The organism is Shewanella morhuae (assembly GCF_900156405.1).
Lineage (GTDB): Bacteria > Pseudomonadota > Gammaproteobacteria > Enterobacterales > Shewanellaceae > Shewanella > Shewanella morhuae.
The window spans coordinates 294,224-351,894 of the sequence record NZ_FTNN01000001.1 but is presented as its reverse complement, the minus strand read 5'-3'; the positions used below and the strand labels follow the sequence as shown (position 1 = coordinate 351,894).

Genomic DNA, 57,671 nt, shown 5'->3' with positions numbered 1-57,671 from the left:
CAGAGATAAAGGCCGTATGAAAGCCAAACTATGATTCAAGCTCAACGAAAAGTGCAACCACAGACAGCCAAGCCACCAAGGAAAAAACGCAAACTCAAACACGCCTAAAACTGACAGCACTGTGTCTATGCCTATTCCCAAAGCAGCAATCTTCAACATCAAACTCAAATCTATTTTGCGATATTGCGCCTTTCCCGATGAAGACAATAAAATAAAATGCACGAATAGCAGCGGTATTGTCAGTACAAGCGACAAATTAAGCCAAAGCACACTAGACCACCATACAACTTGAAAACTCAGGGCATTGTAAAGAACAAAACCCTGATGTTTCGGAAGGTGGCGAGAGTTAGCTAACATCGATTTCATTTTTTCCTCACTGATGCCTAAGTAACCTGATGTGGTGGTCTCCTCCCACTACAGTGATTGTGCTGCGGGCAGACGATAATCAGGACGCACTGCAACCAAATGTACAGTGCTAGTCGTACGCTCTAAAAATCCACCTTCACAATAACTTAAGTAGAATTTCCACATGCGGATAAAGTCTTCGCCATAGCCTAATGTGCGGATTTCATCTATGGCATGATCAAAATTCTCATGCCAATGCTTTAAGGTTTTAGCGTAATCAAGCCCCATATCATTGAGCGACCACACCACCATATCCGTTTGCTTGGCAATATGACCGGCCATTTGGCTAACCGAAGGTAAGCAGCCACCCGGGAAAATATACCGTTGAATAAAATCAACGCCTTTGCGATAGCTATCGTAACGTTGGTCAGCAATCGTAATGGCTTGCAGCAACATGCGCCCATGGGGTTTTAACAGTGATTCCAGCTTTTTAAAGAAACCGGGTAAATATTCATGCCCTACCGCTTCAATCATTTCGATGGAAACAACTCTGTCATATTCGCCCGTAAGATTGCGATAATCCTCCGTTAACAGGGTAACTTTATCGCTTAACCCTTCCTGTTCGACACGCGCTTTGGCGTAGGCATATTGAGCATCAGAAATCGTTGTCGTCGTCACATGTACGCCATAATGTTTGGCCGCATAAATTGCCAAAGCTCCCCAACCGGTACCGATTTCCAATAGAGTTTGCCCCGGTTGTAAATCGAGTCGCTCACAGATAGTCATTAACTTAAACTGCTGCGCCTCTTGTAAACTGGCTTCTTCATGGGGATAAAGCGCACTGGAATACAGCATTTCTCGGTCGAGAAATTGCTCATACATAGCATTACCTAAATCATAATGGGCAAGAATATTACGCTTTGAACCCTCTTGTGAATTACGATTAAGTACATGCTTAACTCGGTTTATCGTGCCTGTTAACCAAGAGAATTTGGCCTCAATCCTATCAAGCAAAGCTAAATTACGGGCAAACAATTGCACCACTTTAGTTAAATCTGGGCTGGTCCAATGGCCTTGGATATAGCCCTCACCCGCGCCAATAGAACCGGCAAGCATCACTTGGCGATAAAAACTCGGATGCTTAACCACCAAGGTGGCATGCAAATCAGTTTGAGCCTCACCAAAACGATAACTCTTATCGCCTTCAACTAAAGTCAAACAGCCATGAGGTAAGCTTTCAAGCGCCTTAAGTAACACCTTACGCGCAATACTGTCGGGCAGTTTCTCTGTGGTGATTGAGGTTTGCGAAGCAGTATTTTCCATGTTATTTCTCCACCTGAGCTGGATGCGGCACAAAAGGCACACGTTTGAAAAAGAGTTTTAACGCTTGCCAATAAATCCCGAAAAAGATCTTAAGCGTCATAAAAGGGAAGCGAAACAAAAGTGTGCGTAAATTCTTAGCGTTGATAGCTTGGCGCTTCATCACTAAATTGGCGTTAAACAGTTTTTTACTGCCCTCTTGCGCCGACTGGTTTTCGATACCAATATTCAAGCGCTCACTTGGGGCAGACACGTGCCAGAGATAACGCATGTCCAATGACATAAAAGGTGATACGTGAAAAACCTTGTCAGAGGCTTTTGGCGTTGTTAAATCCACCAAATAACAATGACGTTGATCCCAAGGGGTATTGCTCACTTCTGCGAGCATGTATAACGGTGTTTGATTTTGATAACAAAAATAGAAGTTAACTGGGCTGAAATAAATACCAAAATGACGCATCTGACCAACAAACAGTACGCGGTCACATGGCCTAGCCCCACCTAACTCGCTCACTTGCGCCAATACTCGACTCTTGAGCGCTGCCACGCTCGGATCTGCCACAGCCACGGCATTGCTTTCATTGGTTTTCTTCGTAAAAGACCTTAAATAGTCTTGAGGATTAAATCGCAGTAAAGCGCGATGCTGGCTCGCAAAAACTCGTCCCATAGCGCTAATTTTATCGACTTCATCTAAATCAATGGCCATCAGCGCCATTTCGTAGTCAAAACTATGTTTAACCGGCGTAAAACGGCTGTGAGACACAGTGCCATAATAAATACCGCTATTAAGCTCTGCCACATTGTGCTCTGGCATATTAAGAAGTGTCATAGGCTGACCCCAAAATGTGCGCACACATCAAGTGCACTGCGTACGCCATCTTCATGGAAACCGTTGTGCCAATAAGCGCCGGCAAAATGAGTATGGTTTTGCCCCGAAATCTCTTCACGACGGCTTTGGGCTTTAAGGCTGGCCTCGTTAAATACTGGATGAGCATAGTTAAAACGGCGCAGCACTTTGGACGTATCAATCAATTCTGACTGATTTAAAGTGACACAAAAAGTCGGCGCATTGGCTGGTAACTGCTGCAGAATATTCATGTTGTAAGTCACTGAAGCCGGACGCTTTGTATCGCCGTCTAAACGATAATTCCAACTCGCCCACGCGGCTTTGCGCTTTGGCAAAATGGTAGTATCCATGTGCAATACAACATCATTATCTTGGTAACTTAAATCACCCAGAATGGCCTGTTCCGCGGCCGTCGGATCCTTTAACATCCGCAGCGCTTGGTCGCTATGACAGGCGAGGATCACCTCATCAAATTCTAGCCACTGCCCGTTAACCTGTAATTTAACGCCATTGCCATGGCGTTCTATAGCCGAGACCGGAGAATTGAGGCGGATATTGTCTTTAAAGGGGGCAATTAAATCAGGAATATAACTACGAGATCCGCCCTGTAGTACATACCATTGCGGCCTATCACTGACATTTAATAATCCGTGGTGCTCGAAAAAGCGGATAAAAAACTTTAATGAAAAGGAGCGCATATCTTCGATGCTGGAAGACCAAATAGCCGCGCCCATAGGTAAAATATAATGCTCAGCAAAAAAGGACGAAAAGTTCTCACTATCTAAGTAATCACCTAAGTTGCCATCAGGATAAATATCTTGTTGATATAGAGCTTTACAGCCTTTGTTAAAACGTAGAATTTCCCTTAAAAAAGCCCAAAAACGCGGATTGAGTAGATTACGCTTTTGGGCAAACAAACTGCCTAAATTGTTGCCATTATACTCAAGCCCAGTGAGCGCATTATGTACGCTAAAGCTCATCTCAGTCGGTAATGTCGTGACTTTAAGACGCTTTAATAAACGCTCAAACCGCGGATAAGTTCTGTCGTTAAATACGATAAAACCTGTATCTATGGCATAGGTTTGGCCTTGATGCTCTATATCGACGGTTGCAGTATGCCCACCAATATAATCATTGGCCTCAAATACGGTCACTTGATGCGATTCGCTGAGTAAATGCCCGCAGGTTAATCCAGAAATACCGGTGCCGACGATAGCGATGTTTTTCATCAGTTCTTGTCCTTAAGCGACTTGGATTGGGTGTCGTTAGCTATCATTTTTTGCCACACAAAAGCCGGCAAAAACGACATCAATTTTAATAAATAGGTAAAGCGGCGCGGGAAGTGGATCTCGCGTTTATTGTGTTCTAGTCCGTTACGGATGGCTTTAGAGGCCGCTTGTACACTCACTTGCATCGGCATAGAAAAATCGTTTTTAGCCGTCAGTGGCGTCGCCACAAAACCAGGACAAATTAGACTGACACCAATATCACTGTTAACAAGATCAAGCGCCAAACTTGATGCTAAATACTGCACGCCAGCTTTTGAGGCGCCATAGGCTTCTGCACGTGGAAAGGGCAAATAAATAGCGCTAGAACTCATCAATCCAATGCGCGAGCCCCTTGGCATTAATGGTAAAAATGCCCCAAGGCAATATCCCATTGCAATTAAATTGGTATGAACAACACGCTCAAATAACGCATCATCAAAGGCTTTAGCATCATCGATGTATTCACAACTGCCGGCATTTAGAATAACTAAATCAAGCTGACGGTCGGTTTGTGTTAATGACTCGGCTAAATCTTGGCCAGCCTGCTGCACTTGGCTGCGCTGGGTAATATCAAAGTTTAGCAGTGTGACAATTCCAAGCTCTTTAAGTGCTAACGCTTCGAGTTTTTGTAGGGAGCGGCCACAGGCAATCACATGCCACCCCAGTGCTAAATAATCCTTTGCCAGTTGCAGCCCAATACCTGAGCTAGCACCTGTAATAAGCACAGTTTTGAGTGCCATCGGGTTAATGGCGTTGATCACTTTGCCGCCCTCATTTTAAGCAACCGAATAAGCCCACCAACACAAGGCACCTGCTCATATAGCATTTGTCCAAGGTCAAAATAATCCCTATGGAAATAAATCTTGTCGTTAAATTTGAGCTGACTCATACCGTCAACACGAATCAACTGACCCTTATTTAATTTAGGATGGCGGTACTGCATTTGCCAAAAGAGTGAAGCTTGGCTGTCACTCTGCTGCACTTCTTTGATTTCAAATTGAATGTGTTGGACGTTCTCATATAACTTAGCGAAGTACTGGGTTAATGACTCAAGACCGCTGATTTGATGCATTGGATCAGTGAAGATAATGTCGTCGCCATACACTTGCCCCAGCAGATGCAGATTATTTTTATTTAACGCCTGATACAGTTCAATAAAATTATCCACGAGTGGATTAGGCTTAATCACGGCACTATTTATCATCTGGTTATTGCTCCAATCCTAATCTAGGTAATCGCGGCTTTTTTTAATACGCCCAACACGGTTAACGCCCTGACTCTTGCGGTGCTGTGGTCAACAATCGCACTTGGATAAGCCGTTTGAGTATTAAATAACGGCGCTTCAAACAAAGACGGTGTTTTGGCTGCACTAGGTTGATGTAATTGCTTAATTCCCCAAGATGCGAGCTCTGGTAGGTACTTACGGATGAAGCTGCCATCTGGATCAAACTTTTCGCTCTGGCTTATGGGATTAAAAATACGGAAATAAGGCTGGGCATCACAGCCACAACCTGCAGACCATTGCCAACCGCCATTGTTAGCGGCTAAATCACCGTCAATCAGCTTTTGACGAAAATAACGCTCACCCCAACGCCAATCAATCAACAAATGCTTTGTTAAAAAGCTGGCAACGACCATACGCAGGCGATTGTGCATCCAACCGGTTTGATTAAGCTGTCGCATCGCGGCGTCCACAATTGGATAGCCCGTTTGCCCCTCACACCATGCCGTGAACTCATCGGGATTATTGCGCCACTGCACTTTATCTGCTTGACGATTAAAATTATGATTCTTAGATAAATCAGGAAATGCCACCAGCAAGTGACGATAAAACTCACGCCAAGTAAGCTCATTTAACCAAGTTCGAGCTGGGCTAGTATCATCAACAATCACCTCGGGGAAATGGTGCAGTAGCGCAGCCACGCATTGCCTTGAACTGAGCACGCCAATCGCCAAATAAGGTGATATTGAACTGGTACCATCGATGGCCGGGAAATCTCTATCTTGCTTATAATCCTGAACTTTCTGTTGAATAAATTCTGATAGTAAGCGCTTAGCCTGCCCTTCGCCCGCGGCCCATAGTGCGCTCGATAGTTTAAGCGTATTGATAAAGGTCAGCTGTTGTGGCTCATTGATGACTGGCCCCAGCGGCGCGGGAACAGCAAGAGGTAAAATGGCTTTACGGGCGGCGATTTCTCGCCACTTACGGCTAAAAGGCGTGAAAACCTTATACATGCCGCCGGATAAATTAAGTACGCTACCCGGTGCCAGTAAACAATGCTCGTCAGTTAATACCAAGGGTATGCCTGATTCAATACAGGCTTGGTCGCGTAGTTGCTCGTTAATTTCTGGCTCTTTGCCTGCAAACACTCGAGTAACACTGTGTTGCTGGCAATAATCGAGCATAAATTTTGGCACATCGGCAAAGGTGTCTAGCTGAATAAGCTCAAATGCGATGCCTAAGCTAGCTAACCCTTGGGCAAGCAAATTAATATGCCGCTCAATAAAGTCGAGCTGAACGGGCGCAACATCATGCTGTTGCCACTGGGTTGGCGTAGCGATGTAAATCGCTTTCAATGCCGTACCATTCTCCCTCGCCCAATCACAAGCAGCGGTTAACGCCTGATTATCAGCAAGACGTAAATCCTGGCGAAACCACATCAACACATTTTGATCCGGCAAAGTGATTGAATGATGTTTAGCTGATGTCATGATTTTTCCTAGCGTTGTGATGTTCACTGTGACTTACTGCGGCGATTTTTTCAGTGTGTTTGATACTTTTACGAGCCTTGCTCGTCGAGCGAGCCGGCACTTGCCCAATTAAGTCTGCAATTGAAGATGTGTAAAAAGCAGATAAGGACGTTAACGTCGGGGCAAAGGGGCCAACAAACCGACATGGAAACGTCATTTGCGCTAACACGGCCTGCATTTCTGCTTGTTCAGTGCCCGAGTGATTCGGTTCAGGCAGCAGTAAAAGCGCATCAAGGTTAAGCCGATTACTCAACAGTGACACGCTAGCAATGGTTTGGTTGCCAAGGTCGATAACTGAGGCTCGCAGCGCCGCAAGCTCTAATAACAACAACAGTGAATAAAGTGTTTTGCTGCGTGTAGAATTAGGCGGGGTCAGTGCGCCATGGGTTAAATTAATCACAGCGACTCTTGCTGACACCGTTTGCCCAGCAAAAGCTGGGCGACCACCGATACGGCTGAGCAGCTCACTCTTTAACCAAGCAATAATTAAGTCAGCGTCGAGTCGCTCGGCAACTAAATCTTCTAACTGATTCAGCCATGGTTGCAGTAACTTCTCTTTCACAAGTACAAATGGATACAGGCCAATGGCATCATCTAGAATCTGCTGTAACTTATGCTGATTGAAGTCGAATAATGCTGTTGTCAAAGCAATGATTTGCTCCCCCCAGCTATCAGCAGCTTGGCTTTGAAGCATTTCATTTGATGATTTAGCTGAACGATTCAGCAAAGGTTTAACCTTACTGATCGCGACGCCTTTAGCTAGCCATGCATTGATCTCATGAATTTCTTCAATATTATCGCTGGTATACAATCTATGGCCCTTGGGCGTGCGAGCAGGGATCACTAAGCCAAAACGGCGCTGCCATGCCCTTAAGGTTACCGCGTTAACCCCAGTTAGCGCCGACACTTCACCTATGGGCAATAATGCATCGCCGTTAGATTCAATGTCGCTAGCGGACGTTATAATCTGTTTCATATTTCAATATCACCCACTCGAACAAAGCAAAAAAGACTGCCTAACAAAGCTTGGCTAGTAGGCATAACGCAGCTTTAATGCCTCAGGATGGGGGTGCAAATACACTTGTTCTTCAATGTAAGGCGTTGGAAATTCGCGTAAATAATGATTAATCAGCGTGATTGGCACTAATAACGGCAATAAACCTTCGCGATATTTCATTATTGCTTCAGACAGTTCATTTTTTTGCTCTTTACTCAGATGTTTTTTAAAGTAACCCTGAATATGTTGCAATGTACTGGTGTGATTTTTACGAGTTGCGTTGATTTTTAAGGCGGTCATAAAACCTTCGAAATAACGGGTCGCACTGTGTTCCAGATCGTCAATATGCGCCACTATCGGCCCAAGATCGCGATACCATGTAGGGCTGTGTGCCATCAGCAAATATTTATAACGGGAGTGAAACTTAACCAATTTATGCTTAGTTAACCCTTCATGCTTCATCAGGTGCCAATCGTGGTAGGCGTAAACCCGAGTAAAAAAGTTTTCCCGTAGTACCATGTCATGTAAACGCCCTTCTTCTTCCACCGGCAATAGCGGATAACGTTCCATTAGCTTACGGGCAAATACACCAATACCAGATTTAGAACCATTATTGGTGCCAATTTTGTACTCTGTTACACGTTCCATCCCGCAAGTCGGCGATTTAGCGCAAAGCAAGTATCCGCCGAGAAAATCTAGCTCTTGCACCTTACTCTCGCTGTACTGGTTAAGCTTATCGGTTACATCTAAGCTGCCGTCACCGCTTTGCACTAATACGGTTTCACCATCACGGACTAAGCGGATGCTTTTACGCGGCGCACCTAGACCAATCGCCATTTCAGGACAGACGGGAACATAATCGAAAAATTGCTTAATTTCTTTATTACAATAGGTCGAATTTTTATGTCCACCATCAAAACGAACCTTCTCGCCTAAAAGGCAAGCACTGATCCCTATCTGAATTCGCTGCGGGTTAAACTTGTACATAAGTAAGCTCCTTGTATAACTATAGCTTTCATTACGGCTCATACTTGTACAAGGATCAAGTTTTTGTATAGATATTTTTTAATATTGCTGGATTATCTCCTGAAACGCGTAAAACACTGCGTATTGGCACACTTAATAGTAAAGAATGGAGTTACAAGATAAGTAACCTAAACTCAGGATAAGCATATGCTAACAATCGTATTATCTATTTGTTCATTCAGCGGGAGTTTTAGACAAGGCGAAGGATTGAAGGCATAGTGGTGCTCTGTCAAAAGCCTTAAACAGCAGTATAAAGCGCGTTGCCATACAGTTAAATCAGCCGCTTACTACCCCATGTATCATCCATGATATGCAAACAGCTTTACTAATATTAACGCGATAGATGAGCATCTAATGCTCATTACAATTTCAGCTATCTGCTGCCCTTTGTGCCTAATGCACGCTTCTTAGCACGCTGTTTTTGAGCCGCTTTACCGTTGCGTCTTGGTTCAGCTTCCATCTTATTAAAGTCGGGCTCAAAGCAGGGGAACCATTGTTGCGGTAAGCGTTTGTCGAGAACCACCTCGACCTCCTCCAGTAGTAGAGCATCATCTTGACTAAAGAGCGTGATAGCCAGCCCTGCACTGCCGGCACGGCCTGTGCGGCCAATTCGGTGGATATAATCCTGCGCAATAAACGGCAGCTCAAAGTTAATCACGTATTTGAGTTCAACAATATCTAAGCCACGGGCGGCAACATCTGTTGCCACCAACACTTGAATTTTACCTTGTTTAAACTCCTGCAATACTTTTTCGCGCGCACCTTGGGATAAGTCGCCATGAAAAGCCTGGGTGATGATATTGGCTTTATTAAGCTGCAAAGCGAGCTTATCGACGCCTTGTTTAGTGCGGCTAAAAATTAGCACTTGTTGCCAATGTTTACTGCGCACTAAGTGGCTAACCAGTTCAGTTTTACGGTCGGCATCAACGGCGTAAACAACTTGCTCAATCTCTGCGGCGGTAGTATTGCGCTTGGCGACTTCAATCAACTTAGGATCGCGCAGTAAGGTTTTGCTTAAGCTAAAAATAGCGGCATCTAAAGTGGCAGAAAATAATAGCGTTTGCCTGTCACTGGGTACTTGCTTGAGCACGGCTTGGATTTCATTCATAAAACCCATATCGAGCATACGGTCTGCCTCATCAAACACTAGCATAGTCAGTTGCTTAAGGCTTAGCGCACCTTGTCTGAGGTGGTCGAGTAAGCGGCCTGGCGTTGCCACTAATACATCAATCCCAGTATTAAAAACGGCCACCTGTGCATCAATACTCACGCCGCCGTAGGCGATACCGACACGAATATCGCTTCCTTTAGCATACTTAACAAAGCTCTGTTGTACCTGCACCGCCAACTCCCGCGTTGGCACTAACACTAACGCGCGTATCGGCCTAACTGCGGCTAAATCTGGTGAAGGGCAAAGTGCTAATAAATGATGCAAAATGGGTAATGCAAATGCTGCGGTTTTACCGGTACCCGTTTGGGCGCCCGCCATGACATCGCGTTTCGCTAAAATAACGGGAATGGCTTCTAATTGAATAGGTGTAGGCGCCTCATAACCCAGATTGGCTAAAGTGCTCACTAACGTGGAATTTAAGGACAAAACACTAAAGGACATTGTAAATCGCCGCAGAAAATAATGGCAGAATGTTAACAGACACAAACCTAAGCGACTAGCAGCATGACACTAGCCTGCTATGCCATTAGGAACTTCACGATAAAAACCCGTCAAGATCCTGCGGGAGTTGTGGACGACTAAAGAGATAACCTTGAGCTTGATCGCAGTGATTTTGCAGCAGAAAATCAGCTTGCTCTTGGGTTTCAACGCCTTCGGCCACAATATCGAGCTTCAACGCATGTCCAAGCGCAATCACAGCTTTTGCGATGGCGGTGTTATTAGTGTCAAAGGGAATATCACGCACGAAAGATTGATCGATCTTGAGTTTATGGATAGGCAGTTTTTTTAAATAATTTAATGATGAGTAACCCGTGCCAAAATCATCTACCGATAATTCGATTCCCAGATCGCCAAGTCGTTTTAAATCACGAATGGCGACCTCTGGATTTTGCATCATCACACTTTCGGTCACTTCAAGTTCTAAGTGTTTGGCTGGTAAACCCGTTTCAGCTAAAACACGTTTTACATCATCAACAAACGAGCTACGTTGCAACTGCTGCCCAGCAACATTGACCGCAATACGGCCAAAATATTTACCATCGCGAAGCCAGCGCATTCCCTGACGACAGGCGGTTTCTAACACCCATAAACCAATGTCATGGATAAGACCAATTTTTTCAGCTATGGGGATAAATACCGCCGGAGAAATTAAACCAAGCTGGGGATCATGCCAACGCAATAGCGCTTCAAACCCAACGGTTTTACGGGTCACTAAATCAAGTTTCGGCTGGTACATCAAATACAAAGCATTTTGTTCAATTGCACCATAGAGGGCACTTTGCAGTTTAAGGTGTTCAAGCGACAGTTGAGTTAAAGATTCAGTATAAAAAGCATAATTATTACGGCCATCATTTTTGGCGCAATACATAGCTGCATCGGCGTTACGCAATAAAGTGTCTGCATCTTGCCCATCATTCGGGTACAAAGACACCCCCATACTCGCGGTTAAACGTAAATGATCGCCAGTGCTCACTATAAAAGGTTGATCAAATACTTGGCGCAGCTGATTAATGGCAAGCGTGGCCTCTTCACCATTATTAATATCCGTAATTAACACTACAAATTCATCACCGCCAATGCGCGATAATACATCCTGCTCCTCGACTTGACTGCGTAATCGTTTAGCAAGTTCGACTAACATTTCATCGCCTATGCTATGGCCAAAGCTGTCGTTGATATGCTTAAACAAATCGACATCTATCATTACCGTCGCTAATTGTAAATTGAGCTGCTTAGCGCGTCGCACCTCTTGTTTGAGCTGCATCATAAACTTCATACGATTAGGTAATTGCGTTAACGGATCGTAATACGCCAAGTGTGTAAGTTGTGCTTCATTCTGTTTCTGTGCAGAAATATCGGCAAACACCGCCACAAAATAACGAATATCACCGACTTCATCATAGATGGTACTGATACTGATATTTTGCGGGAAAATAGCACCATTTTTACGCCGATTCCAGATTTCCCCATTCCATTTACCGTTAATCAGTAAGGTATTCCAAAGGGTATCGAAAAACGTTTTATCATGGCGACCTGAACTCAAAATACGTGGATTTTGACCGAGTAACTCCTCCCTCGTATAGCCTGTTATTTCAAAATACGCACCGTTAACATCGGTAATATTGCCGTGTCTGTCAGTGACTACAACGCCTTCAAAGGAGTGTTTAAATACATTGGTCGCTAACGTAAGCTGATCTTCAACGGCTTTATGCTTTGAAATATTACGCGTCATCCCAATAACACCTGCAAAATCACCAGTTGCATTGAATGTGGGCAGTTTTAGCGTTTCTAGCCAAAGATGTTGTTTAGGCTCTGCACCTTCTAAACACTCAGCGACGATAATAGGTGTACCCGATTCAATCGCAAACCGGTCACCTTCAAGATAGATATCAGCCGCATCGGCACCAAAAAGCTCGACATCGGTTCGGCCAATGATCTCGCTGCGCGACTTTGCCCAGGCTTGTTCAACGCTTCGATTACACAAAGTGTATATACCATCGGTATTTTTCATCCAAATATGTTCGTCAAAACTATCGATGAATGATTGTAAATCAATCACATCAATATGATTGGGCGTGCCACGATTGAGCGATTCAGCCGCATTGTACTGGCGTAATATGTCAGCTAGCTGCCGTTGAATACTCTCACCAACAAGCTTAGCCAGCTGAAATGTTTTGCCATCAATACCCTGTGGATCATTATGGTAAAAACATAAGAAGCCAAAATTAGTTTCGGATGGCCAAGCCAGTGAGATAAAAATGACACTACCGACGGGAGTACATGTGCACCAAGCAGGATGAAGCTGAGTATCGGTAATCAATTCAGCCTTACCTACCAGTGTTGATAATTGCGAGGGTGATAAAAATGTGCAGTGCTGACTAACCCCTAGCGGCAGCGATTGCGAAATGGGCTCACTCAAGCTAACCCGCTTATCCAGAATGGTGGTGTTTTGAGCGGCGTGATCTTTACTATAACGGTCAGCGGTAAATGCAGGTGAGGCAGTCGTAGAGTTAGCGTTGATGACTTTCCCGCCACTCAACTGAGTAAGAATTGCCTGTATTTCGTTTTCAACAACGGCGTCTGAACATAACAAACAACTCAGCTCATCCACAGCACTCCACGTTAATAGCGTGGCTTTACAGCTTGATATATCAGCAATTAAATTTAAATCTGCTAACCAGAGGTCAAGTTGTTGCTGCGAAATGGGCATATTTATCATCTTGTCTAACACCTAGTTACAACTTAATACACTTGAGGTTAGAACGCTATAGAGCCAAACATATACTCAATAGAATTCTACAGATAAGCGTTAATCAACCAAAAAATACATTCTGTATCTCAATTCAATACATCAATCAATGCTAATTTCAGCTCCTACACAACGGCATCATATCGGCCTTTACCCGCTTTAGAGGTCAAACCATTCACTGCCGTGTTCCTTGTGTAATGAGCGACACCAATCAAGTTCAATTCGGTCAATATTACCTTTATAACTTTAGCACAAAAAATGAACATGCCATTTCAACAAGTTGAATAACTAACAATGGCTTATCGCTAATGAGTTAAGTATAGATACAGTGCCATGCAGTTCTTTTCGCGCTAGAGCACCTCGCCCTAACAACATAAATGGTCAATTACGAATTTATGTTTGACAAAAATGCTATCTTATTGTCTACAATGGAAATAATAAGGCTAAAAACAAGGATACTTATGCCAACTGACGTCGTATCACGCCAAGCCACCCTACTGGACAGCAAACAACTATATCGCATTTGCGAACTCGAACAATTAAGCAAAGATTGTCAGTCTACGGCTGAACTCACGCCACTTGACGATATTGTGGGCCAAGAACGCGCCCAGCAAGCGGTAGAGTTTGCGATGGGGATTAAAGAGAAGGGCTATAATATTTATGCCATCGGTCAAAACGGCTTAGGAAAACGCACTATGATGCTGCGCTATTTAAGCCGCCACGAGCCTAGCGATCATACTCTGTACGATTGGTGTTATGTGGTTAATTTTGATGATACTCGTAGCCCAAAAGTGCTCAAACTCAATGCAGGTACTGGGCTTGAGTTTAAAAAGTTCATTGAAAAGTTAATGTTAAAACTGGTCAAAGCTATGCCCTTAGCCTTTGATAACGAAATGTATTATGCCCGCACCGAAAAGCTCAAAAGCCAACTCGCACGAAAACAAGAAGCGGCATTATCAGAATTAACCGAAGAAGCGAAGCAAAAAGGCATAGAGCTTAGCTTAACCCTACAGGGCGACTATCAAATGGTGGCGCTCAATGGTGAAGAACCCCATGATGAAAGCTCATTTGAAGCGCTGACAGAGGCTGAGCGTAACCAATTTGAAAGTAATATAAATGGACTTGAAGTTAAGCTGCGCGGCATTATTCGCCAGATAACCGAATGGGAAGAAGAGTTCAGCGATAAACAGCAAGAGCATGACGAGCAAGTTGCCAAAGAAGTGTTAATTCATTTTATTAAGCCACTCAAAGATAAGTTTAAACATCAGCCTGAGGCGCGCACCTTTTTAACCGGTATGCAGGCTGATATCTTAGATAATCTGGATATTTTTTTAGAGGAAAGCGAAGAACAACTCGGTTTAGCCTACGCCTCACTTGAAAAGAAAATGCCCCGCCGCTATCAAGTTAATGTTTTAGTCAGCCAAGGGACGCAAAAATTCCCCATCGTTGTCGAAGAAAGCCCTAGTTATCACAGTCTATTTGGCTATGTAGAAAATGCTACATTTAGGGGCACTGTGTTCACCGACTTTTCGCTTATTCGCTCAGGTAGCCTGCACAAAGCTAACGGCGGCGTACTGTTGATGGACGCGGTTAAAGTATTAGAGCGCCCTTATGTGTGGGACGGGCTCAAGCGTGCCCTGCGTTCACGTAAACTAGATTTAAGCTCACTCGAACGGGAAGTTTCACTATCAGGTACGATTTCTCTGGCACCTGAACCTATCCCGTTAGATGTGAAAATTATTCTTTTTGGCGATCATGAAACCTATCAGCTGTTACAGCATTATGATCCTGATTTTAGTGAGTTATTTCGTGTTACCGCTGACTTTGAAGATCTGATGGACAGAACTCCAACCTCTGAGGCGCACTATGCTCGTTTTATTTCTAGCATAGTGCACGATAACAACATGCTGCACTGCGACCGCGCCGCTATAGCCCGTATCATCGAATACAGCTCACGTGAAGCTGAGGATCAGCAAAAGCTGTCACTGCACTCTGCTAATGTGGCTAACCTGCTGCGAGAGTCTAACTACTGCGCAAAATTAGCAAGCAGTGAACAAATTTCAGTGCTACACGTTGAGCAAGCGCTACGTAATCAAGAGCAACGAGTCTCACGCCTACACGACAACATAATGCAAAGCTTCAGTAACGGCACAACCTTGATCAGTACTCAAGGTAAGGTGATCGGACAAATTAATGCGTTATCTGTGATATCGACCTCAGATCACCAGTTTGGTATGCCTAATCGAATCACTGCAACCACGGCCTTTGGTAAAGGCGAAGTGATGGATATCGAACATAGAGTCAAACTTGGAGGGCAAATTCACTCTAAGGGCGTACTGATTTTAACTGCTTATTTAGCCTCGGTTTTAGGTAAAACGGCGCACATCCCGCTCACCACTTATCTCACCTTTGAGCAATCTTACAGCGGTGTAGACGGCGACAGCGCCTCAATGGCCGAATGCTGCGCTATTATCTCAGCCATTAGTGAGCAAGCACTCAGGCAAGATATTGCCATAACCGGTTCGATGAACCAGTTTGGTGAGGCACAGCCTATTGGTGGCGTGAATGAAAAGATTGAAGGCTTTTTTGATGTTTGCAAAATCAAGGGCCGCTCAGCAGAGCAAGGGGTGATTATTCCCGCCTCGAACGTCGCCAACCTAATGCTGCGTAAAGATATTGTCGATGCGGTTGCACTTGGGGAGTTTCACATTTGGGCTATCACCCATGTAACTCAGGCAATGGAGCTACTACTGGGTAAAAGTGCGGGAGGTTTGTCGCCAACGGCATTACCGAACTCTGAGCAATATGCTCCAGAGAGTATTTTTGGCATCGCCCAACAAAAACTCACGACACTAAGAGCATTGGCTAAAACAGATTAAACCATCGCACTAATCAAAACAGCGTAAACCACGCAAATAAAAAGGGTTAGCAAATGCTAACCCTTTCTTTATTAAGTTATTCAGCTATTAAGCACAATCACACTAAGCTTGTTAACATTTCGTCGCTGTACGGTACGAGTTCAACGCCATCACGCACGCGGGCAACATAATCAGGATTGGCAATAAATGGACGACCGATAGCAATCAAGTCGAACTTATCCGTTGCAATCGCTTCGCTCGCAGATTGGGCGCTGTAGCTTCCGACTCCGACTAAGGTTTTACCATAGTGGGCGCGCACATAACTTGAAGCATTGCCGTCAAGATAGTCGAACTGCATGCTGTCATCAAAAATACCAATATGCAAAAAGGCGATATCGCGCGACTCAAGCTCAGGTAAAAAATAATCAAACACTGCACGGTCACGGCTATCGGCTGCCATGTTGAAATAGGCGCCCGGAGAAATCCGTAAACCGGTTCTGTCTTTACCAATACGCGCCGCGACAGCATCAACCACTTCCAGTGCAAAGCGGGACATATTGGCCGGAGTGCCACCGTATTCATCGGTGCGGCGATTGCTGTCATGGTGTAAAAAGGTATCAATTAAATAACCATTAGCACCGTGGATTTCAACGCCATCAAAGCCCGCTTCAATGGCATTTTCTGCCGCTTTGGCGTAATCACGCACTAAACCTTGAATATCTTCGAGCGTGGCAGCTTTTGGCGTGACATAAGTCAGTTCGCGCATTCTGGGTACGCTGCCTTCAATCTTTTGTGCTGATGCAGCAAGTACATCGCCACCACCGAAAAAGTGTGGATGAGATACACGGCCCGTATGCCATAACTGTACAAAGATCTTACCGTCTTTAGCATGTACTGCATCGGTCACTTTGCGCCAGCCGGCTATTTGCGCTTGAGTAAAAATACCCGGAGTATTGGGGTAACCTTGGCCATCAGGACGAATAATCGTCGCCTCAGTGATAATCAAACCTGCTTCGGCGCGGCGTTCATAATAAGCAACCATATCGTCGGTTGGCACCAAATTAGCATCCGCCATACAGCGGGTTAATGGAGCCATAAGAATACGATTTTTTAAGCTAATAGTGTCGTTAAGCGAGTAGGTTTCGAACAGATTAGCCAATAGATTTGGCGCAGTTTGTGTGGTCATTTTTCTGGTCCCATTCTTGAATATGCGTTCAAGATATTATTATTTGAATGATCATTCAAGTTTATTTTTGAATGTCCGTTCAAATTTAGGTAGAATTTCGCCTAAGTATGTCAACTAGGTGAATTAAATTCGATGCGTAATGCAGAGTTCGATCGAGAACAGGTACTTCGCGGCGCTATGGCCGCCTTCATGCACAAGGGTTACACCAAAACGAGCATGCAAGATCTCACTCAAGCCACGGGGTTACATCCAGGGTCGATTTACTGTGCTTTCACCAATAAACGCGGATTATTAATCGCAGCCATTGAACAGTATCAACTAGATAGGAGCGAGCAATTTAACCGTTTGTTTGCCAATAGCGATAATGTAATCGCCAATTTGAAAACCTACTTAGATTATCTGGTTATTGAGTGCTTAAGTTGCGATAGTGGCCAAGCCTGTCTATTGACTAAGGCGCTCAATGAAATTGCAGAACAAGATGTTGAAATCCAAAACATCATCAACCAGTATCTGCAAGCCATGCAGTTGGCGTTGATGCAACAATTCGCCGCCGCGAAACTGCAAGGTTTGTTGCAAGGTCATCGCAGCAGCGAGCAAAGAGCACAATATTTAATGATGGGAATTTATGGTTTAAGAACTTTCGCCCACACTCACCCTGAAGCGGAAACCTTACAACATCTTGCCGAACAATTACTGACTGACGTTTGCCAATAAGCGGTTTTATGCTCAATTTAAAGCGGCGTAAAATGTCTTACTCATATGGTATGTACGAGCAGGATAAGACCGATATTTGGCCGCGCTTAACGATGAGATATGTTCCGATAAACCAGCCTTATAGCTTTTTAGTTAGTTCTCTATTTTATTAATACTGCCCTTATACCCAGTTTTATCGACCGCCTTGAGTAAGATGTCTAGATTAAAATCCTCAGGCACAGTCACGATAGCTTGCTCAGTTTTTAGCGAAGCCTTAGCCTTTATCACACCATCGGTTTGTCGCAGGGCTTTATTGACGACAGTGACACATAGCGGGCAGGTCATGCCCTTAACATCTAAGGTGACTTGCCTATTTTCCGCCCAGCTCGATACTGAACAAAAAATCAAGGCAAGAAATAACACTAACTTCATTCAAAAACCTCTAATAACCAAGGTAATACAAAGGGATATAACTGAAACGCCAGCACAACAGGCACAGTTAACCAGTAGAGCCATACCATCTGAGTACGGCTTAACGTCGCGGTGCACAATGGCTTTTTCGCAAAATAGAGCCGCCAAAATCCCATTAAGATAAGCCCAGTCGACAATATCAACATAGGTACTTGCAACCAGCTTAGTTGCTCTATCCCCGACAGGCTCGCGGCCGACACACCGAACACCAAATAAATAAGTGGCGCAATGCAGCACAGACTCGAAGCCACTGCAGCAATAACAGCAGCGGCCATAGTCGCAAAAAGTCCCTTAGCGTTGTTCAGTTGACTGGTAGTCATAGGCAAATACTTTAGGTTCATAATAATTCACGGGATCGCCATCGACTTCTGCATAGGGATAACCAAAGTTATTCAATGGTGTTTGCTCAGCTTCGGGGAATAAATCAAAGTCTCGGCCATAGTTAAAGCCAATCCAGTTCATTTCCCAATTACCAAAGAGGTAATCATTCACCGCCTGAACAGCAGGATCGCTATGCTCTTTTTTCTCGGTTAAACGCATTCTGGTTACATCAGCAGGATCGGCAGGCAACCAACCATAACCCGCTAAATAAAACATAGCGCGGCAATGTTGGCCACCACTGACATCGGCAACGCCTTTGTCATCGGCACTGCCGAACGCCTTTTTAGAATATTGACCCATCTTGATCGCCTGTCCCAAGCGAATACCGAACATTTCGCGGGCAGGAATACCCACGGCGCGCATTAGCGCCACAAATACGGAGTTAATATCGGTACATTTACCGCCCAATATACCACTGGCTAAAATACTGGCCACATCGCCTGTACCACAGCCAATTACGCTATTATCGCGGAACATATTGGCGCTGACCCAAAGATAAATTAGCCGCGCTTGTTTTAATGGTTCTGTTTCGCTGCCCACAATTTTATCTGCTGTTAACTTCACAATACCATTAATTGGCATATGTTTAGTGGGTAATAAATAGTGTTCAACATCTGCAGGATAACTAATTTCTGTTGGCGTACGGTAATGGGCCAAGGTGCCGCTTTTAATGGGTTCCCAATCTAACGTTTCAATATCTAGCTCAACCGTCATGGTCATGCTTGATTTAGCATCTGGCCACGTTGCAAACAGAGTTTTAGCACCGTAACGGTTGTTTGAAGTTATGTAGGCATCTTTAAAACTGCCAGTAAAACTCAGCTTACGCACCCATTGAAATTGCGTATCTTCAGGTAGCGGGATCCACAACTTAACCACGCCTTCAGAGCCTTCTGGGGCAACAAGATGGTAAGTGTTGATTAAGGTAAAACGACGACGTCCATCCGCTGAACTATGCTCAACAACACTCGGTTGAGAAGATGCCAGTACCGGTGTGATAAATCCCGCGGTCGACAAAATAGCCGCACTTTTTAGAAAATTGCGTCTTTGCATGATGACATTCCTTAACATTATTGAGCACGAGAAAAAAGATATGACTAGAGTGACTACGCGCCATTATAAGGGCTCTCACTGTCAGCACAATAACGCCGTTATCTCAGTCGTAAAAAACACGCGAAAGAGCACATTAAGCCGACAACTTCCCATAACCTTTAAACAAAATAACTACTAGAGTGTTAAATCTCACATAAAAAAACAGGTGTTGATCAATTCAACACCTGTTTTTTATAGTTAAATTTAACTTCGACTTGAGGTTATTTAGCTAACCTCAAGCGCTTTAATGTTAACTAAACGCTAAGAACGGGGATATACACAGTAATAAACCGGTAATAATAATAATGTATAAAGATGCGCCCTTGTACTTATGCAGCGCTGGCACTTGATATACTAAATAAGCTGGAATAAGGCATCCAACCAAACCAAAAATAGGACTACAAATTGAGGTAAAACTTAACACTGGGGCATTTAATACAATCGCCCCCCAAGATAGTAAAATGGTGAAAATCATGATGCCGTAACCAACCAGCTTTTTGTTGATGCGATCTTCAGGCATATAGCGGCGTAGCATGTTCATGGTCAAACCTTGACAAGCCTCCCTAAAACCTAAATACACCCCAAAGTAAGCCGTCATTACCGCAAAAATATTTAAGGTCAGGCTGAGTAGTTTAAGCGTTTGTCCCTGCATACCTTGGGCGACCATAGCTAAGGCCGAGATATTTTCTTCTGATGCGCGCACCGCTTGATCATGTCCCATCGCTAGCGTAAATGACACCGCATAAAAGAACACCACAACAAACAAGATACCAAAGGCAATGTTCATCGCCCGCATGGCTTTAAAACGCGCAACTGCTAAGGATTTTTCTCGCGAGCGGTATGAAATCACCATCGGGCTTAAGCTTTGAATGAAAAGAATCGATGTTAGTGTGAAGGGCAACATAACGATGGCATCTTTTAACCAATCTCCTGTTGCTGGGATCGCGCCAATATTATTGATATCCCACTTATCCACCATTAATAACCCTAATACAGCAACCACGCCCAACTTAGTCAGCACCATAAAAGTAGATATTTTGAATAATAGATTTTCACCACGTGATGCTAAAGCGACTAAACCACAAATCAGCAATAAACCGTAGAAGGGATTATTCGACAGTAATTCTTTTGTCACGCCAAAGCTTTGTAAGAATGAGGCGCTATCGTTAGTAATGGCCGTTGAATAAACGAATACCCAAATAACCAACATAGTGAAGTACAAACCGCCCAATAACATGCCCCAGTTTTTACCTAAGTAACCCGATATCACACTCGGATAATCCTTACATTCTGGTGATTCTGCTAAGGTGTTGATAAACAAACGCTGAAACATATACATAGCAGGGTAGCCAATTACGCCAGACAGTAAGAACACCCATAGGCCCATTAAACCGACCTGTACGGGCAAAAATACGATCCCCGCGCCAATTGCCATGCCGATACTCATAATAATCCAGCCCCAATCCGTACTATCGAAGCGGGTATCTATTTTCCATTGGGCAGCATTAGCCGCCGTCATTGTTGCATCCATCATTTCACCTTTACCTTGTTACTATTATTTGTTGCAAATATATTTGAACAAAATGAACTCAGCAACCAATACGTTCAACTTTTATTGAACAAAGCGTTAACGCTCACAACTTGGCTAAAATTGGGATTAATAACGCACAAATTGCAGAGACAAATGAAATCCATTAAAAAATAATTGCAATAAAATGTAAAAATACAAATAATGTTGCACATAGTCCGACTACGACATTCAATTTTATTTGCAAGATGGAGAAACAATGAAAACGATTATTAACGCAGAATATGCTCCCGCAGCCATTGGCCCATACTCCCATGGCACAACTTATGGCAATCTGATTTTCACCTCAGGCCAGCTCCCTGTATGTAAGAAAAAGGGCAGTATCGTTAACGGTGGGATCACGGAACAATCGATTCAATCATTAGAAAACCTCAAATACGTGCTAGAAGCAGGTGGAGGCAGTCTCGAAACCGTCCTCAAAACCACTTGCTATCTTGCTGAGATCAGTGACTTTGCCGCCTTTAATGAAGTATATAAAAGCTATTTCAAAACCGACTGCCCTGCACGTAGCTGTTTTGCGGTGAAAGATCTTCCGCTGGGCGCAAAAGTGGAAGTCGAAGCAATAGCACACGCTAAAATGTAAGTATTAATATAAGGTTATAAAGCTCATGAAACCTCAATGGCAACAGTATATTAAAATTATCAAACAAGTCGTTAAGCCCGCATTAGGTTGTACCGAGCCTATCGCTGCCGCTTACGCCGCAGCTGTAGCCCGCGCTTTACTGGGCGTTGAACCCGATTCAATTGCAGTACAAGTGTCTGACAATCTTTATAAGAATTCTATGGGTGTATTTGTACCTGGCACCGGTAAAATTGGCCTTGCAATTGCCGCTGCCGCTGGCGCGATTGCAGGTAACCCTGATGCTGGTTTAGAAGTGTTGGCGGTAATAACACCAGAGCAAGTCGCAAAGGCACAGGCACTGATCGATGCAGGAAAAGTAACCGTTGAACGCACACAAACTGCAGAGTTTATTTATTGCTGCGTGATTGCTAAAAAAGGCAGTCGTGAAGCTCTAGTTAAAATTTGTGGCGGCCATACGCTGATTGCCGAAAAACGCCTCAATGGCGAGTTAGTCTTCAGTCTTGATAATACAGCGGCAACGGCAACGGGTTCAATTTGTGCTGGCGTGGACATCACTATCGAATCCATTTATCACTTTGCGAATGAAGTCCCCTTCGAGGATATCAAGTTTATCCTTGAGGCTTCTGAATTAAATGGCAAATTATCCGATGAAGGCATGGCTAATCCCTATGGTCTAGAAGTCGGCCGTACTATGAAAAGCGGTATCGCGGCGGGTATTATTGGTGAAGACTTACTCAATAAAATCGTTATGTTAACTGCTGCGGCGTCCGATGCACGTATGGGCGGCGCTAACTTACCTGCCATGAGTAATTTTGGTAGTGGTAACCAAGGCATTGCCGCAACCATTCCAGTGGTATTAACGGCACAATGCTATAACGCTTCGGAAGAAAAACTCGCCCGAGCTTTGATTATGAGCCACCTTGGGGCAATTTATATCAAATCCCATTACCCACCATTGTCGGCATTTTGTGGTAATACAGTCACCAGTGCTGCAGCTTCTATGGCGATGGTGTATCTGGCCGGTGGCTCATTCGAGCAATCTTGTTTCGCAATTCAAAATGTGATCAGCGATAGCTCTGGCATGGTGTGTGATGGAGCAAAAGCCTCCTGCGCCATGAAGGTCAGCACTTCATCTAGTGCGGCCGTACGCTCATTTTTGATGGCTCTCAGTAGTCACAATGTCTCCGGCCAAGGTATTATCGCCACCGATGTAGAGAAAACCATTAAAAATATTGGTAAAATGATCCTCAATGGTATGTCATCCACAGATGTTACTATTATCGATATTATGTCGGCATAGTGATTTTGACCCGCTGATCATTAGCGGGTTAACAACCCAAGGTTGAAACTTTGAAACTGCAAGATTTAACGCAAAGTGATCTGGATATTCTTAAATCCATCGAAAATATCGTCGATGGTATCGCAGCCATGTATGGTCAACATACTGAAGTGGTATTACACAGCTTAGATGCTAAACATCCGTCGGTAGTCAAAATAGCCAATGGCCATGTGACAGGCAGAGAAGTGGGCGCACCAATAACTAACCTTGCCTTGCTTAAGCTTAAGACCGGTCAGGATATTTCTAATTCTTATCTCACCAAATGCACTAATGGAAAAACGCTAAGATCGATTACTACGGTGATCCGTAACCGTAAAAATCAGCCAATAGCCTTACTGTGTATTAATAGCGATATGGATGCGCCGCTGCAATCAGTGCTACGCACTATGATGCCAGATAATTTACTAAATATTGAAGTCACCAGTTCACCCGAAACGTTTGCCCGTAATATTGATGAAGCATTGCACAGCACCATTGACAGTATTAATCATGAAGTGCGCTCCAACCCTGCTATTTCGACCTCACAAAAAAGCCGCGAAATTGTCAATCAACTACATGAGTTAGGTATTTTTGAACTCAAAGACAGTGCCCAAGTCGCGGCGACTCGATTAGGGATTTCAGTCCATTCAATTTACCGTTATCTACGGGAAATTAAAGCCAATCAGGCATAATCTCGATAACAATAAAAAGCAGCGATTTATCGCTGCTTTTTATTTGATAACTTAATCACCTCAAAATAAGTAAGGTTCAGCTCCTCTTACCCACTTTCTCTAAGCCCCAAACCAGTGCTATTGCCGCCAACATACACACGATGGCAAAAGCGAGTTGTGCAGGCTGACCTGTAATGTGCTCAAAATTAAGTGGCGAAATATTTTGCTCTAATAAAGGTACTTGTTCGCCATGTGAATTTGTTCGCCAGGTTAAGGTTTCTTTCCACGGCCAAATTTTACCTAAGGTGCCTAACATTAAACCGGTTAAAAACACGATAGTCGCATCGTGATATTTCCGCAGTAGTGCCGACAATAAATGGCTAAAAGTCAATAATCCCGTCACTGCGCCAACGGCAAAACAGGCCAAAATATCGAGCTGAAAATCTTTAGCCGCTGTGAGCACTACAGGATATAAGCCTAACAATAATAAGATGAAGCTACCTGAAATCCCCGGTAATACCATAGCGCAAATGGCAATCGCGCCACCGAAGAATATGTTGATATAACTGGCTTCTATTGCCACGGGATTTAGCACAGTAATCGCCCACGCCGCCAGCACGCCTAAGGCAAATAAAGCAAAACGTGCCACCGTAAAACCACTCACTTGCTTGAGCATATGCACGACAGAGATGATGATAAGCCCAAAAAAGAACGACCAAATTGGGATTGGGTGCGTTGCGAGCAACCAAGAAATCAGCTTAGCAAAGGTAAAAATACTGGTTAGGATCCCCGCCAGCAGGCTCACTAAAAAACCGCCATTAATATGGACAAAGGCCCCTTTTACCCCTTTTGACTTAATCACGCCCCATAACGAAGGATTGATGCGCTTTACACTGTCGAGCAAGGTATCAAGAATACCGGTAATAAACGCTATGGTGCCGCCTGAAACGCCAGGCACAACGTCGGCAGCACCCATGGCCATGCCCTTAAAATACGTCAGCAAATATTTCACTGTGAGTCCTTATTGCTAAATAAAAATGCCATTGCCGCTAAACGACAAATTGGCCGCAATTATACGGTGTTACGCTAAAAACTACGAAATGAAGTTTGCTTGATTAAGCTGACTGGTATTTGTTGTTACCCTAATGTTAAACTCATCCGACCAGAACTACCCAAGCATAACTTGGAATAGTCTTAAGATAACAATATCCCTTTGCATATTACTAAGGATGACCATGCGCCAGACCGATTCCGTCAGCACTGCTAAACAAAAAACCAATAAAGTGCTCGCGCTCTACCACAAAACTCGCCGATATCCCTTCGGCCAAAAACTGTTTTCAATCATGGTTTCACGCATGGCACCCTATTTTGGCACCATCAAACCACTGATCACTGAATTACGCCTTAATCATTGTGCCTGTTTAATAAAAAAACGCCATGCAGTGCACAACCACATTAAAACGGTGCATGTGATTGCGATTTGTAATGGTTTAGAAATGGCGATGGGTGTGATGGCCGAAGCCTCTATTCCAACCCATTTACGTTGGATCCCTAAGGGCATGAGTTTGGATTATACCGCTAAGGCTGGTAGCGATATTTTATGCATTGCAGAAGTGACGCCAGAGCAATGGACTCCCGGTGATATGCTGGTCCCCGTTACGGCATACGATACCGAAGGTGTGGTCGTTGTGAAGGGACATATCAAGTTGTGGATATCTGAAAAGCCGCAAAAATAGTATGACCCCATCGCGAAACGAGGCTGCCGCATTCAATAGGCTAAAGTGACAGGCATTGGCCTAATACGAGCTTACAATGACAACAGATACATGACGTTAGCGTTAACTATGCTAAACAGTGAACGAAAATATTGCCGAATCGTTAATCGGCAATATTTTTCATTAGGTTTTACGCCGATATTTCACTTTCTATATTCCACTTTCTAGGCTTTCTATATTTGATTGGAGGCAAGCGCCTGCTAGGCTAGTCTTCTTAAATCAGCTCAAAAAGTCAAACATGCTTACTAGCGAAAGGAACTCAGCTCACGTGTCAGCCAACCAGCCTATTGACGAGTGGTCAACGCCCCCTTCAGGAGCCACACTACCAGCCAGCGCTACTATCATATCCACACAGCGCAATGCCAATATTGATGCTATTCGTGGCTTAGCTGTGTTGGGGATATTTTTCATGAATATCTATTTTATGGGGATGACCTTTTATGGCTATGCCCCTCACGAAACACCGCTGTTATCTGATCAAGTTATCGAAGCATTTAATCTCTTGTTTATCAAAGTGCGCTTTATTAGTCTGTTTTCCATTTTATTTGGTGTTGGGCTTTTTATTCAGTATCAACGTTTTAATGCCCAAGGGCTCAATGCGTATCCGCGCTTACGTTCACGCCTAAAATGGTTGATGGCATTGGGTTTAATCCATGGAATTTTGATTTGGTCTGGCGATATCTTACTCACCTACGGGATCAGTGGGTTTTTAGCGCTATGTTACAAAGATTTAAGTATTGATGCCCTTAAACGTAAAGCCAATATCTTTATTTTCGGCGCCTTAGTGATCATTACCCTCATCACTGTTAGCAGCGCAGATAAATCTTTTATCCGCGAATCAAGCCTATTTGCACAGCAGTACAGTGCTTGGACCTCAAGCTATGCAGACCAACTCGTGTTGCAGTTAATGCAGGTGGGTTACATGGCGTTAGTGATCCCTTTTACTTTAATGTGGTTAACCGCAGGCTTGATGTTGCTCGGTATGGCGTTATATCAACAAGGAACTTTTGAGCAGGGATTTAGCAAAACTACGCTCATACAATTGGTGATAGCCAGTGTATCGCTATCACTAATAGCGATACTTTTAGGCTTAACACAACGTCCAATTTTAGTCGCGCTTTCAGATACCTTAGCCATGTTAAGTGCGATCCCAATGGCGCAAATTTATATCCATATTATCGTTAAAATTTGTAAAAACAGCCCTAAGATACTGACCTCATTACAAAATGTAGGTAAACTCGCCTTTAGCCTCTATATTCTGCAATCCATCGTTGGCGTGTTAGTGTTTAGACACCTCGCCCCTGAATTACTCTTACAGTTAGATAGATGGCAATATATGGTCATGGCAATTGTTTATTCAATCGTGCAACTGTTATTAGCCAGCCTTTACTTACGCTATTTCAAGCAAGGGCCACTGGAAAAGTTTTGGCGCTACCTCGCGTTTAAAAAGTACGCGACACCACCCGTAAAAAATCACATTTAGAACCACGATACGAGATTGATACCAAACCATGACGAATAAAAAACCAACCAAAACAACCAGCAGTAAAAAGGCCACAAACAACCGCAGCCAAAAGCCTAAATCAACCGGTTCAGAATTAAGCATTATGCCATTGTTGTTAGTGGTTATTTTTCTTGCTGGTTTAATTGGCGCCGCGCAGCAACATATGTTGCCCATTGGTATTGTAGGCATGTACCTCACGCTCAGTTTGCTCAGTTTTATCGCCTACGCCATCGATAAATCCGCCGCAAAACGCGGTAAATGGCGCACTAAAGAAAGCACTTTGCATCTGCTGGCGCTCATGGGCGGTTGGCCCGGCGCCCTGTTTGCCCAAAACGTATTAAGGCACAAGTCAGTTAAGGCCTCATTTAGAAACGTTTTTTGGCTCACCGTTATCGCCAATTTAGCCGTACTGGCTTATGGCATCCAAACTGGCGCCGTAAATATGTTTATTTAAACCTAACTATCCGCGTGAGGTTAGTCGGCTATAGCTAAGTTCATCTGTGACTAAAACCGAATAAAAAGGGCAATCTAAGATTGCCCTTTTTATTTATTTAGCTATGGAAAATAATGTCGTTTAGCCGCTTAGTTATTTTTAAAACCAGCTCAAGGCGATACTGATAATCACGCCAGTAATCATTAGTTGCATTAAACAAAACCCCATAATATCTCGCGCTTTTAAACCCGCAATGGCTAGCACAGGTAATGCCCAGAAAGGTTGAATAAGGTTAGTCCACGCATCCCCCCAAGCAACAGCCATAGCAACCCGAGCGACATCGGCGCCTAAAGCCTGCGCGGCAGGTAACATAATCGGTGCCTGCACAGCCCATTGACCACCTCCAGATGGTACAAAAATATTCACAATCCCTGCACTAATAAAGCTCCAAAATGGCAAGCTTTCGGCGCTGGCTATCGCCACAAAGCCTTGTGAAATACTCTGGGCTAAACCCGATTGCACCATCACGGCCATAATGCCTGCATAAAAAGGAAACTGGATCACGATCCCAGCACCGCCCTTAATAGCTTCATTTAAACTGGTGAGTAAACTGCGTGGCGTTTGATGTAACACGATGGCGAGAAATAAGAATAAAAAGTTCACTACGTTAAGGTTTAAACTGCCGCCCTGTACCCAAAAGTAATAACCTAAATATACAAGCCCTGCACCACCGACACTCCAACCGAGTAAACGGCTATTCTCCAATATATCCGCAGGACGCATTGCAGGCTTATGTTTGCTCGGGCTCTCACCTGCACGGTTAACCTCTAGCACTGAAGAAACCGTTTCGCCACCTTTGTCATCAAGGACACTAGAATCAACATAAACGCTGTCTTTTTCGTCAGGCAACATAAAGCGATTCACTAAAGGCATCACCACGAACAGCACCACAACCAGTAATAAATTAAAACTTGCGAAAATGGTTTCACTAGTGGGGATAATACCAATTTGTGATTCGGCGAAATGCCCCGCTGTGGCTATGGTTAACGGGATAGACCCTGCGAGCCCGCCATGCCAAACCACAAAACCTGAGTAGGCGCTGGCAACCAGCAGCCGGTAATCCACTTTCACTTTACGGGCTAAGGCTTTAGCAAACAAAGCACCTACTACCAATCCGAATCCCCAGTTGATCCAACTCGCGGCGAGTGATACAAGCGTAACTAAAATAATGGCTTGCGGTGCCGATTTAGCCAAACCCGCAATCGCATCGAGCAACTTTTTAATCGGCGGTGAGCTTGCCAACATAAACCCCGCCACCAGCACTAATAGCATCTGCATCGAAAAACTTAACAGCGTCCAAAAACCATCACCCCAATAATTAATGACTTCCAGCGGAGTTTTGTTCTCAGAAACAACGGCAGCAATTAACACCACTAAGGTGAGTAAAAGTACAAAAATATAGGGATCGGGTAGATATCGGTCGACTAGCTTGACCAGAGGTTTTGCCGCTTTGTTTAGCATGGACTTTCCTTATTTATTATTTTAATTCTAGTTGTTATCTGTTTTTATTGGATTTTTGTGAAGTCTTAAGCCCACAGGTTAAGCGATATCTAAAGCAGGATAAAGCCTTGAAGGGAGTTTTAATGGCTTGAACTGGTCGTAGCAGATGACCAGCGTTCGAGTTCAAAGCCTGTACGAGTAGCGATAGCATCTATCGTTAGAAAACTGATAACATGGCCGAAATTAACTTAAGGTGCTCTTTGTATGAAAATATTACTCGCCATTGTGGTGATAGCTGGGGTGATTTTTTACTTCTTTACCTCGATGAACGGCCAAAAAGCCGCCCAAGAGAATATCCGTTTAGGTAATGAATTTTTAACCCAAAACAAAGCGAAAGAAGGCGTGATCACCACGGCTTCAGGTTTGCAATATGAAGTATTAACCAAGGGCGATGGCACGATTCATCCAAAAGCCAGTGATACTGTGACCGTGCATTATCATGGCACTTTACTCGACGGAAGCGTGTTTGACAGTTCAGTTGATCGCGGCGAGCCTATCGCCTTTCCGCTTAATCGAGTGATTAAAGGCTGGACCGAAGGCGTACAACTGATGGTTGTTGGCGATAAAGTACGTTTCTTTATTCCCAGTGAACTCGCCTACGGTAACAGTAATGCAGGCAAGATTAGCGGTGGTTCAATGTTAATTTTTGATGTGGAATTACTGAAGATTAATTAAAACTATCTTTAATGAACCCGTATCAAGGTATTAATCTGTATCCACAGCATTGTCCTTAACGCGACATAAAGACCGAAATCAATAAAAAGCCCTGCATTTTCGCAGGGCTTTTTTAATCAAATTGTATTAGTAAGTTGAACCATTATGGGCAAGTTACTGCGCCAACATCAACCCATACAGCCGCGACGCCAGGCACATCACCCTTAGTCCAATAATTAGCCTTCCATTGACGGTTGTTATAACGAGTGGTTGCACCGCCGTTATAAGCTACTGCGGCATCCCAACCAAGATCAACTTGGCTAAGTAGCTGCCATTGATCTGCTGTGCGAGATGGCGCATTACCTTGAGTCCAATACTTAGCTTTCCATACCAGTTCACTATGGTTCACAGTATCACCCGAGTTGTAAATTACACTGGCTTGCCAAGCTGGATAATTACCCACATTAGCATCGTTCACATTGCAACCATCCGCAGCTTTAGGCGTGACAGTTAAGGTTGTCGATGCGCTCGCGTCTAAAGCGCCATCGGAAACCAGCACGCTTAAACCATAACTGCTCGCTTGGGTAACATTGGGGCCAGTGACCACTAGCGTGGCACTATTTTGCCCCGTAGCTGACACGCCAACAGGCACAGTCCAAGCGTAGGTTAAGGCATCGCCGTCGGCATCGGATGCACTCGCCACGATACTGACCGTTTTACCCGCTTCCACTGTTGCTATTGCAGCCACACTTACCACGGGAGCTTGGTTTGGTGTGTCGGCCTTGTTGGTTACTGTCACTAAATCTGTGGCAGATAACCCTTCAGGATCTGTCACTTTAAGGCTAAATCCATAGGCGATATCGGTTTGTGTGGCTTCCAGTTGAATTATTGCACTGGCCATATCGGCATTCGTAATAACCGTTTCAGGTCCAGATAATTGAGTCCAAAGATACGTCAGCACGCCATTTTCAGGATCGCGCGAACCACTACCATTTAGCACCACATCGCTTGGGCCTGTGACATTGATATCTGCCCCAGCATTAGCAATGGGCGCTTTATTCACCGGTGATGTTGCCCCTTCGCCATTACCTAAGCCTTCGTGCATTGCATTAAGAATATCGCCGTTATCGGAATCGATTTCCCATGCAAACAGACCTCCGAGCTGATTGGCCAGCACGTATTGACCCTTAGCTTTAACAGAACGCGCATCATCAAAGGTGATTAAGTCACCAGTCGATGCTTTGAACAATGATGGCGCCTCGGCCACTTCATCATAACTGTAGGCCCAACCGCTACCCATGTAGTCGTTTACTATCTGGCGATAATCCACTACGCCATCTTCCCATGTGCCCTTCACTTTACCCGTGGCCGTGCCCGTGAACGGATTATTGCCACTGTAGCCACTGACCCCAGTCCAGCCACGACCATACATAGCCGCACCAACGACAATTTTACCTGGCGTCACGCCTTGGCCTAACAGGGCCTTAACGCCATTATCCGTAGTATAACGAGTATCAGGATCCCAACCTGCTTCATAAAGATTGGTTTGATGACCAAGTTCAGTGTTAGTCCAACCGCCATTGAAGTCGTAGCTCATCAAGAAGATGTAATCCATGTACTGCTGGGCAGCTTGATAATCCACTTTCTCAATTTTGTCATCACCTGCACTAATGGCCGACGTTAGCTCATAGGTACGACCCGTTTCAGCACTTAGCTCATCAAGCATGGCACGTAGTTCACGCATCAAAGTAACGTAGGTTTCACCATCGTTAGCATTACCTAAATTGGGGTTAGCGCCCTTACCACCAGGGAATTCCCAGTCGATATCCACACCGTCAAAGAATTTCCATGTTTGCAAAAACTCTTTTACTGACGCAACAAAAGTAGCGCGCTTCGTTTTATCGTTAAAGAAGAAGAAAGGATCTGACAGTGTCCAGCCTCCGACCGAAGGCAAAATCTTCAAATCAGGGTGTGCTTGCTTGAGCGCCATCAATTGACCAAAATTACCTTTATATGGGTCGGAGTAATCACTCACGCCCGCCTGCGGCATTTGAATCGCCGCCCAAGGATCGTGGATCGCAACTTTAAAATCTTCACGGCCACTACAGGCACGTTGCAATGCTTGGAAGCTGCCTTCGATTTCTTTCAAACTGTCGTTAATGCCATCACCGCCACAAATAGGGGTAAAGCCATATAAAATATGAGTTAAGTTTTGCGCGGGGATCTTATCGACGGGGAATTTACGGCCGTATACTCCCCATTCAACAAAGTAACTGCCAACCACTTTGCCGGATTTATTCACATAGGGACGATTATTCTCTTTAAGTGGCGCATTAAGTGGCACTAAATGGCTGCCATCGGTGTCGGCCACAAGAATTTCTTGAACATCACTGGCAGTGCAACCTTCGCTATTACATAACTGCACCAGCATCTGATAACGGCCACCTTTTTTCACTTTAAAATTAGCGGTTCCGGAAGCACCAGATGGCCCTTCCCAAACTATATTGCCGTTGAGCAGCACTTGGGCTTTATTGCCCACATCACCACTCCAAAGATTCCAACTGACAGAAACATCAGCGGCATCTTTTACCGTAACTAATTGATTATAGGCCGTAGCAGCTTGATTAACGTCAATAATCGCAAACTTAGTTTCACCCCAACCTAACGTTGGTTTACCGGGCGCAGCGGCAAATGCACTAATGCTCATAGTAGATGCTAACGCCGATGCGACTAATAAAGCTGATGTAGAAATTTGAGTCTTAAACATGAAATATCCCTATTGAATTTTTTATGCATCAATAAAGCAAACAAAGCTTAGACAGGAAACTGCGCTCTTAAGACCATGCAAAACGACTGACAACTGCATGAAGAAAAACCTGTGGTATCCCCGCTATCATAGGTACAGACAAACCTTTAGACCGGAGGCTTTGCGTCCCAGTTTTTCAACTGGTTTGCCTTTTACACGCAATGACAACGCTGTCAATGCCGCAACAAGCATAAACATAAGCAACACATAAATGCAACAAGATATCATCAAGAGAGATAGTAGACTGATAAGAAAGGAATTAAATTCAGTTTAATTATTACTAATATTAACTGGGTAATCAGGAGGTTACTGATGACTTTCAACATAAAAAAGCAGCACTCAATAAGCCAAAGGCATTACAAGTCCTGCTTTATATTCAAGCATTTATATTTTAAAGCCGCGTGGCAGCAAACTAATGATTATCGACTTAGCCATCTACACCGTGGAGTATTACGAACGAGGATAATCCCTTGCGAGCATCACAGATAACCCGCGGCAAACTAAGGTTTCCATATCCTCGACACGATTAATTTGCACCCCAGCTAAGGGAGTGCTCAGTGCCATTAGCTTTAAACTATCAAGGCAACCTTTATAGTACGGCGCATTATTTATCATCCTTCCCGCTAACCATACTCGATTAGGATTCAATAAGTTAACCGCCCAAGCAAGCCCCATTCCTAGATAACTCCCCGCCCGATACAGTTCATCTGCCGTGGCAATATGACGACTTCGTATTGAATCGCCACTGGCCAACTGCTCTAAACTAAATTCACCTGATTCTGTCATCACTCGGCAATGGCCTAATTCACCAGCTACACCTGTTGCGCCAGTAAAGACTTGCCCATTAAAGGCAATCGACATGCCAATTCCGGTGCCGCACATCACCAACAGCTCACAGGCATATTTTGTATCGCAAATGGCCTGCATACCCGCCTCGATATCATTGCAGATAAACTTAAGCTCACCTTGAGTTTTTACTGTGTCAAAACTCAAACCATTGAGTCCAGGTAATGATTTACACGACACCAAACGATTATTTTGCACCAGTCCAGGCACTGCAATCGCGAGTTGGTAATCTTGTAAATCGTAATCACGCTCTAATGCGGCAATCTGGTTATTTAACTCTTCAATCTTAAAGCCTTCACCGGTAGGAATTTTATATTGTTCTGTATGTTCCGCCAGTTGAAGCTTAAACAGGGCCTTAGTCCCGCCTACATCTATGGTTAATACTTGCATCGCCAGCTCCACTGATACATGTCCCCCGCTCTGACCCCGAGCGAAGGTACAAAATATTAGCATGTTGGCAAAGTACTCGCGATAAAATAAGTATTAAGCTGCTAATTTATAAGGGGCAAACTATCAATTAGCTATAGATGATATTTTATACAGCTAGCTTTTTACCTTGCTCAAACTGACTCCATTTAATCAGGCATAAAAGCCACGGTTAACGTTCATTCCAGCACACACTTACGATTGTATACAAAATCCTTTATTCACTTCCTTGCATCTGTAACCTTAGACTTGCGATAATCTAAACGGGTTAAAACTCAAATCAATATAAAACCTTTATCGACCGACTCGCATTACGTGCCGGTCTCACTTGGAGCCTATATGCCACATTCTATCGCTAGCCGCCTCGGCGCTATTCGTAGCGAATTAACTGCTGCCAATCTCGATGCATTCATTATTCCACGCGCCGACGAATATCTGGGCGAATACGTACCTGAGCATAACGAGCGTTTGTACTGGGCGACTCATTTTACTGGCTCGGCAGGGTTGGCGATCGTATTAAAAGATAGGGCGGCTATCTTTACCGATGGCCGTTATACCGTGCAAGTTCGCCTACAAGTTGATGCTGCACTTTTCAGCTACGAGAGCCTTACCGACACACCACAAATTGAGTGGTTATGTGATGCACTGCCAGCGGGTTCTCGCGTGGGATTTGATGCAAGATTGCATACTTTAGCTTGGTTCGAAAACGCCAAAGCCATCTTAGACAAAGCGCAAATTGAATTAGTGTCTGTTGCGCAAAACCCGATTGATTTACATTGGCAACATCGCCCCGCGCCATCAAGCGCGCCCATCACTTTATTCAGTAACGAGAGTGCCGGTAAAACCAGCCTACAAAAACGTACCGAAATTGGTACATTAGTGAAAAAAGCCGGTGCCGATGTAGCTTTAATTGCCGCTTTAGATTCTTTCTGTTGGCTGTTAAATATTCGCGGCAACGATATACCACGCTTGCCTGTAGTGCTCGGTTGTGCCCTATTGTACGCCAATGGTGATATGGTGCTTTATACCGACTTAGCAAAATTACCTAAAGGTATTGAGGCCCATGTCGGTAAAGGCGTGAGCTTTAAAGCCGAGGCCACACTCGCCGACACACTTGCCAGCTTGCAGGGTGTAAAACTGTTAGCCGATCCTAATTCAGCTAACGCTTGGGCACAAAATATTGCCCGTGAAGCCGGAGCTAAATTAATTGCTGGCATCGACCCTGTTGCATTACCCAAAGCGCAGAAAAACAGTGCAGAACTTGCCGGAATACGCGCTTGTCATATCCGTGATGGCGTTGCCGTGACGCGCTTTCTGGCTTGGTTAGATGCCGAAGTTGCTTCAAATCATCTGCATAATGAAGCCACACTTGCAGATAAATTAGAAAGCTTTCGCCTGCAGGATGAACATTATCGCGAGCCAAGCTTTGATACCATTTCTGCTGCTGGCGCTAATGCCGCCATGTGCCATTACAATCACAACAATGGCACGCCCGCCATGATGGCGATGAATAGCATCTACCTAGTGGATTCTGGCGCGCAATATATTGACGGTACTACCGATGTAACCCGCACCATTGCCATTGGCAATGTTACCGATGAACATAAAAAAATGGTGACCTTAGTGCTAAAAGGTCATATTGCACTGGACCAAGCCCGCTTTCCTAAAGGCACTTCAGGCCAGCAGCTAGATGCGTTCGCGCGCCAATATCTATGGCAATATGGCTTTGATTACGACCACGGCACTGGCCATGGCGTCGGTCACTTTTTAAGTGTGCACGAAGGCCCGCAGCGCATAGGTAAAAATGTCAACGGTATTGCACTGCTGCCCGGCATGGTGCTTTCTAACGAGCCAGGTTACTACCGTGCAGACAATTTTGGTATTCGCTTAGAAAACTTAGTGGTAGTGCAACACTGCGAGGCACTTAAAGGCGCTGAGCGTGAAATGTATGAATTTGACGCACTAACGATGATCCCTATGGATAAGCGCCTTATCGATAAACACATGTTAACGCAAGGGGAAATCAGTTGGTTCAATGCCTACCACCAGCAAGTGTACGATACCTTAGCCCCATTGATGTCGGGTGATGAGTTAGCCTGGCTAACCCAAGCGACTCGGGCGATTTAAGTATAAAACAAGCAAGCAGGAGTATTAAAGCATTGCTGCTTTATCATCGCTCCCTTACACAGAACCGCTCAAGTCGGCACATTTGAGCGGTTTTTTACTGTCACAATATATTCACTTTCTTTTGAAGGTCTTGAGCTAAACACCTTAATAGATAAGCAAAATATAACCACACCATTTTGCACAATAAACAACCGATAACGTACGCATTGCTCACATCCTGATTTCTGTACCACCCAAGCTGTATTTCTGTACGCCTCAATTAATAATACCTATTTCTATATATTACTCTTTTGTGTTGAATTTATAGGGTGCAATAAATCCCCCAGCATGATTAACCCTATAAAAACAAAGGGAATAACCGCAGATTGATATAAACGCTTGTTTTAATCTTGTTACTTTTAAGTGAAAAAATGATATTTTGCAATAGGTTGTAAATACAACAATCGATTGATTATCATTAAAACCAAGTAAATATGTCTCTCCTACACCCAAACAAAATGATAACCTTATCACATAACAAGTTAGCACCAATGAGCGCTAGCGCAGATTAAACTACCTATTTATATCCTAAATCATCGTATCGGCCAGGAATGGACACACTAAATGAGCCCGAGTAACCCTAAGTTCAATAAGCCTATAAATATGAATCGTGTAGAGCAAGAAGTTCGTTTGCACCCAAATGATGAACTCATTTCAACCACAGACACTCGCGGTACTATCACTTACGTTAATACCCGTTTTGCCGAAGTGTCTGGCTATAGCGCCCAAGAATTAATTGGTAGTGCCCACAATATTGTGCGCCACACCGACATGCCCCGTGAAGCCTTCAAAGAAATGTGGGAAAAATTAAAATCAGGTCAGTCTTGGCGCGGAATTGTTAAAAACCGCTGTAAGAATGGTGGATTTTACTGGGTTGATGCTTTCGTCTCGCCCTTATTTGAAAACGGCACCATAGTAGGTTATCAATCGGTTCGCATTTATCCTCAGGCTAACTACATTAGTAAAGCGAATGAAATTTATCAGAAGATTAAGCAAAACAAATCAATCCCTAAACCACTGAGCTTAATGCAAAAACGCATTGTTTCAGCAATAGTAGCTTCAATAGGTTTACTGCTTGCAGGCTATTTTTGGGGTTGGGGAGTGATTATTGCGGGGGCGGTACTGATGGGTATCAACTTAGCCATTTTCTATGATGAGGCATTTTTGATCCCCGCCAAATTAATTGATATGCAAACTAAATACGATTCGATTAGTCGCTATATTTATTCTGGCGCTGATACCTCATCGATTCTCGACTTTCAGTTAATTATGCTGCAGGCAAAAATGAATGGCGTGCTTGGACGCACTCAAGATCAAGCCAATCAACTGCACGGTATCGCCGATCAATTGGTCGTTGCAACAGGGCAAACTTATGTCAGTTTAGATCAAGAGAAAAACCAACTAGAACAGCTTGCAAGCGCAATGGAAGAAATGAGTTCAACCGTTGCAGAGGTGGCTCAAAATACCCAATTAACCTCGAGCAGCATTAATACTGCCCATGAGCTTTGCCTCAAAAGCAGTGCTAACATGCAAGCCAATACTCAAAAAGTAGAACAATTGGCAAAGTCTGTTGCCGACGCTGCCACTAATGCGCAGCAATTAAATAAAGAAGCCGAGCAAGTCGCTAATGCGATGGGAGAAATTGACTCGATTGCTGAGCAAACTAACCTACTCGCACTCAATGCGGCGATTGAAGCGGCAAGGGCGGGCGAGCAAGGTCGCGGATTTGCCGTGGTGGCCGATGAGGTTCGCGCGCTATCGAGCAGAACCCAGCTGTCAACCAACAGCATTTCGAAAAGTGTCGATAAGATGTTTACCATGCTTAACGCTTGGGCAAAAGAAATGGAACAAAGCCGCGAACACGCCGAGCGTTGCGCGAGCGATATTCAACTGTCGGCCGAGAATGTGAATACCATTTATCAAGAAGTCAGCGACATACATAACTTTGCCCAACAAAATGCCGTTGCCGCCGCTCAACAACGGCAAGTAGTTAATGAGATTACCAGTAATATCCATTCTATCGCCCATGTCAGTCATGAAAACCTAGCTGCAACCCATCTGATTGGTGATGCTGCTAACTTACTAAAACATAATGCTGAAAAAGCTCTCGGTCTGCGGCAAACCTTCGGATAAACAGACGTATTTAGAACAGTAAAATACCGCAGTTAAGGCTGCGGTATTTTTTTCTGTTCTTTATCAATGGGACTTCTCGACCTAAATATTGCAGAATTAACCTCACTACGGCTGACTCGTACTCAGACTTTTATCCCTTCTTGACTAAATCATTCAGATAAAACGCCAAAACACTAAAAAGTTCAGGTTTTAACCAAAATTTTTGCTATACTCCGCGCCCGCCATTTTTCTTAAAATCTGTGTGGAAGAATGAGCTAGCCTAGCGTCTACTGTGGAGCCTAAGTGGTACTGATATCAATAAATGTCAGTCGGCAGAACAGTAAAAAAATCGGCTTTAGGTGCTTGAATGTTTGAATAAGTAAATGACAGGAATCCAAAATGAGATTTGAATCTTTTAGTTTTTCCCCCGAGATTTTGCGCGCTATCTCAGATTGCGGTTATCAACAAATGACGCCTATTCAGCAGCAAGCGATACCTGCTATCCGCCGCGGCCAAGATGTCTTAGCCAGTGCGCAAACAGGTACAGGTAAAACCGCCGCCTTTGCCTTGCCGATTTTACAAAAGATGGTTGAAAAGCCAAGTGAAACATTAAAGTCGAATACCCGCGTATTAATCCTTACGCCGACCCGTGAGCTTGCTGCGCAAGTAGCCGACAACGTTGTAGCTTACTGTAAATACCTAAACTTCAGCGTATTAACCATTTATGGCGGCGTAAAAATAGAGACTCAAGCGCAAAAGCTAAAACGCGGCGCCGATGTAATTGTTGCCACGCCAGGTCGCTTACTTGAGCACCTTACCGCCTGTAACTTAAGCTTATCAAACGTCGACTTTTTAGTCCTCGATGAAGCTGACCGTATGTTAGATATGGGCTTTAGCGCCGATATTCAAAAAATTCTACAAGCGGTAAACAAAAAACGCCAAAACCTGCTGTTCTCGGCCACCTTCTCAAGCGCGGTGAAAAAACTCGCCAACGATATGATGGTCAAACCATTAGTCATCAGCGTCGATAAGCAAAACACCACAGCTGATACCGTCAGCCAAGTGGTTTATCCGGTCGAGCAGCGCCGTAAACGCGAATTATTATCTGAGCTTATCGGTAAGAAAAACTGGCAACAGGTATTGGTATTTACCGCAACCCGTGATGCCGCCGATACCTTAGTCAAAGAATTGAATTTAGATGGTATTCCATCAGAAGTGGTCCACGGTGAAAAAGGCCAAGGTAGTCGTCGCCGTGCCCTGCGTGAATTTGTGGCTGGTGATGTACGCGTACTGGTTGCCACCGAAGTTGCCGCCCGTGGTCTGGATATCCCAAGCCTTGAATACGTAGTCAACTACGACTTACCTTTCCTCGCAGAAGACTATGTACACCGTATCGGTCGTACAGGCCGCGCGGGCAAAACAGGTGTGGCGATTTCATTTGTAAGTCGTGAAGAAGAACGCACTTTAGCTGATATCGAAAAGCTTATCGGTCAACAGATTCGCCGCGTCACAGTGCCAGGTTATGAAGTCGGTAGCCGCGAATTACTGTTAAAACAACTGCAAACTCGTCGCAGCTTTGCTAAAAACCAACAAAGAACTGACAACGTCGGCGCTCAAGTTACTGCTGAGAAAAACATGCAAGGCCGCCGCGTAAAAATGAAAGTGGGTCAAGCACCGAGCAAAGCAAAAAAGCTTAAGTAATCGCTAAAACGGGTGGTGTAAAACGCATAGCGCTTAACCCCTTTCCACGTATTTTAATCAAATCGGCCACAACAATTGTTGTGGCCGATTTTTTATGCCTACTTCGATATAACACAGTCCACTTTACCCTGCTATGATCCTTAATCTACTGATAATAAAACGACCATAACGCGGGAAATAAACTCAGCAGTGTCGTTCCAGCTAGCCATCGCTCGCGAATGTTAAGCTTTTTACCATCAACAAGTTGGCGGCGACTATAGAGAAATAACAGTAACCCTGGGCCGTAAAGTAACAAGGATAGCAACAGATACTTGACGCCTGCGGCATAGAGTAGCCAAAGTCCGTAACCGCTCGACACTAGCGCCACAATTCTCATCATTCCATTGCCCTGCCCACCCAAAGAAAGCTTTAGCAGGTACAGACCAATCAGTAAATAAGGCACTAAAATCATCGATGTAGAAATGAGTAATAAATTGGTATACCCCTTACCGAGCAGCCACACCAGTAACAAACAAAACTGCACCGTTAAGCTAGATAGCCACAGGGACGCTATCGGCGTGCCATTACGATTCTGCCGCAAAAAAATGGCAGGAAAAGCACCGTGACGGGCTGCGCTAAAAGGCACCTCAGCCGAGAACAGGGTCCAACTCACATAGGAGGCCAGCACAGAAACAATAAGCCCGACGCTGATCAGCGCCTTACCCCAGGAGCCGCTCATGTGCCCCATCAGCCCCGCCATAGAGGGATTAGGCAGTGCAGCAAGTTCAGGACGAGCTAAAACCCCCAGCGCTAACACAGAGATAAGCACATAAAGTAGTAGCGCCAGCACGACGCCAAGGACAGTCGCCGTGCCTACATCCCGTTTATTCTTAGCGCGCGCCGATAACACAGTCGCACCTTCGATACCGGTGAACACCCAAAGCGTGATCAGCATAGTGTTACGCACTTGCTCCGACACTGGCACAGCTAAAGTGCTGGCCGCTTGGTCCTGAGCAAAAGTCACAGGGTCAAAGTAATAGCAAGCAAACAGTACAAACAGCAATAACGGCAAACTCTTGGCCAATGTCGCCACCAGATTGAACATCGCGGCCTGCTGTACGCCGCGTGAGACCAACCAATGCACCGCCCACAAAATGCACGACTCACCGATAAAAGCGGTCAGCGTATTGCCCTCGCCAAACCAAACTTGCTGCGGAGTATCGACAAAGCTGCCAAGTGCAGCAAACGCAATGACTAAATATCCCACCACGCCTATGGTGGCGCAAAGCCAATAGCCCCAAGCAGAAAAAAAGCCCACCAGCTCACCAAAACCAGCTCTGGCGTAGGTATAAATGCCGCCATCAAGCTCAGGCTTCAAGCGCGACAGATAGAGGAAACTCGCAGCCAATGCCAAGATGCCCACACCAGTGATCCCCCAACCAATCAGCACAGCTCGAACACCTGCTACTTCGGCCATGTTTTGCGGCAGGCTGAAAATTCCCGCACCTACCATAGAACTGAACACTAGGGCTGTGAGTGACCAGAGACCAATCCTGTTCTCTTTCATACAAAATCCTTAGCGCAAACGAGTAGAAAGAGCCTGAATGTGTTCGGGACCAATGCCGCAGCAACCACCGATAAGCGAAGCCCCTGCCGCGCGCCAACGCTCAGCCCAACTGAGATAATCGAGCGGCCCAAGATCGGCACGGATCTCATCCAGACCATCGTTAGCGGTCGCCTCTTTTGGTTGGGGAGGAAACGCATTGGCATAGGCACCGAGTCGAATATCGGCACGCCCCTGAGCACTTAATCTGTCGCTGGCTACCTGTAATGCCGCCTCAATCACCTCAGGCTGACAACAGTTGAACAGAATCGCATCCACACCGACTGCCACTAACGCGTCGATAGCATCTGCCACCCGCTCACCGGAGCGAAGTGTCGGTTCGCTGCCTAACGTCTCGTCCTCTAAGGTGAAAGAAACCCAAAATGGTTTGCCATCTTCTGGCAGCAAGGCCTTGATTGCTAAAGGCTCGGCAATCAAACTCATGGTTTCGGCTAACCAGAGATCGACACTGGGTGACAACGCTCGAATGAGTGGAAGCGCCAACTCACTCACCCTCGTGGCTTCAAATAAATCGGCACGGTAAGAGCCAAACAAGGGTGGCAATGAGCCCGCGACACGAACCGCATTTGCGTGTTCATCCGCGACATCCCGTGCCAGTTTGCCCGCCAATGCAGCCAGCGCTTCACCCTCGGCGGCAAAACGCTCGTCACCGATATGAAATGGCACGAGTGCGTAACTGTTAGTGGTGATAACTTTGGCTCCGCTAGCGATATAGGCTTGATGTACCTCAGTCACAGTTTGTGGCGCTTCTATCAGGGCCAACGCCGACCACTCAGGCTGGCGAAAAGGCGCGCCACGCCTAGCCAACTCACGCCCCATACCACCATCCAACACCCACAGTTGCTGCTTATCCATCTTGCTTACCTCAATCTTTTATGCGACTTCGTTTTATTAAGGCACTCATAATTAATGAGAATCCTGCGACACAGCACCTTGCTGTGTTGATTACAATGCACGGCTTCAGTGAGCACCTTAAATAACCACAAACCATCCAGACGTATAGATGGCCAATGCAAAATAACGGAATATCGATTTGGCCGCAATAAATATCAGTCACTAAATCGTTATTACTCTCAAATTTGGATCAATCAGTGTTGAGTAATAATGGGATATTTTAAAAGAAGACATTACGAGAGTAGCGAGGGAAAGCGCGGAGGATCCACTCTAAAACAAGAAAGAATAATGGCATGATCTAATTGATTCCCACTATTTCCAGCCTTGTAGCCAATGGGTTTCATCTTTTAAATCAAGCCAGTTTATCGGTATCACTCGTTTAGACATCACTGCTTCAATTGAACATAAGACAACTAAACCTTCCTCATCAAATTCAATTTCTGTGATTAAAAAATGTTTTTCTTTATCGGCCGGTTTTACCGCAGTCCATTTACTGTTGAGTAATTTTTTGGGATTGATTTTATTCATTAAAACTCCGTAACACAGTTGAGTTAATATGCTGGACTTATCCTATCTGACTGCCTATACGCTATTTTTGGCAGGAGGGATCTTTAATCAACGCTGTTAATACTAAGCATGTAATACCACAAGGGCTGAGCCACCACAGAATAATCAATATCGATTTAAGTGGCACTTTGATAAACTAGCCCCGCCGCAATCCAAGCGTTCGAGCTCAGCATCATTTATGCCGATAGTTCAAACAGATAACATCACTTCAGCCCGCGGCGGAGCCATAATGAATTCTCAAACCTATAACCAAGTTGTGCTGGAACTCGCCATTGCGGGTCTTGCCGATTTAACCGCCTCAGCACAAACGAAAAAAGCCCAGCGTACACCGGCGCAGGAAAGCCATTTTTTGTGTAACTGGATGGTCGAATCCTTAAAAGAAAAACGTTTTTCTAAACTGGTTGCTGACGACCTAACAGCATGGATCCGCTTAGCCCGCAGCCAAGGTGCTGGCGCTGAACTCAAACATTTATTAGAAAGGATTGTGTATCAATATCAAGCTATTGAAAAAACTGAGCCGGCCTTAGGAATAGGTTTAAATGCCATGCTTGAGGAACTGAAACAGGCACAATGGCTAGTCTTTACGGATACTGACATTACTGCAAAACTTAAGCTCGATGGCGATGGTCAATCCAGCTTAGTGATTGACGCGAAAGAATTTAGCCAACATATCAAAGATGATCAGCTCATAAAGCCAATTAACTTATATGTCCGTGCCGATGAGCAACAACTGACGCGAATTGCGTTATCCCATGGCTTATTGCTTAGCCAAAGCAATAAGAAAACTAGCTTAATTAAACATCATAAAACCTATCGAATTTATCCCCATAATCAACAACCCGCCCTGTGCCAACTATTAGCGTAAAGTACAATTGCCTAACCTGTTGAACTGCTTGAATATGACTTGTGTGATTTAAGAAACATTTTATTCACACAGGTCAGGTAAGATAGCCACAACATTGTGCTGAAGTACATCAAGATAACAGGGATGAGGACAAGATGATTAAGCGGGGCTTAGAGTATAAACATTTAATTAAATTCGCTTTATTTATCATTTTTTTTACTCAGCAACCGGCCTTCGCACAGTCGCTTAAATACAATATTACTGGCTCTTACTCTTGGTATCCTTACTTTATTGATCATCAAGCAGAGGCGCCTGGAATGATCACAGAACTGATCCCGATGATTTTATCTTTAGCTAAAATTGAAGCTGAAATCCTCGACTTGCCACCTAAGCGCACCAATAATGCTCTCGAAACGGGTCAACTCGACTTTGATATCGTCAGTCCAAGCTGGTTTGTAAAACAAGATTTAGGGCCGTTGTTTGTTAAATCTACACCCATCATTAAAATCATTGAATATGTAGTTACCCTGCCCGAAAACGTGAGTCAATATAATGATATCAACCAGATAAAAGGCAAACACATAGGCACTGTGCGCGGTTACTTATACCACGATGATAAGGACTTTATCCGTGCCGACTTTACCTCTGAGCAGGAGTTAGTCAAAGCCTTAGACAAACACAGAGTCGATGCGATTATTGCGGGTAATTATCCTGTTCTGTATTGGTCGACTCAGCTAGGGATCCCAGTGGCACTTGCCGCGGTACATTCTGATGGGGACCTAGTGTTTAGATTACGTAAGGAGCACGTCAATTTGCTACCAGCCATCAATCAAGCAATAGCGACCCTAAGAGCCAATGGTAAGATTGATGAGATAGTCAAAAAGTACACCCAAACTCTGGCAAGCTGAGCCAATGCTCTAGTACGCCCATTATTAAGATAACTGCAACAACTTAAGCTTAGGCTTAGGCTTAGGCTTAATTCAATCTTTTCCTTTGTGGCGGCCTCATGAACAGGCCACTTGTCCATATTTTTATAATTTCCGCATCCGATGCAACTAGCCATGGTCAAATTGCTGAGTATTCCCCAACCTTGGCAACCTGCACAGCTTGTCACGCCCAACAAGATAGCTTAGTGACCCATGCGCGTAGCTTTGGCGGGGTGTATCAAAGCGATGCCAGTGGTGGTCGAATTTATCAATCGGGACAAGAGTCATGCGCTATCTGTCATGCAGTAAGGTCACTCATCGGGCGGCGATAAGGTACACCAATAAGCGGTTAGATTTCTACTTAGCCTAAAAAAGGCTAAGTTATAAGGCGAGCGTTTTTAATTAACAAATCTGATGGATCATGTCCTATTTATCGCGCCAAACAACGACTCTTTAAGCCTCATAAACAGTCATGGCTAAAGTTTCATGTGGTGTTTGGTAAGTCGGTTTAACGGTTAGGTAAGCCTTAACCTCCCCTTCTCTCAAGGTTTAAGCCTGATTAACACCAAACAATCTATAAATTTATCAGTCGGTGTGTACCATCAAAACGATAGCGGCGAGGGTCAGGCACTACGCAACCTCTAGCGTTTTAGTGCTATAGAATTTTGACTTCATTGTATTATCATCCTGTTATTGTTATTTATTCGCGCAGGTTTTATGCGCCAGAAGGAAAATCAAATGGGCACACAGCTTAAGCCTCAAGTACCAACACCACGTTACGACAAACTGACAGCACACTTTCAGAAAATTTCTCACTTTGAACATTTCAGCGCTTTGGGTGACTGGGATCAAGCAGCCATGATGCCCATTGGTGGCGGTAATGATCGCGGTAATGCAATGGCAGAACTGGCGCTGCATATCCACGCACTCAAAACCTCTGACACCTTAGCCGAGCATTTACATGGCGCGGCGGACGAATCACTCTCAACAGAGCAACAAGCCAACCTACGGGAAATGCTGTACCAGTATCAACAGGCAAACTTAGTACCCGGCAGCCTAGTGCAAGCCAAAACTAAGATGGCCTATCAATGTGAGAATGCGTGGCGCGAGCAACGTAAAAATAATGACTGGCAAGGCTTTAAGCCCAATCTAAAAGCGATCATTGCGCTTGCTAAGGAAGAAGCGCAGATCCGCGGTGAAGCCCAAAATATCGCGCCCTATGATGCCCTGCTCAATAAATTTGAACCGGGGATGACCACGGCAAAGCTAGAACAAACCTTTGGCGGTCTTAAAGGTTGGCTACCGACACTCATCCAAGAAGTGCTGACTAAGCAGGCAAACGAGCCTAAGCTTGTGCTCAATGGTCCCTTCGATATTAGCGCGCAGCAAGCCCTTGGCCGTGACGTAATGACATTTTTGGGGTTTGACTTTAATCATGGCAGGCTAGATATGAGTAGCCACCCATTCTGCGGCGGCGTGCCAAGCGATGTACGCATAACGACTCGCTACAACGAGGCCGATTTCAGTAGCGCGATTATGGGCATAGTTCATGAAACTGGCCATGCCAGATACGAACAAGGTTTACCTCAAGCATGGCGCGGTCAACCCGCTGGGCTTGCACGTTCTATGGGCGTACACGAAAGCCAAAGTCTATTTTGTGAAATGCAGCTCGGGGCAAACTCGGCATTTTTACGTCAGTTGCAGCCTAAAATCGCGCAGCATCTTAATTGTGATTTTAGCGCCCAAGAATTAGCCCAGCATTACACCCGCGTAAATCCCGGGCTTATTCGCGTCGACGCAGATGAAGTCACCTACCCCTGCCACATTTTACTGCGTTTTGAGGCGGAAAAAGCCTTTATCGACGGCAGCTTAACGGTTGATGACTTACCTGATTTTTGGTCGGCGCAGATGCAACAATTACTGGGGATCAATACCGATGGCAATTATCGCGACGGTTGTATGCAAGATATCCATTGGGCTGTAGGTGAACTTGGATATTTCCCTAGTTACACCTTAGGCGCCATGTATGCTGCCCAGTGTCGTTTTGCGATGGAAAAAGCCTTAGGGCCGATTGAGGCTTTAATCGATGCTGGCAAGCTGGAATCGGTATTTCAGTGGCTGAGCAAACACATTTGGTCAAAGGGATCCTTGCTCACAACAGATGAACTAATTCAGCAAGCAACGGGTGAAACCTTAAATAGTCAATATCTTGAGCGTCACCTGCGCCAACGATATCTAGGTATTTAGCCGTTATGCGTGAAAAAAGCACTGAAAGCTCAGTTTTAATGGGGTTTTAAGCGCTATATATTGCCGCTCAAACCTGCATTTTAAAGCCGCTTGAGGTTATAATGCCGAGCTTATTTTAAGAGAGATATATTGAGCGGGATAAATATCGGCCATGTTACTGCGAGCAATCACCCCACAGGATTGGGATGCTATTTTAAACATCCAAGATGAGTGTTACTCACAACTGGATCCTGAGCCATTGCATGTGCTGCAGAGTAAATGGCAGGTATCGCCTCAGTCCTGTTTTGTGTTTGAAGTCGATAAAGCGGTTGTGGGTTATTGTTTGGCGCATCCTTGGACCGTCAATATGCCACCAGCGCTTTATCAGCCCATTACCCATTTACCTAAGGCTGATACTTTGTATCTGCACGATATTGCGATTTCAGCAAAAGCCCAAGGGTTGGGTGCTGGTGCTAAAGCACTCACCCGTTTAACATTACTGGCGGATCGCTTTAATCTTAATTCCTTATCTCTCGTTGCTGTACAAGGCGCCGACAGTTATTGGCTTAAAATGGGCTTTAAACCTCAGAGCATAGATAAATGTCTTGGCAGTTACACTGACGATGCTATGTATATGATTTATAAATTTAATCATAGAGATGAAAGATGAATCCAACCCTGACCACTATTGGCTTACTCTGCCTAAGCAATATCTTTATGACCTTTGCTTGGTACGGACATTTGAAAACCTTAGGCTCAAAACCTTGGATTATCGCCGCCTTAGTGAGTTGGGGCATCGCCCTATTTGAATACTTGCTGCAAGTGCCCGCTAACCGTATCGGTTATACGGTTATGAATCTCGGCCAGTTAAAAGTTTTACAAGAAGTCATCACCTTAAGTCTGTTCGTCCCCTTTGCCTATTTCTACATGAAAGAGCCCTTGAAGCTCGATTATCTATGGGCAGGATTGTGCATATTAGGTGCTGTATATTTTATTTTTAGAAGTGAATTTAATTAATTTCAGACTTATTTCAGGAGAGCTCCCCCATGGCCCGTCAAGTCACTTATACCTTTAAAGGTAAGATTAAAACTATCGCCTTTAGCTACGATAAACACCACGATTTATATGAAGCGGTTGCCGAAGCTGAAGGCATCGATTTAACCCAATTTTTAGCGATGGAACAACAGGTCGCCATGACATCTCGCAAAGGTGCAAAGGCAGAAAAAGAATTCAGAAAAGTAGAATTTGCCCGCTTTGGCTTTAGCAATATCCACTTTGTTAGAGATGAAGAACCCGAAGCCTAAGCAGGTTATTGATTTTTGAATTCGCTTTAAGCACTTTAAAACAGGACACTGTGATGCTCAATACCGAACATGCTAACTTTCCCCGCGCGGGGTTCTTACGCCGCTTAGGCGCCGCTGTTTACGATTCAATGTTAGCCATAGCGGTCTATATGGTTGCTGGCGCAGCAGGCTTTGGGATTTTCTACGGTTTAACCACTTTAGGGTTAGTGGGTATGAACGGTTTTGAACATGTCTCAGACGCCCTAAATGGTACGCCAATTTATCACGGTATTTATCAACTCTGGCTGGTCTTGTGTGTTGGCACTTTTTACGCCTTATTCTGGAGCAAAGGTGGCCAAACCTTAGGTATGCGCGCTTGGCGCCTTAAAGTGCAGCATCCTAACGGGCAAAATTTAAGCCTGATCACCGCCTATGCGCGTATTATTTGGTCATTGCTCGGCATTGGTAATCTGTGGATCCTCATCAGTGGTAACAAGCTTGCCCTGCAAGATAGTATGACTCGCTCAGAAGTGGTTGTGTTGTCTAAAGAAGCCAACCAAATGCGTAACTGGCACGGCGCGTAAGTGAAGTTAGAAAATTAGCCCATAAAAAACGACGCATTTGCGTCGCTTTTTATGGGTTAAATTCAAAGTAATAGAAACATCATCGCCGGATAAAGTAAAAGGCAATCCCAGTAAACAATAAGCTCGGCGCAACAGCCCCTACGTAAGCGGGTAACTCACACACCATGCTCATGGGACCAAAAATTTCGTTACTGATATAAAAGCTAAAACCTGCCACAACCCCAAGTAATACCCGCGCCCCCATAGTTACAGTTCGTAGCGGGCCAAACACAAACGACAACGCCACTAACATCATTACGGCAACAGTCATTGGCTGCATCATCTTGCGCCATAACGCGAGCTCATAACGGCTAGGATCTTGGCTGTTCGTTTTTAGATACTCAAGATAACCGACCAGACCACGAATCGATAACGCTTCAGGTTTAACCGATACCACACTGAGCTTATCTGGGGTTAAACTCGATTGCCATTGTTCTTCGTCGTGGTGTTCTAGAATGACTCTGTCATAGCTTAAATCGGTACGTTTCACATCAAATAGACGCCAACTATTCTCAACAAAAACCGCGCGTTCAGCATGCACTACGTTAGTGAGTTTTAACTCACTATTAAACTTATAGAGTGTAATATTATTGAGTTTGTCTATCTTTTCAACTTCACCAATATTAACGAAAAAATCGCCATCTTTGGCCCAAATCCCACGATGAGATTTAATTAAACTCCCGCCAGAAAGTTTAATCGCCTGTAGTTCATTGGCCTTTTGTTCCGCAATGGGAGCGCCCCATTCACCTAATGCCATAACTAATAACATTAACGGCACTGCGGTTTTCATCGCCGACATAGTAATCTGCAAACGGGACATACCCGATGCTTGCATCACCACAAGTTCCGAGTTCGATGCCAACATTCCCATGCCAATCAACGCGCCCAGCAACACAGCCATCGGGAAAAACATTTCAATATCACGTGGCACTAAAAACAGCACATAAATCCCCGCATCCATCATGCTATAGGTGCCGCGCCCCACTAAACGCAGTTGGTCAACCCATTTAATAATGCCCGACAAACCCGTCAATACCAGCAAACAAAGCGCTGAAGTGCTTAACAATATCCGCGCGATATAAAGGTCTAAAATCTTCATGCCGCCACCTTCTTATGGGTAAATAATCCCGATAGATGGCTAAAGATAGGTCGATCTTTCCCCAGCAGAAAAACCCCCATAAAGAGCGCCGAAACATGGATCCACCACATTCCTAAATACAGTGGAATAATGCCATCTTGTAATGCCTTACGTCCCGCGACCATCAAACCAAAATAGCCAAGGTACAATAGTATCGCGGGGAACATTTTAGCAAATTTACCTTGGCGTACATTCACCCTAGCTAGCGGCACTGCAATTAACGTCATTATCGGAATCGCTAGCGGAATAGCTAAACGCCAGTGAAACTCTGCAACCGCTTCCGCACCTTCAACTTTAACCAGTTCATCAACGGGCAGTGCCGATAATTTACGCCGACGCTCATCGATTTGCTGCTCTTTGATTTGCATGTTGTAGCCAGCAAATTCAAGCACTTGGTAGTCCTTCAATCGAGGGCTGCCCTGATAACGCACGCCATCGTTCAAATTCAATTGTTGTGCACCGAAACTGTCTTCTTGAACACGTCCACCCTTAGCTACAACTACGTTAGCGACACCTGTTTCGTCATCAGGATCGGGTAATTGTGCAACAAATACTTTCTCTAATTCGTTATCCTTGCCAATACGTTCAACAAACAATACTGCGCGGCCATTAGGACTCGCTTGAAAACGCCCTTGCACCAAGGCCGCAAGCCCTGCTTCAGATTGGGCTTTTTCGAGCACTTGGTTTTGCCGTTCTTCAGCCCAAGGCGCGACATAAAGCGATAAATACCCAGTAAGTAACATATTGATTACAGCAAGAATTAAAGTCACTCGGGCGACATACCACTCGCTAACGCCAACGCCGTGGAGAATGACCATCTCATTTTCAGAATACATACGGCCATGGGCCAGTAAAATCCCCAAAAATAAACTTAAAGGTAGGACTAAAATGACCAGATAAGGCAAGTTAAGCCCGATCAAAGTCATGATTAAGGAGGCAGGGAAATCACCATCGGAGGCATCGGCCAAAATGCGTACAAAATGTTGGCTAATAAAAATAGTTAACAGCACTAAAAGCACTGCAACTTGTGCCTTTAAAACTTCTCGAATTAGGTATTTAAATACAATCACAGGCAGGTTCCGGTCTCTAAACTTATCTTTTTGCTGGTAACAGCGTAACTTTCATGTAAACTGACTACTTTTGATAGTTTTCTGACCAACTTCAGGGGTTATAGGTAAACTTAACGTCATTAAATGTATGACTTAAGCGCCGAGAATAAATCACCTTTGGAGTAGTAACTTAGGCCCTTTTCAGGGCAAGCAGACATTATCTAATAAATATAAAAATTTGTCTTTAAGAATCTAGGAGTGCTCATGGAGTTTAGCGTAAAAAGCGGTAGCCCCGAAAAACAACGCTCAGCCTGTATCGTGGTCGGTGTTTATGAACCCCGCCGCCTGTCAGGCATCGCAGAGCAATTAGATAAAATTAGCGAAGGTTACATCAGTAACTTGTTGCGCCGCGGCGATCTGGAAGGTAAACCTGGCCAGATGTTATTGCTGCACCACGTTCCTAATGTATTGAGTGAACGCGTATTATTAGTGGGTTGTGGCAAAGAACGAGAACTAGACGAGCGCCAATACAAACAAATTATCACAAAAACAATCAACACCCTTAATGAAACGGGTTCAATGGAAGCCGTGTGCTTTTTAACTGAACTGCACGTCAAAGGACGCGATACCTATTGGAAAGTACGTCAGGCGGTTGAAACCACTAATAGCAGTCTTTATAGCTTTGATGCCCTAAAGACACGTAAAGGTGAAACTCGTCGTCCACTGCGTAAATTAGTCTTCAATGTACCAACTCGCCGTGAATTAACCCCAGGTGAACGTGCCATTGAGCATGGTATGGCAGTCTCTGCCGGCATGCATTTATGTCGCGATGTCGCCAACATGCCACCTAATATCTGTAATCCTGCCTATTTAGCCTCGCAAGCGCGCCAAATGGCAGAAATACACAACACACTGCATGTAACCACTATTGGTGAAGAGCAAATGGCCAAATTGGGCATGAACTCATACCTCGCAGTAGGCCGCGCCAGTGCCAACGAATCTATTATGACGGTGATGGAATACAAGGGTGCTGTCGATAGCACAGAAAAACCCATTGTATTAGTCGGTAAAGGGTTAACCTTTGACTCAGGTGGTATTTCATTAAAGCCTGGCGAAGCCATGGATGAAATGAAGTATGACATGGGCGGCGCAGCCGGCGTTATTGGCACCATGAAAGCCATTTGTGAAATGAAGTTACCTATCAACGTTGTCGGTATTCTGGCGGGCTGTGAAAATATGCCATCGGGTAACGCTTACCGTCCAGGTGATATTCTGACTACTATGTCAGGCCAAACCGTTGAAGTGTTAAATACCGATGCTGAAGGTCGTTTAGTGCTGTGTGACGTTTTAACCTATGTTGAGCGTTTCAATCCTGAATTGGTTATTGACACAGCAACGCTAACAGGCGCCTGTGTGATTGCCCTTGGTAAACATGCTTCAGGTCTGTTCTCATCGCATAATCCACTGGCACACGAGCTATTAAGCGCCGGTGAGCAAAGTGGTGACCGCGCATGGCGTATGCCATTATGGGATGAGTATCAAGATATGCTCGACAGCCCATTTGCTGACATGACCAACTTAGGTGGCCGTCCAGCGGGTGCAATTACGGCAGCATGTTTCCTTTCGCGCTTTACTAAAAAATACAACTGGGCGCACCTAGATGTAGCTGGCACAGCATGGAATAGCGGAGCTAATAAAGGTTCAACAGGTCGTCCTGTGCCAATATTGACTCAGTTCTTGATCAATCGTGCTGGCGTTGAAGCAGGCGAATAACCGACTATCCGGTCTTAGCTTGTTAACGACTCGATGAATTAAAGGCGAAGATAAAAATCTTCGCCTTTTTTATTATCTATTTCATGTTAATAATCAATTTATGACTTGAGTTAATAAAGCTAAAAACAGTAATACATCGAATATTTTCAATGAATAATTACGTTACTAAAGTCATCTCAAGCGATTTTAAAGCCGCCAACAAAACGTTGAAAGACAATGATTAATCAAACCTAAACCCAAGCTTCACCCAAGCATTAACCCATACAGGCTTTTAGTGTAAACTGCTACTCTGGTTCGCCACAAAAACAAATGAAGCAAGGCATTGAAATCATGACTCAAGTGCTGTTTTATCTCATGCCGCCGGTGGTATCGTCTGCTGAGGCTACGACAAATTCGCCCGTTGTAACGGCAAACACCAACCCTGCACTTTACGCAATGCATCTTTTAGCTTGCCAGCTAGCGCAGCAGGCTTTTGTGAAACAACAATGGGTGTATATTCATTGCCAAGACAAGCAGCAAGCCCATGCAATTGATGAACTTTTATGGCAGTTTGAACCCAGTGCGTTTGTGCCTCACAATCTCAAAGGTGAAGGCCCGATGACTGGATCGCCAGTTGAAATTGGGTTTGATCGCATCGGCGCCAACAAAAGTCGACAAGTTCTGATTAATCTTGCAGACCAAGCGCCTCCATTTGCGGTAAACTTTGGCCACATCATCGATTTTGTTGCCAATGACGACCAGCATAAAGCGGTCGCTCGCGAACGTTATCGACAGTATCGCGGCTTAGGGGTCAATTTACAGACCCAAGACTTAGCAACACATCCACTTAATTAGTTTGAGACAGACACGTTCCCATGGAAAAAACATACGATCCGCAGTCCATCGAGCAAACTCTTTACCAAAACTGGGAAGAGCAAGGTTACTTCAAGCCACACGGCGATGAATCCCAAGGCAATTATTGCATCATGATCCCGCCACCCAACGTGACGGGCAGCTTGCACATGGGCCACGCCTTCCAAGACACCATCATGGATACCTTAACCCGTTACCAACGGATGAAAGGCAAAAATACCCTATGGCAAGTCGGTACTGATCATGCGGGTATTGCTACCCAAATGTTGGTTGAGCGTAAGCTTGAAGCCGAAGAAGGCAAAAATCGCCATGACCTAGGTCGCGATGCCTTTATGGATAAAGTGTGGGAATGGAAAGCGCAATCGGGCGGCACGATCACTAAGCAACTACGTCGTATGGGCGCTTCAGTTGATTGGGATCGCGAGCGTTTCACTATGGACGAAGGCTTATCCAAGGCCGTGCAAGAAGTGTTTGTGCGCCTGTATGAAGACGATTTGATTTATCGCGGTAAGCGTTTGGTCAACTGGGATCCAAAGCTGCACACGGCTATCTCTGATTTGGAAGTGGAAAGTAAAGAAAAGCAGGGTCACATGTGGCATCTGCGTTATCCACTGGCTGACGGTGAACTGACCGCCGAGGGTAAAGACTATTTAGAAGTCGCCACCACGCGCCCTGAAACCATGCTTGGCGACAGTGCCGTTGCCGTGCACCCTGACGATGAGCGTTATCAATCGCTTATCGGCAAGTTTATTTTATTACCGATTGTTAACCGCCGCATTCCTATCGTCGCTGACGATTATGTTGATATGGCCTTTGGTACGGGTTGTGTGAAAATTACCCCAGCCCATGATTTTAACGATTATGAAGTCGGTAAACGTCACAACCTGCCTATGTTCAACGTACTGACCTTAGATGCCGCCATTCGTGCAAGCGCCGAAGTGGTGAACTCTGACGGTACCTTTAACAAAACGCTTGATGGCAGTCTGCCTGAACGTTTTGCCGGACTTGACCGTTTTAAAGCGCGCGATGCTATCGTCGCTGAATTTGACACTTTAGGTCTACTCGAAAAAATTGCGCCACACGCCTTGAAAGTGCCTTACGGCGATCGCTCAGGTGTAGTTATCGAGCCAATGCTGACCGACCAATGGTATGTCGCTGTGGCGCCAATGGCGAAAACCGCTATCGAAGCGGTTGAAAATGGCAGCATTAAATTTGTGCCGCAGCAATACGAGAACATGTACTTCTCGTGGATGCGTGACATTCAAGACTGGTGTATTTCGCGTCAATTATGGTGGGGTCACCGCATCCCAGCTTGGTACGACGAAAATGGTAAAGTCTATGTCGGCCGCAACGAAGCCGATGTACGTGCTAAGCACAATATCAGTGACTCAATGGCACTGCGCCAAGACGAAGACGTACTGGACACTTGGTTCAGCTCAGCCCTGTGGACATTTTCCACCTTAGGTTGGCCTGATAATTTAGAAGATTTAAAAACCTTCCACCCAACCGACGTGTTGGTGACAGGTTTTGACATCATCTTCTTCTGGGTAGCCCGCATGATCATGATGACCATGCACTTCATCAAAGATGAAGACGGCAAGCCACAAGTACCGTTCAAAACGGTGTACGTGACCGGCCTTATCCGCGATGAAGCGGGTAACAAGATGTCAAAATCTAAGGGTAACGTGCTCGACCCACTCGATATGATTGACGGTATCGAACTTGAAGCGTTAGTTGAGAAACGTACCGGCAATATGATGCAGCCACAACTGGCCGCCAAGATTGAAAAGAGCACCCGCAAAGAATTTGCCGAAGGTATCGAAGCCCATGGCACAGATGCACTGCGCTTTACGCTTGCAGCAATGGCATCAACGGGTCGTGACATCAACTGGGATATGAAGCGCTTAGACGGTTACCGTAGCTTCTGTAACAAGTTATGGAACGCCTCACGCTACGTGCTGATGAACACAGAAGATCAAGATTGCGGCCCTGGCTCACCAGAGCACAAAGGCGGCGAGATGGAATTATCGCTGGCCGATCGCTGGATTATCGGTTTATTTAATCAAACCGTTAAGACCTTTGACGACCACATGACAGCCTACCGTTTCGACTTAGCGGCCAATACCCTGTATGAGTTCACATGGAACCAATTCTGTGACTGGTACTTAGAGCTGACAAAGCCGGTATTGCAAAATGGCAGCGAAGCGCAAATGCGCGGCACTCGCAACACCTTAGTGACAGTGCTTGAAGCCCTGCAGCGTTTAATGCACCCTATGATGCCTTATATCACTGAGACCATTTGGCAGCGCGTTAAACCGTTAGCAGGCGTATCAGCACCTAAAGGTGGCGATACCATTATGCTGGCGCCGTTCCCTGCATTTGATGCTGCAAAAGTAGATAGCGCAGCGATGGCCGACTTAGAGTGGGTTAAGCAAGTGATTACCGCGGTACGTAACATTCGCGCTGAGCTCAACATTGCTCCTTCTAAGCCGCTAAATGCCCTATTACGTGGTGTTAGTGCGCAGGATAAGGCCCGTATTGAAGCGAATCAAACCTTCTTCACCACCCTTGCTCGCTTAGAAAGCATGACGATTCTGGCTGACGGCGAAATAGCGCCTATGTCAACTACAGGCTTGATTGGCGAAATGGAGCTACTTATCCCTATGGCTGGTTTAATTGATGTGGCCGCCGAAATGGCGCGTATCGATAAACAGCTTGAAAAGCTAGGTCAAGAGATTGCTCGTATCGAAGGCAAGTTATCTAACGAAGGCTTTGTGGCTAAAGCACCGCCAGCGGTTATCGATAAAGAACGCGCTAAAATGGGCGAGCTAAAACGCGATATGGACAAGCTCAACGAGCAAAAAACTGAGTTCGCTAAGCTAGAAGCTTAATTTACTCACTTGCTTTAGTTCAGTGTTAAATGAAGAGCAGCCATTAGGCTGCTTTTTTGTAGTCACGGTTCAATGAATACACATCGCCAATAGCACCATAAAATCGCTCCTTCATATAAGATCGCTATCTGCCACGTTAATAACTCCATTAACGTCTTGCTGTGACTAGATAATCCACTTAGAGCCTATCAAAGAGTGCTCTGCGCAATATTAAGTCTCAAGCTTATGCTAGCAACTAGCATGCCTATAACTAACCCTGAGCAATCAACAGGGCTATTATACCAATCACATTAACTATCTAATCAGTTCAGAGTCTCACAGGCATTTCAATCCGAGGCGCATTGACGCAGAAATGGTTATTCCCTTTTAAGTCAATGCAACACAGGAGTGGAATGCCTGTGAGGCTCCAGAAGGGCGGGTTTCAACGCGCTTTATACTGCGTTTAAGGCTTTCGACATAGCACCACTATGCCTTCAAGCCTTCGCCTTGTCTAAAGCGCGTTGAACTCCCGCTGAATGAACAGATAGTTAATACGATTGGTATTACCAAGCAACTGCATGTCATTGTTAATCAGCTGCATAAACCGAACTGAATTAAATGCCAATAAAAAAGCCCTGCAATTGCTTGCAGGGCTTATCTATATGGTGCGCGTGGAAGGAGTCGAACCTCCGACCGCCTGGTTCGTAGCCAGGTACTCTATCCAGCTGAGCTACACGCGCATTTTAACACTTCGCTTTAAGCAACTATTTACAAAATTTCTAATTGAAATTCAAAACTGATGAGTTAAAAATTAACTAATGCAGAGATGGTGCGCGTGGAAGGAGTCGAACCTCCGACCGCCTGGTTCGTAGCCAGGTACTCTATCCAGCTGAGCTACACGCGCAAAATCGTGTTCTACTTGCTAAAGTAGTTTTCAAGGTAAAGACTAAAACTAGCACTTTACCCTGTAAAATCATTCTATTCATCTCGACTAAAAGAATAGAATGGCGGAGAAGGAGGGATTCGAACCCTCGATGGGAGTTAAAGCCCATACTCCCTTAGCAGGGGAGCGCCTTCGGCCACTCGGCCACCTCTCCGCATTTAACGCTGTACATTAACAAGAATTATCTCATTAACGATATTGGTGCGCGTGGAAGGAGTCGAACCTCCGACCGCCTGGTTCGTAGCCAGGTACTCTATCCAGCTGAGCTACACGCGCATGTTAAA

General features: G+C 44.9%; 47 protein-coding genes, 4 tRNA genes, 1 pseudogene and 1 riboswitch (1 of these 53 cut by a window edge). Of the genes and pseudogenes, 23 read left to right on the top strand and 29 right to left on the bottom strand.

The features are described from left to right. From BW947_RS01530 to BW947_RS01480, 11 genes are all read right to left on the bottom strand, one after another. Positions 1 to 366, bottom strand: the 5' portion of a protein-coding gene (locus tag BW947_RS01530; protein ID WP_076496553.1) for a DUF2878 domain-containing protein. The gene continues 210 nt to the left of window position 1, outside the view; the window shows 366 of its 576 coding nt (coding positions 1-366); it begins with the start codon at positions 364 to 366; its stop codon lies off the left edge, out of view. Positions 367 to 414: 48 nt separating this feature from the next. Beyond that, a complete protein-coding gene (locus tag BW947_RS01525) occupies positions 415 to 1,668 on the bottom strand; it encodes an SAM-dependent methyltransferase (RefSeq protein WP_076496552.1) in 1,254 nt (417 codons plus the stop codon). Position 1,669: 1 nt separating this feature from the next. Then, complete coding sequence (locus tag BW947_RS01520; RefSeq protein WP_076496551.1) at positions 1,670 to 2,494, bottom strand: DUF1365 domain-containing protein; 825 nt, start codon at positions 2,492 to 2,494, stop codon at positions 1,670 to 1,672. Continuing rightward, positions 2,491 to 3,741, bottom strand: coding sequence for an NAD(P)/FAD-dependent oxidoreductase (locus tag BW947_RS01515; protein ID WP_076496550.1), 1,251 nt, complete (start codon positions 3,739 to 3,741; stop codon positions 2,491 to 2,493). The genes BW947_RS01520 and BW947_RS01515 overlap by 4 nt, the downstream gene beginning before the upstream one ends. Next, positions 3,741 to 4,520, bottom strand: a complete 780-nt coding sequence (locus tag BW947_RS01510) for an SDR family NAD(P)-dependent oxidoreductase (protein ID WP_425272267.1) — start codon at positions 4,518 to 4,520, stop codon at positions 3,741 to 3,743. Before BW947_RS01510 ends, BW947_RS01515 begins: the two co-directional genes overlap by 1 nt. A 17-nt stretch (positions 4,521 to 4,537) precedes the next feature. Then, on the bottom strand, positions 4,538 to 4,984 hold the full coding sequence (locus tag BW947_RS01505) for a nuclear transport factor 2 family protein (RefSeq protein ID WP_076496549.1): 447 nt from the start codon (positions 4,982 to 4,984) through the stop codon (positions 4,538 to 4,540). A 23-nt stretch (positions 4,985 to 5,007) separates the two neighbouring features. Continuing rightward, complete coding sequence (phrB, locus tag BW947_RS01500) at positions 5,008 to 6,492, bottom strand: deoxyribodipyrimidine photo-lyase (protein WP_076496548.1); 1,485 nt, start codon at positions 6,490 to 6,492, stop codon at positions 5,008 to 5,010. Continuing rightward, positions 6,479 to 7,507, bottom strand: a complete 1,029-nt coding sequence (locus tag BW947_RS01495) for a MerR family transcriptional regulator (RefSeq protein ID WP_076496547.1) — start codon at positions 7,505 to 7,507, stop codon at positions 6,479 to 6,481. Before BW947_RS01495 ends, phrB begins: the two co-directional genes overlap by 14 nt. A gap of 54 nt (positions 7,508 to 7,561) precedes the next feature. Next, positions 7,562 to 8,515, bottom strand: a complete 954-nt coding sequence (locus tag BW947_RS01490; RefSeq protein WP_076496546.1) for a YbgA family protein — start codon at positions 8,513 to 8,515, stop codon at positions 7,562 to 7,564. A 412-nt stretch (positions 8,516 to 8,927) separates the two neighbouring features. Next, entirely contained in the window at positions 8,928 to 10,166 is a 1,239-nt protein-coding gene (locus tag BW947_RS01485) for a DEAD/DEAH box helicase (RefSeq protein ID WP_076496545.1), read from the bottom strand. Between the two features lie 94 nt (positions 10,167 to 10,260). Beyond that, a complete protein-coding gene (locus BW947_RS01480) occupies positions 10,261 to 12,945 on the bottom strand; it encodes a putative bifunctional diguanylate cyclase/phosphodiesterase (protein ID WP_076496544.1) in 2,685 nt (894 codons plus the stop codon). A 491-nt stretch (positions 12,946 to 13,436) separates the two neighbouring features. On the opposite strand from BW947_RS01480, the gene BW947_RS01475 reads away from it, so the two are divergent. Then, a complete protein-coding gene (locus BW947_RS01475) occupies positions 13,437 to 15,854 on the top strand; it encodes a Lon protease family protein (RefSeq protein ID WP_076496543.1) in 2,418 nt (805 codons plus the stop codon). A gap of 97 nt (positions 15,855 to 15,951) precedes the next feature. On the opposite strand, the gene BW947_RS01470 is transcribed toward BW947_RS01475, so the two are convergent. Beyond that, positions 15,952 to 17,019: an alkene reductase gene (locus BW947_RS01470; protein WP_076496542.1), complete on the bottom strand. Its 1,068-nt coding sequence runs from the start codon at positions 17,017 to 17,019 to the stop codon at positions 15,952 to 15,954. Positions 17,020 to 17,151: 132 nt separating this feature from the next. Here BW947_RS01470 and BW947_RS01465 point away from each other — a divergent pair, with 132 nt between their 5' ends. Further along, the gene (locus BW947_RS01465) at positions 17,152 to 17,733 is read left to right on the top strand and encodes a TetR/AcrR family transcriptional regulator (protein WP_076496541.1); all 582 of its coding nucleotides are present in this window, start codon (positions 17,152 to 17,154) and stop codon (positions 17,731 to 17,733) included. 132 nt (positions 17,734 to 17,865) lie between these two features. On the opposite strand, the gene BW947_RS01460 is transcribed toward BW947_RS01465, so the two are convergent. The 4 genes from BW947_RS01460 to BW947_RS01445 all read right to left on the bottom strand — a co-directional run bounded on the left by BW947_RS01460 (position 17,866) and on the right by BW947_RS01445 (position 21,184). Further along, entirely contained in the window at positions 17,866 to 18,144 is a 279-nt protein-coding gene (locus BW947_RS01460) for a heavy-metal-associated domain-containing protein (protein WP_076496540.1), read from the bottom strand. After that, positions 18,141 to 18,458, bottom strand: a complete 318-nt coding sequence (locus BW947_RS01455; protein WP_006085730.1) for a membrane protein — start codon at positions 18,456 to 18,458, stop codon at positions 18,141 to 18,143. The genes BW947_RS01460 and BW947_RS01455 overlap by 4 nt, the downstream gene beginning before the upstream one ends. 16 nt (positions 18,459 to 18,474) lie before the next feature. Further along, positions 18,475 to 19,614, bottom strand: a complete 1,140-nt coding sequence (locus BW947_RS01450) for a transglutaminase-like domain-containing protein (protein WP_076496539.1) — start codon at positions 19,612 to 19,614, stop codon at positions 18,475 to 18,477. Between the two features lie 289 nt (positions 19,615 to 19,903). Beyond that, positions 19,904 to 21,184, bottom strand: coding sequence for an SLC5/6 family protein (locus tag BW947_RS01445; RefSeq protein ID WP_076496538.1), 1,281 nt, complete (start codon positions 21,182 to 21,184; stop codon positions 19,904 to 19,906). A 256-nt stretch (positions 21,185 to 21,440) separates the two neighbouring features. On the opposite strand from BW947_RS01445, the gene BW947_RS01440 reads away from it, so the two are divergent. The 3 genes from BW947_RS01440 to BW947_RS01430 are packed head-to-tail and all read left to right on the top strand — an operon-like array spanning position 21,441 to position 23,834. Continuing rightward, positions 21,441 to 21,824, top strand: a complete 384-nt coding sequence (locus BW947_RS01440) for a RidA family protein (protein WP_076496537.1) — start codon at positions 21,441 to 21,443, stop codon at positions 21,822 to 21,824. 25 nt (positions 21,825 to 21,849) lie between these two features. Beyond that, positions 21,850 to 23,124: an L-cysteine desulfidase family protein gene (locus tag BW947_RS01435; protein ID WP_076496536.1), complete on the top strand. Its 1,275-nt coding sequence runs from the start codon at positions 21,850 to 21,852 to the stop codon at positions 23,122 to 23,124. A gap of 50 nt (positions 23,125 to 23,174) precedes the next feature. Then, positions 23,175 to 23,834 carry a helix-turn-helix transcriptional regulator gene (locus BW947_RS01430; protein WP_076496535.1) on the top strand — a complete coding sequence of 220 codons (660 nt, stop codon included), beginning with the start codon at positions 23,175 to 23,177 and terminating at the stop codon, positions 23,832 to 23,834. Between the two features lie 76 nt (positions 23,835 to 23,910). On the opposite strand, the gene BW947_RS01425 is transcribed toward BW947_RS01430, so the two are convergent. Next, positions 23,911 to 24,825 carry a polyprenyl-phosphate transporter gene (locus tag BW947_RS01425; protein ID WP_076496534.1) on the bottom strand — a complete coding sequence of 305 codons (915 nt, stop codon included), beginning with the start codon at positions 24,823 to 24,825 and terminating at the stop codon, positions 23,911 to 23,913. Between the two features lie 223 nt (positions 24,826 to 25,048). Between BW947_RS01425 and BW947_RS01420 the strand changes: the two genes are divergently transcribed. The 3 genes from BW947_RS01420 to BW947_RS01410 all read left to right on the top strand — a co-directional run bounded on the left by BW947_RS01420 (position 25,049) and on the right by BW947_RS01410 (position 27,546). Further along, on the top strand, positions 25,049 to 25,549 hold the full coding sequence (locus BW947_RS01420) for a hotdog fold domain-containing protein (RefSeq protein ID WP_076496533.1): 501 nt from the start codon (positions 25,049 to 25,051) through the stop codon (positions 25,547 to 25,549). 307 nt (positions 25,550 to 25,856) lie between these two features. Then, complete coding sequence (locus BW947_RS01415) at positions 25,857 to 27,071, top strand: DUF418 domain-containing protein (protein WP_076496532.1); 1,215 nt, start codon at positions 25,857 to 25,859, stop codon at positions 27,069 to 27,071. 28 nt (positions 27,072 to 27,099) lie between these two features. Then, positions 27,100 to 27,546, top strand: a complete 447-nt coding sequence (locus BW947_RS01410; protein WP_143562181.1) for a DUF1294 domain-containing protein — start codon at positions 27,100 to 27,102, stop codon at positions 27,544 to 27,546. Positions 27,547 to 27,684: 138 nt separating this feature from the next. On the opposite strand, the gene BW947_RS01405 is transcribed toward BW947_RS01410, so the two are convergent. Next, complete coding sequence (locus BW947_RS01405) at positions 27,685 to 29,046, bottom strand: short-chain fatty acid transporter (RefSeq protein ID WP_076496531.1); 1,362 nt, start codon at positions 29,044 to 29,046, stop codon at positions 27,685 to 27,687. A 243-nt stretch (positions 29,047 to 29,289) separates the two neighbouring features. Between BW947_RS01405 and bamJ the strand changes: the two genes are divergently transcribed. Further along, on the top strand, positions 29,290 to 29,760 hold the full coding sequence (gene bamJ, locus BW947_RS01400) for a BamJ family beta-barrel-assembly machinery protein (RefSeq protein WP_076496530.1): 471 nt from the start codon (positions 29,290 to 29,292) through the stop codon (positions 29,758 to 29,760). Positions 29,761 to 29,902: 142 nt separating this feature from the next. Here bamJ and BW947_RS01395 read toward each other — a convergent pair whose 3' ends face one another. Continuing rightward, the gene (locus BW947_RS01395; protein WP_076496529.1) at positions 29,903 to 32,506 is read right to left on the bottom strand and encodes a glycosyl hydrolase family 18 protein; all 2,604 of its coding nucleotides are present in this window, start codon (positions 32,504 to 32,506) and stop codon (positions 29,903 to 29,905) included. Positions 32,507 to 32,616: 110 nt separating this feature from the next. Further along, a riboswitch (cyclic di-GMP riboswitch) is annotated at positions 32,617 to 32,705 on the bottom strand. Between the two features lie 290 nt (positions 32,706 to 32,995). Next, a complete protein-coding gene (locus tag BW947_RS01390) occupies positions 32,996 to 33,781 on the bottom strand; it encodes an ROK family protein (RefSeq protein ID WP_076496528.1) in 786 nt (261 codons plus the stop codon). A 375-nt stretch (positions 33,782 to 34,156) separates the two neighbouring features. On the opposite strand from BW947_RS01390, the gene BW947_RS01385 reads away from it, so the two are divergent. The 3 genes from BW947_RS01385 (at position 34,157) to BW947_RS01375 (ending at position 39,796) form a co-directional block, all read left to right on the top strand. Continuing rightward, positions 34,157 to 35,944: an aminopeptidase P family protein gene (locus BW947_RS01385; protein WP_076496527.1), complete on the top strand. Its 1,788-nt coding sequence runs from the start codon at positions 34,157 to 34,159 to the stop codon at positions 35,942 to 35,944. A gap of 603 nt (positions 35,945 to 36,547) precedes the next feature. Continuing rightward, positions 36,548 to 38,116 (top strand): methyl-accepting chemotaxis protein, encoded by a 1,569-nt coding sequence (locus BW947_RS01380; RefSeq protein ID WP_076496526.1) that lies wholly within the window; start codon positions 36,548 to 36,550, stop codon positions 38,114 to 38,116. A 378-nt stretch (positions 38,117 to 38,494) separates the two neighbouring features. After that, complete coding sequence (locus BW947_RS01375; RefSeq protein WP_076496525.1) at positions 38,495 to 39,796, top strand: DEAD/DEAH box helicase; 1,302 nt, start codon at positions 38,495 to 38,497, stop codon at positions 39,794 to 39,796. 145 nt (positions 39,797 to 39,941) lie between these two features. Here the strand turns inward: BW947_RS01375 and BW947_RS01370 are convergent, their stop codons facing one another. From BW947_RS01370 to BW947_RS01360, 3 genes are all read right to left on the bottom strand, one after another. Beyond that, positions 39,942 to 41,342, bottom strand: coding sequence for a basic amino acid/polyamine antiporter (locus BW947_RS01370; RefSeq protein WP_076496524.1), 1,401 nt, complete (start codon positions 41,340 to 41,342; stop codon positions 39,942 to 39,944). Positions 41,343 to 41,351: 9 nt separating this feature from the next. Then, on the bottom strand, positions 41,352 to 42,254 hold the full coding sequence (locus BW947_RS01365; RefSeq protein WP_076496523.1) for a homocysteine S-methyltransferase family protein: 903 nt from the start codon (positions 42,252 to 42,254) through the stop codon (positions 41,352 to 41,354). Between the two features lie 351 nt (positions 42,255 to 42,605). Continuing rightward, the gene (locus tag BW947_RS01360) at positions 42,606 to 42,821 is read right to left on the bottom strand and encodes a TIGR02450 family Trp-rich protein (RefSeq protein ID WP_076496522.1); all 216 of its coding nucleotides are present in this window, start codon (positions 42,819 to 42,821) and stop codon (positions 42,606 to 42,608) included. A 268-nt stretch (positions 42,822 to 43,089) separates the two neighbouring features. Here BW947_RS01360 and BW947_RS01355 point away from each other — a divergent pair, with 268 nt between their 5' ends. The 8 genes and pseudogenes from BW947_RS01355 to BW947_RS01320 all read left to right on the top strand — a co-directional run bounded on the left by BW947_RS01355 (position 43,090) and on the right by BW947_RS01320 (position 48,723). Next, positions 43,090 to 43,725 carry a DUF2913 family protein gene (locus tag BW947_RS01355; RefSeq protein WP_076496521.1) on the top strand — a complete coding sequence of 212 codons (636 nt, stop codon included), beginning with the start codon at positions 43,090 to 43,092 and terminating at the stop codon, positions 43,723 to 43,725. Positions 43,726 to 43,859: 134 nt separating this feature from the next. Then, positions 43,860 to 44,612 (top strand): substrate-binding periplasmic protein, encoded by a 753-nt coding sequence (locus tag BW947_RS01350; protein ID WP_076496520.1) that lies wholly within the window; start codon positions 43,860 to 43,862, stop codon positions 44,610 to 44,612. Positions 44,613 to 44,737: 125 nt separating this feature from the next. Then, positions 44,738 to 44,975 (top strand): annotated as a pseudogene (locus BW947_RS01345) (multiheme c-type cytochrome); the annotation flags it as partial. 393 nt (positions 44,976 to 45,368) lie between these two features. Beyond that, on the top strand, positions 45,369 to 46,877 hold the full coding sequence (locus tag BW947_RS01340; protein WP_076496519.1) for a carboxypeptidase M32: 1,509 nt from the start codon (positions 45,369 to 45,371) through the stop codon (positions 46,875 to 46,877). Between the two features lie 151 nt (positions 46,878 to 47,028). Next, positions 47,029 to 47,526: a GNAT family N-acetyltransferase gene (locus tag BW947_RS01335; protein ID WP_076496518.1), complete on the top strand. Its 498-nt coding sequence runs from the start codon at positions 47,029 to 47,031 to the stop codon at positions 47,524 to 47,526. After that, the gene (locus tag BW947_RS01330; protein ID WP_076496517.1) at positions 47,523 to 47,873 is read left to right on the top strand and encodes a DMT family protein; all 351 of its coding nucleotides are present in this window, start codon (positions 47,523 to 47,525) and stop codon (positions 47,871 to 47,873) included. The genes BW947_RS01335 and BW947_RS01330 overlap by 4 nt, the downstream gene beginning before the upstream one ends. 29 nt (positions 47,874 to 47,902) lie before the next feature. Then, positions 47,903 to 48,160 (top strand): DUF2960 domain-containing protein, encoded by a 258-nt coding sequence (locus tag BW947_RS01325; RefSeq protein ID WP_076496516.1) that lies wholly within the window; start codon positions 47,903 to 47,905, stop codon positions 48,158 to 48,160. Positions 48,161 to 48,213: 53 nt separating this feature from the next. Further along, complete coding sequence (locus tag BW947_RS01320; protein ID WP_076496515.1) at positions 48,214 to 48,723, top strand: RDD family protein; 510 nt, start codon at positions 48,214 to 48,216, stop codon at positions 48,721 to 48,723. A 79-nt stretch (positions 48,724 to 48,802) separates the two neighbouring features. Here the strand turns inward: BW947_RS01320 and lptG are convergent, their stop codons facing one another. Further along, entirely contained in the window at positions 48,803 to 49,861 is a 1,059-nt protein-coding gene (gene lptG, locus BW947_RS01315; protein WP_076496514.1) for an LPS export ABC transporter permease LptG, read from the bottom strand. Beyond that, on the bottom strand, positions 49,858 to 50,970 hold the full coding sequence (lptF, locus tag BW947_RS01310) for an LPS export ABC transporter permease LptF (RefSeq protein WP_076496513.1): 1,113 nt from the start codon (positions 50,968 to 50,970) through the stop codon (positions 49,858 to 49,860). The genes lptG and lptF overlap by 4 nt, the downstream gene beginning before the upstream one ends. Positions 50,971 to 51,213: 243 nt before the next feature. Here lptF and pepA point away from each other — a divergent pair, with 243 nt between their 5' ends. The 3 genes from pepA to BW947_RS01295 all read left to right on the top strand — a co-directional run bounded on the left by pepA (position 51,214) and on the right by BW947_RS01295 (position 56,465). Next, positions 51,214 to 52,722 (top strand): leucyl aminopeptidase, encoded by a 1,509-nt coding sequence (gene pepA, locus BW947_RS01305; RefSeq protein ID WP_076496512.1) that lies wholly within the window; start codon positions 51,214 to 51,216, stop codon positions 52,720 to 52,722. Between the two features lie 330 nt (positions 52,723 to 53,052). Beyond that, complete coding sequence (locus BW947_RS01300) at positions 53,053 to 53,556, top strand: DNA polymerase III subunit chi (protein ID WP_076496511.1); 504 nt, start codon at positions 53,053 to 53,055, stop codon at positions 53,554 to 53,556. A 20-nt stretch (positions 53,557 to 53,576) separates the two neighbouring features. Continuing rightward, the gene (locus BW947_RS01295; protein WP_076496510.1) at positions 53,577 to 56,465 is read left to right on the top strand and encodes a valine--tRNA ligase; all 2,889 of its coding nucleotides are present in this window, start codon (positions 53,577 to 53,579) and stop codon (positions 56,463 to 56,465) included. A 642-nt stretch (positions 56,466 to 57,107) separates the two neighbouring features. Here the strand turns inward: BW947_RS01295 and BW947_RS01290 are convergent. The 4 genes from BW947_RS01290 to BW947_RS01275 form a co-directional block, all read right to left on the bottom strand. Next, positions 57,108 to 57,184 (bottom strand) — tRNA-Arg (locus BW947_RS01290). A gap of 87 nt (positions 57,185 to 57,271) precedes the next feature. Then, positions 57,272 to 57,348 (bottom strand) — tRNA-Arg (locus BW947_RS01285). Positions 57,349 to 57,449: 101 nt separating this feature from the next. Further along, a tRNA-Ser gene (locus BW947_RS01280) sits at positions 57,450 to 57,541 on the bottom strand. Between the two features lie 45 nt (positions 57,542 to 57,586). Further along, positions 57,587 to 57,663: transfer RNA gene (locus tag BW947_RS01275), tRNA-Arg, on the bottom strand. Positions 57,664 to 57,671 lie beyond the last annotated feature (8 nt).

What these genes read in the sequence shown, in the direction of transcription:
- BW947_RS01525 (WP_076496552.1), bottom strand. Translation starts at nt 1,668, where the DNA reads ATGGAAAATACTGCTTCGCAAACCTCAATCACCACAGAGAAACTGCCC.
- BW947_RS01520 (WP_076496551.1), bottom strand. Translation starts at nt 2,494, where the DNA reads ATGACACTTCTTAATATGCCAGAGCACAATGTGGCAGAGCTTAATAGC.
- BW947_RS01515 (WP_076496550.1), bottom strand. Translation starts at nt 3,741, where the DNA reads ATGAAAAACATCGCTATCGTCGGCACCGGTATTTCTGGATTAACCTGC.
- BW947_RS01510 (WP_425272267.1), bottom strand. Translation starts at nt 4,520, where the DNA reads ATGGCACTCAAAACTGTGCTTATTACAGGTGCTAGCTCAGGTATTGGG.
- BW947_RS01505 (WP_076496549.1), bottom strand. Translation starts at nt 4,984, where the DNA reads ATGATAAATAGTGCCGTGATTAAGCCTAATCCACTCGTGGATAATTTT.
- phrB (WP_076496548.1), bottom strand. Translation starts at nt 6,492, where the DNA reads ATGACATCAGCTAAACATCATTCAATCACTTTGCCGGATCAAAATGTG.
- BW947_RS01495 (WP_076496547.1), bottom strand. Translation starts at nt 7,507, where the DNA reads ATGAAACAGATTATAACGTCCGCTAGCGACATTGAATCTAACGGCGAT.
- BW947_RS01490 (WP_076496546.1), bottom strand. Translation starts at nt 8,515, where the DNA reads ATGTACAAGTTTAACCCGCAGCGAATTCAGATAGGGATCAGTGCTTGC.
- BW947_RS01485 (WP_076496545.1), bottom strand. Translation starts at nt 10,166, where the DNA reads ATGTCCTTTAGTGTTTTGTCCTTAAATTCCACGTTAGTGAGCACTTTA.
- BW947_RS01480 (WP_076496544.1), bottom strand. Translation starts at nt 12,945, where the DNA reads ATGATAAATATGCCCATTTCGCAGCAACAACTTGACCTCTGGTTAGCA.
- BW947_RS01475 (WP_076496543.1), top strand. Translation starts at nt 13,437, where the DNA reads ATGCCAACTGACGTCGTATCACGCCAAGCCACCCTACTGGACAGCAAA.
- BW947_RS01470 (WP_076496542.1), bottom strand. Translation starts at nt 17,019, where the DNA reads ATGACCACACAAACTGCGCCAAATCTATTGGCTAATCTGTTCGAAACC.
- BW947_RS01465 (WP_076496541.1), top strand. Translation starts at nt 17,152, where the DNA reads ATGCGTAATGCAGAGTTCGATCGAGAACAGGTACTTCGCGGCGCTATG.
- BW947_RS01460 (WP_076496540.1), bottom strand. Translation starts at nt 18,144, where the DNA reads ATGAAGTTAGTGTTATTTCTTGCCTTGATTTTTTGTTCAGTATCGAGC.
- BW947_RS01455 (WP_006085730.1), bottom strand. Translation starts at nt 18,458, where the DNA reads ATGGCCGCTGCTGTTATTGCTGCAGTGGCTTCGAGTCTGTGCTGCATT.
- BW947_RS01450 (WP_076496539.1), bottom strand. Translation starts at nt 19,614, where the DNA reads ATGCAAAGACGCAATTTTCTAAAAAGTGCGGCTATTTTGTCGACCGCG.
- BW947_RS01445 (WP_076496538.1), bottom strand. Translation starts at nt 21,184, where the DNA reads ATGGATGCAACAATGACGGCGGCTAATGCTGCCCAATGGAAAATAGAT.
- BW947_RS01440 (WP_076496537.1), top strand. Translation starts at nt 21,441, where the DNA reads ATGAAAACGATTATTAACGCAGAATATGCTCCCGCAGCCATTGGCCCA.
- BW947_RS01435 (WP_076496536.1), top strand. Translation starts at nt 21,850, where the DNA reads ATGAAACCTCAATGGCAACAGTATATTAAAATTATCAAACAAGTCGTT.
- BW947_RS01420 (WP_076496533.1), top strand. Translation starts at nt 25,049, where the DNA reads ATGCGCCAGACCGATTCCGTCAGCACTGCTAAACAAAAAACCAATAAA.
- BW947_RS01410 (WP_143562181.1), top strand. Translation starts at nt 27,100, where the DNA reads ATGACGAATAAAAAACCAACCAAAACAACCAGCAGTAAAAAGGCCACA.
- BW947_RS01405 (WP_076496531.1), bottom strand. Translation starts at nt 29,046, where the DNA reads ATGCTAAACAAAGCGGCAAAACCTCTGGTCAAGCTAGTCGACCGATAT.
- bamJ (WP_076496530.1), top strand. Translation starts at nt 29,290, where the DNA reads ATGAAAATATTACTCGCCATTGTGGTGATAGCTGGGGTGATTTTTTAC.
- BW947_RS01395 (WP_076496529.1), bottom strand. Translation starts at nt 32,506, where the DNA reads ATGTTTAAGACTCAAATTTCTACATCAGCTTTATTAGTCGCATCGGCG.
- BW947_RS01390 (WP_076496528.1), bottom strand. Translation starts at nt 33,781, where the DNA reads ATGCAAGTATTAACCATAGATGTAGGCGGGACTAAGGCCCTGTTTAAG.
- BW947_RS01385 (WP_076496527.1), top strand. Translation starts at nt 34,157, where the DNA reads ATGCCACATTCTATCGCTAGCCGCCTCGGCGCTATTCGTAGCGAATTA.
- BW947_RS01380 (WP_076496526.1), top strand. Translation starts at nt 36,548, where the DNA reads ATGAGCCCGAGTAACCCTAAGTTCAATAAGCCTATAAATATGAATCGT.
- BW947_RS01375 (WP_076496525.1), top strand. Translation starts at nt 38,495, where the DNA reads ATGAGATTTGAATCTTTTAGTTTTTCCCCCGAGATTTTGCGCGCTATC.
- BW947_RS01370 (WP_076496524.1), bottom strand. Translation starts at nt 41,342, where the DNA reads ATGAAAGAGAACAGGATTGGTCTCTGGTCACTCACAGCCCTAGTGTTC.
- BW947_RS01365 (WP_076496523.1), bottom strand. Translation starts at nt 42,254, where the DNA reads ATGGATAAGCAGCAACTGTGGGTGTTGGATGGTGGTATGGGGCGTGAG.
- BW947_RS01360 (WP_076496522.1), bottom strand. Translation starts at nt 42,821, where the DNA reads ATGAATAAAATCAATCCCAAAAAATTACTCAACAGTAAATGGACTGCG.
- BW947_RS01355 (WP_076496521.1), top strand. Translation starts at nt 43,090, where the DNA reads ATGAATTCTCAAACCTATAACCAAGTTGTGCTGGAACTCGCCATTGCG.
- BW947_RS01350 (WP_076496520.1), top strand. Translation starts at nt 43,860, where the DNA reads ATGATTAAGCGGGGCTTAGAGTATAAACATTTAATTAAATTCGCTTTA.
- BW947_RS01340 (WP_076496519.1), top strand. Translation starts at nt 45,369, where the DNA reads ATGGGCACACAGCTTAAGCCTCAAGTACCAACACCACGTTACGACAAA.
- BW947_RS01335 (WP_076496518.1), top strand. Translation starts at nt 47,029, where the DNA reads ATGTTACTGCGAGCAATCACCCCACAGGATTGGGATGCTATTTTAAAC.
- BW947_RS01330 (WP_076496517.1), top strand. Translation starts at nt 47,523, where the DNA reads ATGAATCCAACCCTGACCACTATTGGCTTACTCTGCCTAAGCAATATC.
- BW947_RS01325 (WP_076496516.1), top strand. Translation starts at nt 47,903, where the DNA reads ATGGCCCGTCAAGTCACTTATACCTTTAAAGGTAAGATTAAAACTATC.
- BW947_RS01320 (WP_076496515.1), top strand. Translation starts at nt 48,214, where the DNA reads ATGCTCAATACCGAACATGCTAACTTTCCCCGCGCGGGGTTCTTACGC.
- lptG (WP_076496514.1), bottom strand. Translation starts at nt 49,861, where the DNA reads ATGAAGATTTTAGACCTTTATATCGCGCGGATATTGTTAAGCACTTCA.
- pepA (WP_076496512.1), top strand. Translation starts at nt 51,214, where the DNA reads ATGGAGTTTAGCGTAAAAAGCGGTAGCCCCGAAAAACAACGCTCAGCC.
- BW947_RS01300 (WP_076496511.1), top strand. Translation starts at nt 53,053, where the DNA reads ATGACTCAAGTGCTGTTTTATCTCATGCCGCCGGTGGTATCGTCTGCT.
- BW947_RS01295 (WP_076496510.1), top strand. Translation starts at nt 53,577, where the DNA reads ATGGAAAAAACATACGATCCGCAGTCCATCGAGCAAACTCTTTACCAA.